Here is a 55,569-nt window from a genome sequence, read left to right as displayed (position 1 = left end):
TCGACGCGCGCAACATCGCTCAGATGCACCGAGGCGCCATCGGCTTCGGTCTTGATCAGGATCTGCTCGAATTCCTCCGCGGTCGTGAGCTGGCTTTGCGCGGTGATGGTGGCGGTGAACTGCTGGCCTTCGGTGGTGGGCTGGCTGCCGAGCGCGCCAACCGAAACGGTGGTGTTTTGCGCCTCGACGGCGGAGGTCACATCGGAGGGGGTAAGCTGAAACCGCACCAGCGCCAGCGGATCGAGCCAGATCCGCATCGCATAGCCCGAGCCAAAGGCGCGCACATCGCCCACGCCCTCGGTGCGCTCGATCTGGTCTTCGACCTGTTCGGTGAGAATATCGCCCAGTTGCAGCGTCGAATGCTGGCCGCGCGTATCGACAAGCGCGCCGATCATCAGGATGTCGGAGGAGGAGCGGCGCACGTTCACGCCCGCCGTCTGCACCGAGCTTGGCAGGTCGCGCAGGGCGTTGCTCACCTTGGTCTGGACATCGTTTTGCGCATCGACCGGCTCGACGGAGCCGTCGAAGGTGAGCGTGATCGAGGAGGAGCCCTTGCTTGAGGTGCTCTCCATGTAAAGCAGGCCGTCAAGCCCGGTCAGGCTTTCCTCGATCACCCGGGTCACGGAGTTGAGCACCGCATCGGCGGTGGCGCCCGCGTAGGTGGCGGAGATCCGCACCGTGGTGGGGGCGATGTCGGGGTATTGCGCCACCGGCATCTTGGTGAAGGAGGCGGCGCCCGCGAGCATCGTCATGATGGCGAGCACCCATGCGAAGACGGGGCGTTTGAGGAACATGTTGCCCATGATGGCTCAGTTCTCCTGCGCCGCCGGGGCGGCGGTGCTCGCATCGCGCACCACCCCCTGCGCATCAATCGTCACCGGCACCGGTGCGACCCCCGCGCCGTCTTGCAGGTTGGTCAGCCCGTCAACCACCAGCGCGTCGCCGGCGCGCACGCCCTCGGTGACGATCCAGGCGTTTTCATAGCTGCCGGTTGAGCTGAGCGTGCGCTTTTCGGCCTTTCCGTCAACCGCGACAAAGGCGCTGAGCGTGCCATCGGAGGCGCGCGTGGTCGCGCGCTGCGGCACGAGGATCGCGCGCACGGTGCCAAGCGTGATCGTCACCCGCAAAAACTGCCCCGGCAAGATCTTGCGGTTGGGGTTGTCGAACTGGATGCGCATCTCCGTTGTGCCGGTGGTGGAGGAGACGGTGGTGCCGGGGGAGACGAAGCTGCCCTTGCGCTCGTAAATTTCGCCCGTTTCGAGGGTGAGAGCAAAATCGACCGTCTCGCCGCGGGACAGTTTGCCGGTTTCGAGCATCGCGCGATGTTCAAGCCTGCGCCGGCTCGATTCCTCCACATCGACATAGATCGGGTCGAGCCGGGTCACGGTGGTGAGCGCATCGGTCTGGTTTGCGGTGACAATCGCCCCGGTCGAGACGGTGGCGACATCGGGCACGCCCGAAATCGGCGCGGTGATGCGGGTGCGGTCGAGGTTGAGTTTTGCGGTGTCGCGTGCCGCTTCGGCGGAGCGCAGCGTTGCCTCGGCCGAGGCCACGGCCACGCGGGCGCTGTCGACATCCTCCACTGAAATCGAGGTGCTTTCGAGCTTCTTGTAGCGCGCAAAGGTGGCGTGCGCGGCATCCAATGCGGCCTCGGCGCTATCGACAGCCGCTTCGGCAGATTTCAGGTCTGCCTCGTAAGTGTCTCCATCAATGGTGAAAAGCGGATCACCCACCTTCACCGGACGGCCCGCCCGGTAAAGGATCTGCGCAATCACGCCGGACACACGCGGGCGGATATCGACCTCTTCATAGGCCACCGCCCGCCCCGGCACGGTGGTCTTGTAGGGCACGTCCGATTGCGTGAGCGTGACCACGCCAACCTTGGTGGGGCCGGGGGCGGCTTGCTGGGCCTGCGCGGGGGCCGCGAGGCCAAGCGCAAGCGCCGGGATCAGGAGACTGCGCAGAGGCAGCCGTGACAAAAGCGAAGCGGGGCGGGGCAGGATGGCCGGCATGAGTCCTCGGCAAGTGGGAAGGTTCGTAAAGAATACGCATGAGCGGGGCAAATCAGTCGGGACGGGGTCGACACGCTTGCGTGATCAGGCGCTTTATTTGCTCTCCTGCCGCTCTCTTGGCCCCTCGGAGGGGCGCTTCGGCGCGAGATCGGTGCCGCGCAGGTTCACCGCGATCAGCAGCGCGAGCACCATCACCCCCGCGCCAATCAGAAAGCTCGCCGAGATCGCCTGCCGGAACGCCTCGGCAACCGCGGCGCGCTGCGGCCCCGACAGGGCCGAAATCGTTTCCATGCCGCCCGTGGCGATGGCGGTGGCATCAATGCCGCCGAGGCCCTGCAGATTTGCCGCCAAAAGGCTCGTCATCACCCCGCCGGAGACGGCAACGCCCATCGCGCCGCCCAAGGAGCGCAGGAAGGACATGCTCGATGTTGCAACGCCAAGGCTTGCGCGCGGCACCGCATTTTGCACGATGACGGTGGCATTGGGCATCGCGCTTCCCATGCCGGTGCCAAGGACCGCAAGCGCGCCCAGAACCGGCACCAGACCGGCTTCGAGATGGGCGACAAGCGCCAGCAAGCCGAGCCCGGCGGCCTCAAGCGCAATCCCGATGACAAGGAACGGCTTGGGGCGCCCGATCCGGGCCGAGAGCCGCCCGCCGAGCACGGAGGAGAGAAGCATCGTCACGATCTGCGGCAACATCACGAGCCCCGATTGCGCGGCGCTCATGCCCAGCACGAGTTGCAGGTAAAGCGGCAGAAAAACCATTGCGCTCATCATCGCAAAGGTCATGGCGCCGGTGGTGATCGTGCCGATGGTAAAGGCGGAAATCGTGAAGAGGCGCAGGTCGACCATCGGCTCCGGGGCCCGCTTTTCTTGCCACAGAAAAAGGGCGAGAAGGCCGAGACCGGCCACGAGGAGCGCCCCCGATTGCGGCGATATCCGCGGGAAGACCGAGCCGGCAAGCGAGAACAACAGCAAGAGTGCGCTTGCCGCCGCCGTGAGCAGAAGCGCGCCCGGCCAGTCGATCTGGTGGTGGCGCTTTTCGACCGCGGGCAGCTTCAAGGCCGTGATCAAAAGCGCAAGCGCGATCAGCCCGACCGGCACGTTGACATAAAACACCCAGCGCCACGAAAACGCGGTGGTCAGCGCACCGCCAAGCACCGGCCCGGCCAGCGAGGAAAAGGCAAAGGCGCCGGTGAAGAGGCCCTGATAGCGCAGCCGCTCACGCGGGCCGACCACGTCGGAAATCGTGGTTTGGGTGAGCGTCATCAGCCCGCCGCCGCCGATCCCCTGCAGCAGTCGAAAGCCGATCAGCTCCGGCATGGATTGCGCGAGGCCACAGAGCGCCGAGGCAAGGATGAAGAGCGTGATCGCGCCCAAAAGCAGATTGCGCCGCCCGAACATGTCGCCAAGCTTGCCGAAGATCGGCGTGGCGGTGGTCGACGAGAGCATGAAGGCCGTGACCACCCAGGAGAGATGCGCCATGCCGCCAAGATCGCTTGCCACCGCGGGGAGCGCGGTATTGACGATGGATTGGTCCAGCGCGGCGAGCACCATCGCCAGCATCAACCCGGCAAGGATCAGCCGCAGCGGGGCGCGGCCGCGCCCGGGGGCGGCGAAATCGGCGGAGGGGGTGATCTCAGACATCAGCGGTCCGGTTGCAATTGGCCCCCCGGGACGCGCGGGGGGCCGGGCACGGGATCAGGCGGCGTGGCGCGCCACCCAGGCCGCGAATGAGGTCGCGATTTGGCGCAGGAAGGCGCGGGTATCCTCGGATTTGACTTTGCCCGCCGCGTCAAAAAGGTCTCCGAGATGGCCGATATAGGCCTCGGGCTGCGCCATCGTCGGCATGTCGAGCACGACCAGCATTTGCCGCAGGTGGTGGTTGGCCCCAAAGCCCGCGAGCGCGCCCCCCGAACCCGAGACAACCGCCGCCGGTTTGCCGTTCCACGCGCTTTGGCCATAGGGGCGCGAGGCGATATCAATGGCGTTCTTCAACGCGGCGGGGATGGAGCGGTTATATTCGGGCGTCACGAACAGCACCCCATCGGCGGCGGCGATATCCGTGCGCAGGCGCGCCCAGGAGGCGGGCGGGGTGTCTGTGTCCAGATCGGGGTTGTAAAACGGCAGATCGCCGATCTCGATGAACTTGAAGCGCAGCGACGCGGGCGCCAGATCGGCCAGCGCCTCGGCCAGTTTGCGGGTCAGCGAGCCGGTGCGCAGGCTGCCGACGAACACGGCAATTTCAAACGTATCTTTCATGGTCTTGTCCTTGGTTGACCCCGGGGAGGGGGAGGCGGCAGGTCAGCGCCGCGGTTCTGGGTCAGAGATACTGCGCTCAGGCGCGCGTTCAACCGGTGATTTGGGGAATAAAAGTGCGCATTCGCACAGGGCGTCAGCGGAAATGGCCGTCGTTTTGCGGGAACCCGAAGCGCGGCCAGACGTTGAACCCCTCGCGCAGCAAAAGACCCGGAGGATCATGGTCCTCCGGGTCCGACCCGGCGCAAGCTCTGCATCGGGTCTGCCAGCCGCGGCCTTCCCCGCAGCGGCCAGCGCCAGTTCAGGCGGGCAAGGCCCTTATTGCAGCTGCGACACGACGCCGTTCGCAAACGCATTCACCATCGCCACATAATAGGCGGGGCTGTCGAAATAGGCGCCTTCCTTCAGCTTGCCATCCTTGTCAAAGGCATGGGCGGCGGCGGTGTTCACGGTCACCGTGTAATTGTTGATCGGCGAGCGGTCGTCACGGTTGAGCACGCGCACCGTGCCAACGAGAACGGCATCTTCATCGCTCGTCACCTTTTCAAAGGTGTTGGCGAGGGCCAGCTCGTCGATGTCGACATCGAGCACCGTCCCTTGCGGGCCGAGCTGATCATTCTCGGCAAGCCGCGCGGCAATGGCGCTTTGCAGGTCTTCCGAGATCCGGCCCCAGTAGTCCGCGGCCTTCGGGTTGGCGATTGCGGTGATGTCGGTCTCGACATCCACCTCATGCACCGGAGTCGTATTGGCGAGCGCCGGCCCCACAAGCGCGCTCGAGGCGAGCAGAATGGCGGTGGTGGTGGCAATCATGGTCTTGCGGATCATGGTGTTCTCCCTTTTTTCGACTGCGCCTCAGCGGCGCTGTGGAGAGAGAACGCGGAAATATGCAGCTTGGTTCCGCATTTCACAATTACTTGTAAATAAAAGAAAACCCGCCTTTTGGGCGGGTTTTTGCCGGTCTGTTTCGGGGTGGCGCTCAGCCGGCAAGGGTCTCGGTTGAGGCAAAGAACATTGCTTGGCTCACCGCCGAGCGCACCTGCTCCTCCGAGAAGGGCTTGGTGATCAGGAACGCCGGTTCGGGCTTTTCGCCGGTCAGCAGCCGCTCGGGGAAAGCGGTGATGAAGATCACCGGCACCTCGCCGATTTCGGCAAGGATGTCGTTCACCGCATCAATGCCGGAGGAATTGTCGGCAAGCTGAATATCCGAAAGGATCAGGTCGGGGCGCTGCGCGCGGGCGAGCGCCACCGCTTCGGCGCGGGTGCGGGCAACGCCTGTCAGCTCATGGCCAACCCCCGAGACGATGTCGACAAGGTCCATGGCGATGATCGCCTCGTCCTCGATCACCATCACGCGGCCGGTGACGGCGCGGGTCATCTCGTCATTGGCGGCGGCGATCAGCGTTGCCACCTCCTCGGCCTCGACCTGCATGATCGCGCCGATCTCTTCATGGCTGAAGCCTTCGATCACATGCAGCAAAAGCGCCTCGCGCGAGTTCGGCGTCAGCCCGGCCATCAGCGCCTGAGCGCGCGCGGCAGGGCCCTCGGTGAGTTCGGTTCCGGGCGCACCCGCACTTGCCCAGACAAGATGGAACGCATGAAACAGCCCCACTTTCGGGCGCGGCGCCTGCGTGACGATGGCGGCATCGACAAGCAGGCTCTCGAGCGTGGCCGCGGCAAAGGCATCCCCGCTTGTCTGACTGCCCGTGAGCGCGCGCGCGTAGCGGCGCAGATAGGGAAGCTCCCCGGCAATCGCTTGCGACAGGTCGAGGGTTGCGGTCGACGTCATGGATTTTCTCCTGAATTCGAGTTTTCCTGGGAACCGAACGCGAAACGGCGCGTTAAGTTCCCAATGATGGACCCTACACGCGAAAAAAGAGCATGGCGCAAGAGATGACAGAGGAAAAGGGCAAGCCCGCACTGCGGCGCGATATCGATGAGAACCTCAAGCGCGTCTACGAAGCCGCGATCGACCCCGAGATACCGGACCGGTTCAAGCAGCTTCTGGCGCAGTTGAAAGCGCAACAGACAGGCACGCAAAACAGTGAGACGGAGGGCAGCCGGTGACCCAGTCTTCCGCCCTTGCCACGCCCGTCGATACGCCCGACCCGCGCGACGAGATTGCCGATCACATTCCGGCGCTGCGGGCCTTTGCGATCTCGCTCACCCGCAACGTCTCCGAGGCCGATGACCTCGTGCAGGAGGCGATCCTGAAGGCCTGGAGCAACCTCGACAAGTTCCAGCCCGGATCGGATCTCAAGGCGTGGCTCTTCACGATCCTGCGCAACACCTTTTATTCGGCGCGCCGCAAGACGCGCCGCGAGGTGGCCGACCCCGATGGCATTCATGCCGCGACGCTCGCGGTGCGCCCGGCCCATGACGGGCGCCTTGCTCTGGCCGATTTCACGCGTGCCTTCGACCAACTCACGCCTGAGCATCGCGAGGTGCTGATCCTTGTCGGCGCGAATGGCTATTCCTACGAGCAGGCGGCGGGCATGATGGGCTGCGCCGTGGGCACCGCCAAGAGCCGGGCCAACCGGGCACGGGCACGGCTGGGCGAACTGCTGGGCCTTGCCGAAGGAGAGGATCTGATCTCCGACACGGCGTTGAACCTTCAGGCCGTGGCGGGCCCGGGTGGTCCGCAGGCAGCATGACCCGGCTCAAATCCCTTCTCGCGCGCGTCGATGGCCTCGGCGCGCGCCTTATGTTCATGATGGGGGTGGTGCTGCTGCCGCTCGCGCTGTTGAGCTTTGCGCAGTCGCTCTCCTCCAACCGCCTCGCCGAAAGCCGGATGCGCGCCGCAATCTTGGGGGAAACCCTGATTGCCGCCGCGCCGCAAATCGATTTGCTGATGCAGGCGCGAGGCACCGCGATGGCGATGGCCGCAGGGCTGCCGCAATGGATCGCGGACACCGAAAGCTGTTCGGCACATATGCACGATATCAAGGAGGTCTCGGGCGGCAATTATTCCTTTGTCGGCTTTGTGCCGCTCGATGGCCGGATCACCTGCACCTCGCAGGATGTGCCCTTCCTGCTCACGAATTCCCCGTGGCTCACCGATCAACGCGCCAATCCGCGCCCGCTGCTATACGTCAACCGACAAGGGCCGATCTCCGGCACCTCGATCCTCAATTACTCGCTGCCGGTGCACGATGATGCCGGGCGGCTGCTCGGCTTTGCTGCCGTGTCGATGCCGCATGAAACGATTGAGGCGCAGGGCATGGCGGCGACCCATGGCGGGGAGCGCCCGCTTGCCATCGTCACCTTCGACGGCTCGGGCGAAGTGCTCACCGCCACCACCGGGCTCGACAACGTTTCCCGCGCGCTGCCTGCCGCGCGCCCGCTGGGCGGGTTCATCGGGCAGGGCGGGCAAAGCTTTCTGGATCGTGCCGCCGATGGCCGCCGCCGCGCCTTTGCCGTGGTGCCGATCTCTGAGGGGAACCTTTATCTGCTCGCCTCCTGGCCGGCCGACACTTTGGATGACGAGGGGCTGCTGGCCGATTGGCCGCCCTATGCCTTCCCGTTTCTGATGTGGATGGCGAGCCTTCTGGTTGCCTGGCTCGCGGCCGAGGGGCAGGTGCTGCGCCATGTGCGCGCCTTGCGCGCCTCGATCACCGCATTCGCGCAGGGGGATCGACGCATCCGGCCGCTGTCGATGCGCGGGGCGCCGCGCGAGCTGCGCGATGTGGCGCGCGCCCATGAGCACATGACCGTCGCCGTGCTGCATGACGAGGCCTATCTGGAAAACGTGATCCACCAAAAAGAGGTGCTTTTGCGCGAGGTGCATCACCGGGTGAAGAACAACCTCCAGCTCATCGCCTCGATCCTGAACATGCAATTGCGCCGGGCCCGCTCGCCCGAGACCCGCGCCGCGATGCAGAATGTGCAGGAGCGGGTGCTGAGCCTCGCCACCATCCACCGCGAGCTTTACCTCACCTCGGGCCAGACCGACATTCGCGCCGACGAGCTGTTGCCGCGGATCGCGCGCCATATCCTGAAGATCGGCACCACTGCCGAGCGGCGCTTCGATCTCGATCTTGTGGTCGAAGAGATCCGGCTCGTGCCCGATCAGGCGGTGGCCTTGGCGCTGTTGCTGACCGAGGCGCTCGACAATGTGCTCAAGCACGCCTGGCGTGGGTCTGAGGCTGCGGCCGAGGTGCGGGTGGCGCTGACGCAGGGCGCCGATGGTCGGGCGATGCTCGAGGTGGTCAACCCGATTGCGCCCTTCACCGCGGCGAACACGCCCTCTGCGCCCGATATGGTGCCGCCCTCGGACGGATTTGGCACCCGGCTGCTCACCGCCTTTGCGGCGCAGCTTGGCGGGTGGCTTGAGCGCGGCCCGGAGGCGGGCGCAGAAGGTTCCCTGCCGCGCTACAGTCTTCGGCTGGTGTTTCAGCCCGCGGCTCTTGAGGCGGGCGAGGAACGCAACAGCCCCCCGGAGAGCGGGCTGTCGGAGCCCGCGGTGGCCACGCCGAACGACCCGGAGCCGACATAATGACGGTTTCGTGAGGGAACGCGGCACTGGGCGGGCACGTTGATCTGGTACACTGGCCGCACCACACAGCCTTCGGCGCGGCCCCATCGCAACAGCTAGAAAGGAGCGTTCCCATGCTGGGTTGGGCCCTGACTTTTCTCGTCGTCGCGCTGATCGCTGGCGCGCTTGGATTTGGCGGTATCGCGGGGGCTTCGGCCTCGATCGCGCAGGTGCTGTTCTTCCTGTTCCTGATCCTCTTCGTGATCGCGCTTGTGGCGCGCGCGCTGCGCGGCCAACCGCCGCTCTGACCGGACGACACACCCCCTTGAAAGGGCCCCCCGCGCGGGGGCCCTTTTGCTATGGCGTGACCGGCTCGATTGGCTTGGGCGGAAAGCGCAGGGTCACGAGCGTGCCACCGCCCTCGGCGGCGCCAAAGGTCAGCGCCCCCTCAAGCTGGGCGGCAAATTGCCGGGCGAGCCGGAGCCCGAGGCTTTTGGGCTGTTCCGGGTCGAAATCGTCGGGAAGGCCTTTGCCATCATCCGCGATGGCGATCGTGGCGATCCCGTCTTCGAGGCGCAGCCGCAGCGTGATCGTGGTCTGGCCGCTCTCGCGCAGCGCATGTTCGAGCGCGTTGGAGACCATCTCGACCACGATCAACGCCACCGGGGTCGCCTGCTCGGCCGGAACCGCAAGCGGGGCAAGGTCATAGCTGAGCCGCACCCGCTCGTTCAAATTCGCTGCGGCGACGATCTCGGGGAGCGCCGTTTGCATCAGCGCGCCGATATCGGTCACCTGTCGGCGCGGATCATGCAATTGGCGCTGCAAGGAGGCGATCACGCCGAGCCGTGCTGCGGCAGTGTTGAGCGCCTTCTTGGCGACCGCATCGCCCGCCTTGCGCTCTTCCATCCGCAAGATCGAGCCGATCACCTGAAGGTTGTTGGAGACGCGGTGTTGCAGCTCATGGAACATCAGGGTGTTTTGCTGCGCCTGCCGCGCCCAGTCGCCGCGCTCCTGTTCAAGCTTGTGCAGCGCCGCGCGCATCGCCGCAATCACGAAGAGCTCGGTGGTGACGATGAAGGCGTAAAAGCCCATTGCCAGCAAGCCCCGGCCGCCGAGCCGGAATGTGCCTTCGGGTGTGACGAAAAAATACCAGGCCGCCAGCCCGCATGCGATCGCCATGCCCGCCCCCGCGCGGGTGGAGACAAAGAAACCGGTCAGGAACACCGCCGGAAAGAAGGTCAGGAACGGATAGCCGGGCGGCAACAGCCCCTCGGTCTCGAACCGCAGCGCAAGCGCCAGAAAGAAGATCGCCGCGCTTGCCCCCCATTCGAAAAGAGGGCCGTGCGGGGTCACGGTCATGGCGCGCAGGAGTTTCATGTGGGACTCGGAAGGGGACAGAATGGGCGTGGGTCTCGGAAGGGGAGAGAATGGGAACGGTGGATCATCGGGAACACCCCGGAAGACACACAATGACTATCCGATTTGCGGGCCGTGTAAACCAGATTTGGGTCCCCCCGGCGCGCAACGTAAATCGGGGGTCCGGGGGCGGAGCCCCCGGCGGGTCGCTCCGCTCTAGCGGAGCGAAATACCGCGCAAGGCGCCCGGGCAGAGCAAAGGCCGCAAGGCCCGACGGGAGCACCGTCGGGCCGTGATCGGGCAGGCGCATGCGCCGGGTGAGCGGGCGTCTCAGGCGCGGCGGCGCGAGATGAACCGGGCTTCCTCATTTGCGCGCGCTGCGGGCTGGGCCACAGCGGCGGACCGGCTCGCCCAACCGGCGGGTGCGGGCTGTGCCGCCTGCGCTTCGAGCCGGAAGGCGGAGACCGCCGCGGCGAGCGCCGTGGCCTCGCCCTGAAGGGAGCGCACGGCCGCATTTGTCTGCTCAAACACCGCCGCATTGTGCTGCGTGGTGCGGTCCAGCTCGGTGGTGGCATTGGAGATCTCGCCGATCCCTGCCGCCGTTTCGCGCGAGGCGGTGACGATCTCGGCGATTTTCGTGGCCGCATCCTCGACGCCCGCCACGATGTCGCGCAGCGCCCGACCGGAATCGCGCACCAGATCCACGCCGCGCCCCACGCTCGTGCTTGAACTTTCGATCAGGCTCGCAATGTCGCGCGCCGCTTCCGAAGAGCGCTGTGCAAGGGCGCGCACCTCCGAGGCGACAACGGCAAAACCGCGCCCCGCTTCGCCCGCCCGCGCCGCCTCGACGCCGGCGTTGAGGGCGAGAAGATTGGTCTGGAAGGCGATGTCGTCGATCACCTTGAGGATCTTTGCAATCGCATCGGAGGAGCTTTTGATCTCGTCCATGGCCGCCACGGCGCTCTCGACAACCTTGCTGCCGGCCCCGGCCTTGTCGGAAATGTCATCCACCGCCGCGCGGGCAACCTCTGCCGAATTGGCTGCCGATTTCACCGTCGCCGACATCTGCTCCAGCGCGGAGGCCGTCTGTTCAAGCGTGGCCGCGTTGCGCTCGGAGCGGCGCGCCAGATCGTCCGTCGCGCCCGAGATCTCGCTTGCCGCCGTATCGACCGAGGCGGCCGAGACGGTGATGGTGGTCAGCGTGCCATTGAGGCTCTCGGTCGAGCGGTTCATCGCCGTGGCAATATCTGCAAAGATGCCGTGGAACCGCTCTGGCATGCGGTGGGTCAGATCGCCCTGAGCGATCTGGTCGAGCGCGTCCTGCACCGCAGAAAGACCGTCCATCGCGGCCTCGCCGATCCGGTTCACGCCCGCGCAAAGCTCGGCAAAGATGCCGTCCTTGTCATCGGTGCGCAGCCGTTGCGAGAAATCGCCCTCGGCACAGGCGGCGACCACGAGCGCGATCTCCTGCGCGGCAGCATGTTCGCGGGCGGCCCGCTCGGCGGCGGCGCGGCGCTCGGTCTCTGCGGCCTCGGCCTTGGCGCGCGCCTCGGCGGCGTCGCGGTCGGCCTGTTCGGCGCGGGCTGCCGCGGCGCGCTCCGCCTCTGCCGCGCGTTCCTCTTCCAGACGGCGCCGCTCGATGATCGACTCGCGGAACGTGGTGAGCGCTGCGCCAATGGCCTGCACCTCGCGCAGCCGCGATTGCGGCACGCTGATCTCGGTCGAGCCGCCCGCCAGCGTTTCCACCGCCTCGGAGACCTTTTTCAGCGGCACCACGGTGGCGCGGAACAGCCGGAACGCACCAAAGGCAAGCGCCAGGAAGCCGATCAACCCGGTCGCGGCAATCACCGCCCCCGCCATCATCTTGTGTTCGTTGGCCAGCACTTCCTGGGCCGCGCTGTTCTCCGCGATATGCGCGCGCAACTGATCGAGCTGCGGCAGCATGGTGTGATATTGCTCATCGCTTGAGACCGTCAGGTCATGCAGTTGCATCGACAGATCGGCGAAGAGGTGAAAGGCCTCCTGATAGGCTTCGATCTTCTTCACCACGCGGTTGCGGTGTTGGGCGGAGGGATATTTCTCCTCCGGGTAACTGATCAGCTTGGCGACCTCTTCATCGACCTTGTCGATATATTTCGGGTCGATTCGCAGGATGAAATCTTTTTCATGTCGGCGCAGCATCAACAGCGCGGCCCGCACCTCGGGCATGCCAAGAGATTCGATGATCTTTTCGGCCTCATGCACAGCGTTGCGCAATTCGCCCTGAAGCCCGGATTCATGGTCGAGCCCGACCACGCGCAGGTTGTCTGACAGTTCGAGAAAGCTCGCCCCGTAATCAAGCAGCGGTTCGCTGAGCGCTTCGGATTGCGCTGCAAGATCTGCGAATCCAAGCTTTTGCGCCGCATCAATCATCAATTCGAGTTCTTCCTCGGTCGCGGCTATCTGCGCCTCGTGCCGGGTGATCAGGCTTTCGTCGTGCTGGTCGCGGAACTGCGTTTCGATATCGCGCGCCGCGGCAAAGCCCCGCTCGACCGCGCCCAGATCCTCTTTGAGCGTGGCCATCGCCGCGCTTTCCTTGTGGCTCTGACCGTCGGTATAGACCGCGAATCCCAGCGCGACGCCCACCGCGAACGTGCTGAGAACTACGATCAGCCCCATGCTGATCAGATGCGAAAAGAAGGTTCTGGTCTTGACTGACTTTGCCATGCCTGCGCTCCGAAATCCCGGGGCAGATCCTGCGAAAAAGACCTTAACGCCCGGTGAAGCGGCGCCACTAATCATCCCGGAACGCGACGATTAGTGGCTAAAACCCTTTATAATATTAGAATATATCAAAAATATAGGCGCGCGGGGCAGGTTGCGCGGGGCAGGCGGCGTCACGGCAAAGTGGCGCAGAGCGCGCACCAGCCTGCCAGTTCGGCGCATTGTTGGGAGGCGCCCAGAACATCCCCGGTTTGTCCGCCGAGTTTGGCCCGGGCGATCCGTGCCACGGCGAGCGCGGCAAGTGCGCCTGCAAGGCTCGGCGCAAGGATCGGCAGGCCCGGAAGGGCGAACCCGGACAGGCCGAGCGCGAGCGCCACGGCAAGCGCCGCAGGGGCTGCGCCGCGGGCGCGGTGGCCCATGCCATTGTCGCGCGCAGGCGGCATCGTGGCCATCAGCGCCACCGGGGCAACCCGGCTTGCCATGGCCAAGGCGACAAGCGCGGCACTGGCAAGGCCCGGCCCGGCAGCGGTGAGATGGGCGAGCGCCTGCCAGCGCAGCCCGAGCGCCAGCACCAGCGCGGTGACGCCATAAGAGCCGATGCGGCTGTCGCGCATGATCTCAAGGCGGCGCTCGCGCGTGTGCCCGCCCCAAAACCCGTCGGCGCAATCGGCGAGGCCGTCTTCATGAAGCGCCCCCGTCATCATCACCTGCGCGGCAAGCGCGAGCCCCGCCGCCAGCGCGGGCGGCAGCCCGAGCGCGAGCGCGAGGCTCAGCACCAGCGCGCTGAGCGCCCCGAGCAGCGCCCCCGCGAGCGGAAACGCCCAGGAGGCGGCTGCAAGGCTCGGGGCCGGGTCGGGCAGACGGGGGGCGGGAAGGCGTGTGAGCATCACCACGGCCAGCAAGGCCTCGGTAAGGCGCTGGCCCGCCCAGCCCGTTCCGGTCTGCCCGGGCGCCCTCATTGGCCTTCGCTCACACCGGCTTCGGCAAAGGTCGCCATGCCGTTGTGGCACTCAAGCGCGGCGCGCACGACCGAGAGCGCGAGCGCCGCGCCGGTGCCTTCCCCGAGCCGCATGCCCATTTCCAGCAGCGCCACCTTGTTCATGGCGGCAAGGATGCGGCGGTGGCCGGGCTCCGCCGAGGCATGGCCGACGATGCAGTGGTCAAGGAGCCGCGGATCAACCTTGAAAAGCGTGGAAACGGCGCCGGTGCAGATGAACCCGTCGAGAATGACCGGGATCCGCGCCGCCCGTGCCGCCAGCACCGCGCCGCACATCGCGGCGATTTCGCGCCCGCCAAGCGCGCCCAGCGTTTCGATGCCGCCAAGGCCGGAATGCAGCGCAAGGCCCTTGTCGATCACCGCGGTCTTGCGCGCGATGCCCGCCGGGTCCGCGCCCGCGCCGGGGCCGACCCAATCCGCGCCGGTGCCGCCAAACACCGCCGCGGCGAGCGCCGCCGCCACGGTGGAGTTGCCGATCCCCATTTCGCCCACGAACACCACATCGGCGCTTTCGTCCACCGCCGCGGCGCCCGCGTTGAGCGCGGCAATCGTTTCCGCCTCGTCCATCGCCGGGCCTTGGGTGAAATCTTGCGTCGGCCAGTCCAGGTCGAGCTTGACCACGGTCAGATCGGCGCCGGAAGCGCGGCAAAGCTGGTTGATCGCCGCGCCGCCCGCCTCGTAATTTGCCACCATCTGGATCGTGACTTCCTGCGGGAAGGGGCTCACGCCGAGTTTGCAGATGCCGTGATTGCCCGCAAAGACAATGCCCTGCGCCTTGGAAATCGTCGGCTTCACGGTGCCGCGCCAGGCCGCCCAATGCACTGCCACATCCTCGAGCTTGCCCAGCGAGCCAAGCGGCTTGGTGAGGTTGTCCTGGCGCGCGCGCGCCTCGGCGCGGATCGCCTCATCGGCAACGGGAAGCCGGTCGATCAGCGTGGCGAACTCTGCATAGGATTGGAATTGCAGCATTTTCTTATTTCACTTTCATTGGCAGGCCCGCGACGGTGAAGATCACTTCATCCGCCGCCGCGGCGACCCATTGGTTGAGAAACCCCGCAGCATCGCGGAAGTCCCGGGCGAGGCGGTTGTCGGGCACGATGCCGAGCCCCACCTCGTTGCTTACAAAAACGACGGGTGCGGCAAGATCGGGGAGAGAGGCAAGAAGCGCCTTTGCCGCAGCCTCCCAATCTTGCGCGCCCAGCATCAGATTGGTGAGCCAGAGCGTGAGGCAATCGACGAGGCGGGGGGCGTCGTCGGTGGCGCGCAGCACCCCCACAAGGTCAAGCGGTTCGGCATGGGTGGTCCATTCCGGGCCGCGGCGCGCCTGATGCACAGCGATGCGGGCGGCCATTTCCTCATCCCAGATCTCGGCGGTGGCGATGTAATGGGCGGGGCGGCCCAGCGCGAGGGTGCGTGCCTCGGCATGGGTGCTCTTGCCCGAACGGGCGCCGCCGGTGACCAGAAGAATGCGTGCCATGGGGGCGTGGACCTTGCCTCTTGTTCCTTGCGCGGCAACAAAGCAGAAAGGGCGCCGGACCGGAAGGAGAAATGCGACCATGGGCGGGAACGGGGCGACGGAGGCGCAGGCAGTGCGGGCGACGGGGGCGGAGCTTTTGCTGATCCGTCATGCTCCGGCGCGCAATGGCGGCTGCCTTGCGGGGCGGCGCGATGTGCCCGCAGACCTTCCGGGCCCCGCGCCGCTTGCGGCGTTGTGCGCGGCGGTGGGCGCGGCGCGGCTGGTGGCCAGCCCGGCGCTGCGCTGCCGCGAGACCGCCGCCGCCGTGTTTCCGGGCCGGACGCCGGATCTGGACGAACGGCTCTGGGAGCAGGATTTTGGCGCGTGGGAAGGGGTGCCCTTTGCCGATCTGCCCGACATCGGGGCGATGACGCGGGCGGAGCTTGCCTGCCACCGCCCCCCCGCGGGCGAGAGTTTCGAAGATCAATGTGCGCGGGTCTTCCCGGCGCTGCGCGATCTGGCAGGGCAGGGCGGGCGCACCGCTGTTGTTGCCCATGCGGGGGTGGTGCGCGCCGCGCTTGCGCTGGCGATGGGGCATATCCCCGCCGCGCTTGCCTTTGATATTGCGCCCCTTTCGCTCACCCGAATTGTGGCGCTGCCGGGCGGGCACTGGGGGGTTGGCGCCGTGAACCGGACGTTTGGATGAGCGCCTTCGTGCATATTCCCGGCCATTTTGGCGAATGGCTGCAGGGCCGGCTTGGCCCCGAGGGCGCGGTTGCGCTGGTGACGCTTTCAGCGCCCGATCTGGGACTCGATGCGCGCCACCGCCCGGGCCGGGGGCTCAGAATTCACGGGGCGGGGCTCAGCCCGGCGCGCGGGCGCGCCTTTCTGGAGCGGATCGGGGCCGGGCTTTTCGGGCAGGTGGTGGTGCGCCCGGTGGTGGCACCGGGGCTTGGCACCGGGGTCTCGACCGCGGCGCTGCTGGCGCTCGCGCGGCTTGCGGGCGTTGGCGCGCCTGAAGAGATGCTTGCCAAGGCCTGTATCGCGGCCGAGGGCGCTTCGGACCCTTTGATGTTTGCCGCGCCGGACCGGCTCCTTTGGGCCTCGCGGCAGGGCTGCTCACTTGGCCTGCTGCCGCCGCTGCCGCGCTATGAGATCCTCGGCGGTTTTGAGGGGCCGCCGGTGCGCACCGAGCCGCGCGACACGGCCTTTCCCGATATATCGGACCTCGTGGCGCGTTGGCAGGCCGGGCCCACGCTTGCCGACCTCGCCGCGCTCGCATCTGAAAGTGCGGCGCGCTCCTCGCGCCTGCGCGGCCCCGCTGTGGAGAGTGCGCCCGCGCTTGCCGCACGGCTCGGCGCGCTTGGCTGGATGCGCGCCCATACCGGGCCCGCACGTGGCCTGATCTTTGCGCCGGGCCGCGTGCCCACGGGCGCCGAAGCGCTCTTGCGCGCGGCGGGCTGGCGCGGGATCTTGCGGCTCAGGGGGGGCACGCGATGAACTTTGCGGCGATGATGCTGGTGGCGATCGCGCTCGATCTGGCGCTTTCCTGGCCGGGCGCGCTTTATGCCCGGATCGGCCATCCGGTGACCTGGTTTGGCGCGCTGATCGCCGCGCTGGAGGCGCGCTGGAACGGCGGCGCGGCGCAACGACTGATGGGCGTGGCGGCGGCTGCGGTCGTGATCGGGGTCGTTCTTGGACTAACCACGCTGCTTCAGACCCTTCTGCCGCAGAGTTGGATTGGTGTCCTGTTCGGCGGCCTGCTCGCCTGGCCCTTTGTCGCGCTGCGCTCGATGCATGATCATGTGGCCGCCGTGGCGCGCCCGCTCATTGCGGGCAATCTCGCACAGGCGCGCCATGAGGTCTCGATGATCGTGGGCCGCGACCCGGCGCAGCTTGACGAGGCCGGCGTTGCCCGCGCCGCGCTCGAGAGCCTTGCCGAGAATTCGTCGGATGGCATCATCGCGCCGCTGTTTTGGGGCTGCGTCGCCGGGCTGCCGGGCATCGCCGCCTACAAGGCGATCAACACGCTCGATTCGATGATCGGGCACCGCAGCGCGCGCTATGAGCGCTTTGGCTGGGCCTCCGCGCGGGTCGATGACCTCGTGAACCTGATCCCGGCGCGGCTCACCGGCCTGCTCTTTGGCCTTGCCGCCGGAGCCAAGGCGCGCGAGGCGCTGGCCGTGATGGTGCGCGATGCCCGCGCGCATCGCTCCCCCAATGCGGGCTGGCCCGAGGCGGCGCTCGCGGGCGGGCTCGGCATCCGGCTCTCCGGGCCGCGCATCTATGGGGACCGGGTGGCCACCGAGCCATGGCTCAACGGCACCGCCCCGGACCCCGTGCCGCAAACCCTTGCCCGCGGCCTTGCGCTTTATCGCCGCGCGATGGGCGGGGCCATTTTGCTCATTGCCCTTGTGGCGCTTTTGGGGAGCTTCGCATGAGACGCGATCACGGCGGCAATATTGATGCGGCCAAGGCCCGGTTCGGCGGCGCCGACTGGATCGATCTCTCGACCGGCATCAACCGGGTGCCCTATCCGCTCGCGCGGCTCGCCCCCGAAGCCTGGACCGGCCTGCCCACCGCCGCAGCCAAGGAGGCGCTGATTGCCGCAGCGCAAACAGCCTTTGGCACGCAGGCGCCCGGCGTCGCCCTTGCGGGGGCGCAGCAGGCAATCCAGCTCATTCCCCGGCTCACGCCGCCCGGCCTCGCCCGGGTTCTGGCGCCGACCTACAACGAGCATGCGGCCGCGCTTCGGGCGGCGGGCTGGGAGGTTGAGGAGGTGACGAGCCTGCGCGCCCTTGCGGGGGCCGATCTTGCCGTGGTGGTCAACCCCAACAACCCCGATGGCCGTGTGACGAGCCCCGAGGCGTTGCGCGCGCTTGGCCTGCAGGTGCGGCGCATGGTGGTGGACGAGAGTTTCGCCGATGCCACGCCCGAGACCTCGCTCGCGGCGAAAGCGGGGGCCAAAATCATCGTGCTGCGGTCCTTTGGCAAGTTCTATGGCCTTGCGGGGCTGCGACTCGGCTTTGCCTTTGCCGATGCCGCCACGGTGGCGCGGCTTGAAGACATGGTCGGGCCTTGGCCCGTTTCCGGCCCCGCGATTGAAACCGGCACCCGCGCGTTGCTTGATCGCCCCTGGGCCGAGGCGACAACGGCGCGGCTCACCGCAGAGGCGCACCGCCTTGATGCGATCGCCGCGGCAGCGGGCTGGGCGCTTGTGGGCGGCACCGCGCTTTTTCGCACGTATGCGACCCCCGATGCGCTCGCCGCGCAGGAGCGGCTGGCACGGGCACAGATCTGGAGCCGGATCTTTCCCTATTCGCCAAGCTGGTTGCGGCTCGGCCTGCCCGGGGGCGCGCGAGAATGGGACAGGCTGGAGAAGGCTTTGAGCGATGCAATTTGATCAGACCCACCGCGATGCGCTGACCGAGGTTTTGCGCTGGCGCCGCGATGTGCGCCATTTTCGCCCCGATCCGATCTCCGAAGCGGTGGTCGCGCGCCTGCGGGCGGTGATGGATATGGCGCCCTCGGTCGGCAATGCCCGGCCCTGGCGGGTGCTGCGTGTCGAAAGCCCCGAGATCCGCGCCGCGGTGCTGGCGAATTTCGAGGCGGCCCGCGCAGAGGCCGGGGCAGTTTATGCCGATGACCAGGCCGCGGCCTATGCAAAGCTGAAGCTGCAAGGCATCGACCAGGCGCCGTTGCAGCTTGCCGTTTTCACCCATCGTGACCCGCAGGCCGGGCACGGGCTGGGCCGCGCCACCATGCCCGTCACCTTGCAGCAATCGACCGCCATGGCAATCCACACGCTCTGGCTGGCTGCCCGGGCGGAAAACCTTGGTCTTGGCATGGTCTCGGTGCTTGATCCGCGCGCGATCGAGCGGCTTCTGGGCACACCGCCCGAGTGGGAATTTACCGCCTGGCTTTGCATCGGCACCCCGGAATTCACCGATGACACGCCGCTTTTGCACCGCGCAGGCTGGCAGGCGAACCTTGCCACCGAATGGGAGACCCGCTAGCGCGCGAGCGCGAGCAGCCCCGCGACGTCGAGATGCGCTTCCATATGGTCGGCGAGCGCTTCGAGCGTGGCCTCGACCCCGGCCCCGTGGCTTTGGCCCGAGGCGGGGATGCCGAGGCTTTCGAGAAAGGCCGCCCGGAACGCATCCGCCGAGAACATCCCGTGCAGATAGCTGCCGATGATCCGCCCCGAGGCGGAGATCGCCCCCTCGGGCGCCCCGTCGATCAGCGCAAAGGGGCGGGCGCGGTCCGGCCCCTCGGTCTTGCCGATATGGATCTCGTAGCCCTCGACGGCGAGCCCGGTCGCGGCATGGGTGGCACGGGTGCGGGTGAGGCGCTTGTCCGGCGTCATCACCGTTTCCACGTCAAGCAGACCAAGGCCCGGCGTGGTGCCGGGCGCGCCCTCGATGCCGTCGGGGTCGGCAACCGTGCGGCCCAGCATCTGATAGCCGCCACAAATGCCCAGCACATGGCCGCCACGCCGCACATGGGCGGCGAGGTCGATATCCCAGCCCTGATCGCGCAGGAAGGCAAGATCGCCGCGGGTCGATTTTGAGCCCGGAATCACCACGAGCCGCGCCGTGGCCGGGATCGGCTGGCCCGGCGTGACCATCACAAGGTCAACCCCCGGCTCTGCCGCAAGCGGGTCAAGATCGTCGAAATTGGCGATGCGCGAGAGCGCGAGGCAGGCCACGGTGAGGCCGCCCTCGCTGCGCCCCGAGCCAAGGTCGAGCGCGTCTTCGGCGGGCAGCCGATGCGCCAGCCCAAACCACGGCAGCGTGCCAAAGCCAGGCCAGCCGGTGCGCGCCTCGATCAGCCGGTAGCCCTCGTCAAAAAGCGAAACATCGCCCCGGAACTTGTTGATGATAAACCCGGAAATCATCGCGGCATCTGCGGGGTCAAGCACTGCCTGCGTGCCGATGATCTGCGCGATCACACCGCCGCGGTCGATGTCGCCCGCGAGCACCACCGGCACATCGGCGGCGCGCGCGAATCCCATATTGGCAATGTCCCCCGCGCGCAGGTTTACCTCGGCCGGGCTCCCCGCGCCCTCGACAATGACCAGATCATGCGCCGCCTTGAGGCGCGCGAAACTCTCCAGCACCGCGCCCATCAACTGCGGCTTCAGGGCCGCATAATCGCGCGCCTTGGTGGTGGTGAGGCGTTTGCCCTGCACCACCACCTGCGCGCCGACATCGGTTTCGGGCTTGAGCAGGATCGGGTTCATGTCGACCATCGGCTCCAGCCCGCAGGCCAGCGCCTGCAACGCCTGCGCGCGTCCGATCTCGCCGCCATCCGCCGTTACGGCGGCATTGTTGGACATGTTCTGCGGCTTGAACGGCGCAACCGAAAAGCCCCGCCGCCGCGCTGCGCGGCACAGCCCCGCCACCAGCATCGACTTGCCGACATTCGAGCCCGCGCCCTGGATCATGATCGCGCTCATGCCCGGCCTCCGCGCCTGTTGCCGCCGCGGGAGCCTCCGGCGGGGATATTTAAGAGCAAGCTGAAAGCCGCATCGGCAAAAGAGGCGCGGCACCGCACCCAGGCCTGCCAAGGCAGGGAGGGCGCGGCGCTTTCACCTTGCACGGTCATCGGGATCCCTCCCTGTACCGTTCTTTCAGCCTGCGCGCACATGGTTAACAGATTCTTAACGTGGTCTTTCATCTTGCCCCAAATATCCCGGGGGTCCGGGGGCAGCGCCCCCGGCCTTCGGCTCAGAACTCGACCCCCGGCTGGCCTTTGATGCCGGCACGGAACGGATGTTTGATCGGACCCATCTCGGTCACCAGATCGGCCGCCTCGATCAGCTCGGGCGCGGCGTTGCGGCCGGTGAGCACGACATGGGTCATTTCCGGTTTTTCGTCGCGCAAAAACGCCAGCACCTCGGCCAGATCGAGGTAATCGTAGCGCAGCGCGATGTTGATCTCGTCCAGAAGCACCATGCGGATCTGCGGATCGCGGATCAACGCCTTCGCCTTCTCCCATCCCGCGCGCGCCGCCGCCACGTCGCGCTCGCGGTCCTGCGTTTCCCAGGTGAAGCCCTCGCCCATCGCATAAAACTGGCACAGCGCGCCGAAATGCTCGGTGAGCAGGCGCCGCTCGCCGGTATCCCAGGCGCCCTTGATGAACTGCACCACCGCGCAGGGCATCTCATGCGCGATGCAGCGCAGGATCATCCCGAACCCGGCCGAGCTTTTGCCCTTGCCCGATCCGGTGTGGACAATCACAAGCCCCTTTTCCCCGGATTTCCCCGCCATGATCTTGTCGCGCGAGGCCTTCTTCTTGGCCATTTTCGCGGCATGGCGCACCAGATCTTCGGGCGTGCCCTCGGTGTCATGCGGCGGGGCGGGGTCGGTTTCGGGCGTCATTGCGGCGGCCTCCTGCTTGACAATGCACTATCTCTCGCCCACTCAGGAGCGGCGCTGGTTTCTGTCCTATGACAGGCGAAGAGGGAATGCGACAGGCTTTGCGACGCTCAGGCGCAAAAAGCCGAACGCAGCCGCCCCCGCGACCGTGACCGGAGAGGGCGCTCCGCACCACTGGCAGACCCGAGAGGGGGCCGGGAAGGAGGGGCGACCGTGAGGGATTTCCCTCGCATCCGCAAGCCGGGAGACCTGCCAGCGCATGCGTTCGGGCGGACGGGGTGTGCCGCGACCGGAGGACGGGCCCAAGGCCCGTCTTCGGGCGATCCCCCAAGCCTCAGGGAAGGCCTCGCAAGAGGCATCGGGGAGGGGCGAATGGTCGCCACGCTACATGTCTGCACCACCTGCCGGCGCGCGGGCGAGGCGCCGGAGGACGAAATCCGCCCCGGCGCGGCGCTTCATGCCGCGCTCGCCGATCTGCCGTGCCCGGACGGGGTGCGGATCGTTCCCGTGGAATGCCTGTCGGCCTGCACGCAGGGCTGTTCTGTCGCGCTCTCCGCGCCCGGCAAATGGTCCTATGTCTATGGCCGGCTTGGCCCCGCAGATGCCGCGACCGTGCTTGAGGGCGCCGCGCTTTACGCGCAAAGCGCCGACGGGCTCGTGCCCTGGCGCGCGCGGCCCGAAATCTTCCGCAAGCAGAGCCTTGCGCGCATCCCGCCCCCAGCGTTGACCCCCGAGGAGTAGCCCATGTCGGACCTGACCAAAATCCCCGTTACCGTGATCACCGGCTTTCTGGGCGCGGGAAAAACCACGCTCATTCGCCACCTGATGGCCAACCCCGGCGGGCGCACGCTTGCCGTGCTGGTGAACGAATTCGGCACGGTGGGCGTGGACGGCGAGATCTTGCGCCAATGCGCCGACGAAAATTGCCCCGACGAGAACATTGTCGAGCTGGCCAACGGCTGCATCTGCTGCACCGTCGCCGATGAGTTCATCCCGACCATCGAGGCTTTGATGGCGCGGCCCAACCGCCCGGACCATATCCTGATCGAGACCTCGGGTCTGGCGCTGCCCAAACCGCTCCTGAAGGCCTTCGACTGGCCCGCGATCCGCTCGAAAATCACGGTCGATGGCGTGATTGCCGTGGCCGATGCCGAGGCGGTGGCGGCAGGCCGCTTTGCCCCCGACGAGGCCGCGGTCGATGCGCAACGGCAGGCCGATGACAGCATCGACCACGAAACGCCGCTCTCCGAAGTGTTCGAGGATCAGATCGCCTGCGCCGATCTCGTGCTCCTGTCCAAGGCCGATCTCGCGGGGGAGGCGGGGCTTGCCGCCGCGCGCGCCGCGATCGAGGCGGAGGCGCCGCGCAAGCTGCCCATTCTGCCGATGGTCGAAGGCGTGATCGACCCGCTCGTGGTGCTCGGCATCAATGCTGCCGCCGAGGATGACCTTGCCGCGCGCCCCAGCCACCACGACGATCACGGCGAGCATGAGCATGACGATTTCGACACGGTGGTGATTGATCTGCCCGAAATCGCCGATCCCGCCGCGCTGGTGGCGGCCATCGAGCGGCTCGCGCGGGAGCACAATATCCTGCGGGTGAAGGGCCATGTTGCGGTGGCGGGCAAGCCGATGCGGCTTTTGGTGCAGGCCGTGGGCGAGCGGGTGCGCCATCAATATGACCAGCCCTGGGGCGAGCGGCCGCGTCGCTCCGCGCTCGTTGTCATTGCCGAGCATGACGACGTGAACGAAGACGCGATCCGCGCGCTGCTGATGACCGGGGTTGCCGCCTGATGCATGTCGTCTTTCGCGAAAGCCACGGGCTTGAGGAAACCGAGGTGCCGACCGATCTTGGTCAGCGCCCGGCAGACCTCGTGGCGCTGTCCTTCTCCGACAGCGACCTTGGGGCTTTTGCGGCAGGCTGGAAGCGCGCGGCGGGGGGGCTTCCCGCGTTGCGGCTTGCCAATCTGGTGGCGCTGCGCCACCCGATCTCGGTCGATACCTATGTCGAGAACACGCTTTCGGGCGCGAAAGGCATTCTCATCCGGCTGATCGGCGGCGAGGCTTACTGGCCCTATGGGCTCGCCTCGGTGCAGGATCTGTGCCGCCGCAAGGGGATTGCGCTTGCGGTGCTGCCCGCCGATGGCCGCGATGATGAACGGCTCGACGCGCTTTCCACCCTCCCGGTCTCGACGCTCCGGCGCCTGAAAGAGCTGTGCGACGCGGGCGGTGCGGTCGCCGCACAGGCGGCGCTGGCGCAGCTTGCGCTTGCCTCGGGCCTTTATGCCCCGCCCGTTCCGGGCGACAAACGCCTGCCGGACTGGGGCTTTTATGACCCCGCCAAAGGGGTGATCCCGGCGCCCGAAGGGGAGGGGCCACTCGCGCTCGTTTCCTTTTATCGCTCCTATCTCACCGCGGCCGATACCGCGCCGGTGGAGGCGCTGATCGCAGGGCTGCGCGCGCGCGGCTTTGCCGCTTGCGGGCTCTTTGCGGGGTCTCTCAAGGCGGAGGGGCTTGGCGATGCGGTGGAGGCCGCGCTTGGCGCGCGCCGCCCGGCGCTGATTGTCAACGCCACCGCTTTCTCGGCGCAGGGCACCGACGGCACCACCCCCTTTGACCGCTACAATGTGCCGGTGTTTCAGGTCGCGCTCTCAACCGCGCGCAAGCGCGACTGGGAGGCCGCCGAGCGTGGCCTTTCGCCTGCCGATCTTGCCATGCATGTGGTGCTGCCGGAGGTGGACGGGCGGCTCTTTGCCGGGGTCATCTCCTTCAAGGCGCCCGAACCCCGCGACCCCGATCTCGAATATGCCCGCTTTGCCCATCGCGCCGATCCGGGCCGCGTGGAGGCCGCGCTCGAGCGCATCACCGGCTGGCATCGGCTCGCCCATACGCCCGCGCCCGCGCGCCGCGTGGCGGTGGTGCTCTCCACCTATCCCGGCCGGTCCTGGCAGATGGCGCATGCGGTGGGCCTTGATGCGCTCGCCTCGACCGAGGCGCTGCTCGCGCAGCTGGCCGCGGAGGGCTATGCGATTGCGCCCGGGGCGGCGCTTGAAGCGCTTGCCTCAGAGCGGCAAAGCTGGCCGCTTGCTGATTACCGCGCCGCGCTTGAAACGCTGCCCGAGCGCCTGCGCGCGGCCCTCACCGAGGCTTGGGGGCAGCCCGAGGATGACCCGGCTTTTGCCGGGGGCGCGTTTCACTTTGCGGCGCTTTCGCGCGGCGCGGCGCTGATCGCGCTGCAGCCCGAGCGGGGTGAGGTGCGCGCGCGCGAGGACGAGTATCACGACCTCTCGCGCGTGCCGCGCCACGGCTATGTGGCCTTTTACCTCTGGCTGCGGGCGCAGGGGGTTCATGCGCTCATCCATATGGGCGCGCATGGCACGCTCGAATGGCTGCCGGGCAAGGCGGTCGCGCTTTCTCGGGCCTGCTGGCCCGAGGCGCTCTGGACCGGGCCGGTGATCTACCCGTTCATCGTCAACGATCCGGGCGAGGCCGCGCAAGCCAAGCGCCGCCTTGGCGCCATCACGCTCGGCCATCTGCCGCCGCCGCTCGCGCGCGCGGTCGTGCCCGAGGGCATGACCCGGCTGGAGCGGCTGCTTGACGAATATTCCACCGCCGACGGGCTCGACCCGGCGCGGCGTGACCGGCTGATTGCCGATATCCGCGACGAGGCCCGCGCGAGCGGGGTTGAGGCGGATCTGGGCATCCCGCCACAGGCCTCCGCCGCCGAGGCAATCACCCGGATTGACCGCTTTGTCTGCGACATCAAGGAAAGCCAGTTCGGCGAGGGGCTGCATGTGCTGGGGCAGGGGGCCTGTGGCACCGAGGAGCGCGCCGGGCTCTCGGCGGCGCTTTCAGGCGCGCGCGTGCCGCCCGGCCCCTCGGGCAGTCCCGCGCGGGGGCGCGCCGATGTGCTGCCCACCGGGCGCAATCTCTTTGCCGTCGATCCCCGCGCCGTGCCCTCGCGCGCGGCCCATGCGCAGGGCGTCAAGCTTGCCGAAGAGCTGTTGCGCAAGCATCTGCAAGATCAGGGCGACTGGCCGAAGGGGCTGGTGGTGGACCTTTGGGGCTCGGCGACGATGCGCACCGCGGGCGAAGAATTTGCCATGGCGCTGCATCTTGCCGGCCTCAAGCCGGTCTGGGACGAGGGCGCGGCGCGGGTCTCGGGCGTTGAGGTCCTGCCGCTCGCGCTCCTGGGCCGGCCCCGGATTGACGTCACCTTGCGCGTCTCGGGCCTGTTTCGCGATATTTTTCCGGGCCTCGCCCAGCTTTTCGAGACCGGGGCAGAAGCGCTCGCCGCGCGCGAGGAAAGCCTCGAGGATAACCCCTATGCCCGCCCCGCCCCGCGCGTGTTCGGGCCCCGGCCCGGCCAGTACGGGCTCGGCATGGGCGCGGCGCTGGATGCCTTCACCCCCGAGGCGCGCGCGGCGGCGGGTGAGGCATGGCTGGCCGCCTCAAGCTATGCCATTGACAAAAAAGGCGAGATTCGCGCCGATCGGGAAGGGCTGGAAGCGCGCCTGATGGCCTCGGACAGTTTTGTCCATGCGCAGGATCTGCCCGAGTCCGACCTGCTGCTGGCCTCCGATTACGCCGCCCATGAGGCGGGCTTTGCCGCCGCGCTCGCGCATATTGGCGCGGCAACGCCCGCGCTTTACCACCTCGACGCGACAGATCCTTCCCGCCCGCGCGCCCGCACGCTGCCCGAAGAGATCGCCCGCGTGGTGCGGGCGCGGGCCACCAACCCGGATTGGGTTGCGGGCATGATGCGGCACGGCTTTCGCGGCGGCGCCGAAATTGCCGCGACGCTCGACCACATGGCCGCCTTCGCCCATCTGGCCCAAGCCGTTCCCGCCCATCTGTTTGACCTTTATCACGAGGCGACGCTCGGCGATGATGCCGTCACCGCCTTTCTGGAAACCGCCAACCCGGAAGCGCTTGCCGCGATGCGCGATCTCTTCCGCCGCCTCGCCGAGGCGGGGCTTTGGCAGACCCGCCGCAATTCGATTGCGGCAAGCTTGCAGGAGCGGCTATGAGCGCCCAACCCGACCCGGAGACCCGCAATGCCCCATACCTATGAGAAGGACGGCGCGAAGATTTACGTGCAATCCTTCGCCACGATCCGCGCCGAGGCGGAGCTTGCCCGCTTCACCCCCGAAGAGGAGGTGGTCGTGGTGCGGATGATCCATGCCGCCGGGATGGTGGGGCTGGAGCGCCATGTGCGCTTTGCGCCGGGCATGGCGATTGCCGCGCGGGCCGCGCTTGAGGCGGGCGCGCCGATCCTGTGCGATGCGCGGATGGTGAGCGAGGGGATCACCCGCGCGCGGCTGCCCGCAAAGAACGAGGTCATCTGCACCTTGCAAGATCCGCGCGTGCCGGAGATGGCGCGCGAGATGGAAAACACCCGCTCGGCGGCGGCGCTGGAGCTGTGGCGCCCGAAGCTCGCCGGCGCGGTGGTGGCGATCGGCAATGCGCCGACGGCGCTTTTCCACCTTCTGAACATGCTCGAAGACCCGGCCTGCCCGCGCCCGGCAGCGATCATCGGCTGCCCCGTCGGCTTTATCGGCGCGGCCGAGAGCAAGGCCGCACTCGCGCAGGCGAACCCGGTGCCCTGGGTGATTGTGGAGGGGCGGCTTGGGGGCTCGGCGATCACTGTGGCGGCGGTGAACGCGCTGGCAAGCCGGAAGGAATAAGAATGGGGCGGATCATCTGTGCGGGGCTTGGCCCCGGCGACCCCGAGCTGATCTCGGTAAAATCGGACCGCGCGATCCGCGCCGCAACCGATATTGCCTATTTCCGCAAGGCCGGGCGGGCCGGGCAGGCGCGCCGCATTGTCGAGGGCATGCTTGCGCCGAATGTTGTGGAACATGCGATGGAATATCCGGTCACGACCGAGCTTCCGTTCGACAGCCCGGAGTATATTGCGGCCCTCGCCGGCTTCTACGATGACTGGGCTTCTAGGCTTCTTGAAATTTCGAAAACCCGCGACATCGTTGTTTTATGTGAGGGCGACCCCTTCTTCTATGGCTCCTTCATGCATCTTTACACGCGGCTTCTGGGCCGCGTTGAGGTTGATGTGATCCCCGGCATTCCGGGCATGGTCGGCTGCTGGACCGCGACGGGCCAGCCGATCACCTGGGGCGACGATGTGCTCACCGTGCTCGCGGGCACGCTTCCCGAGGCGGACCTCGCGCGCCACATGGCGGCGGCCGATGCGCTTGTGGTGATGAAGACCGGGCGCAACCTGCCCAAGATCAAGCGCGCGCTTTCCGCGGTGGGCAAGCTTGAGGCGGCCTGGCTCGTGGAGCGCGGCACGATGCCCACAGAGCGGCTGGCGCGGCTTTCAGAAGTTGACGCGGAAGATTGCCCCTATTTTGCAATCGTGCTCGTGCATGGAGCGGGGCGGCGCCCCGAGAGGGAGGGGCTCGCATGAGCGGTTGGGTTACGGTTGCGGGGCTTGGCCCCGGAGATGAAGCGCTGGTGACGCCGGAGGTCACGGCGGCCCTGTCCGAGGCGACCGATATTGTCGGCTATATTCCTTATGTGGCGCGGATTGCGCCGCGCCCGGGGCTGACGCTGCATGCCTCCGACAACCGCGTGGAACTTGACCGCGCCCGCCATGCCCTTGAAATGGCGGCAGAAGGGCGGCGCGTGGTGATTGTCTCCTCGGGCGATCCGGGGGTGTTTGCCATGGCCTCGGCGCTTTTTGAGGGGCTCGAGGCGGCGCCCGAATTTGCCGAAACCGAGATCCGCATCCTGCCCGGCATCACCGCGATGCTCGCCGCCGCCGCGCGGGCGGGCGCGCCTTTGGGGCATGATTTCTGCGCCATCAACCTGAGCGACAACCTCAAGCCTTTCGACCTCGTTGAGCGCCGGTTGCGGCATGCGGCGCAGGGCGATTTTGCGATGGCCTTTTACAACCCGCGCTCAAAATCCCGCCCGCATCAATTTGCCCGTGTGCTGGAGGTGCTGCGCGAGGAATGCGAGCCCGGGCGGCTCATCCTGTTTGCGCGCGCGGTGACAACCCCCGAGGAACAGATCAACGTTGTCACGCTGGCCGAGGCGACGCCGGACATGGCCGATATGCGCACCGTGGTGCTGGTGGGCAATTCCACCACGCGGCGGGTGGGGCGCTGGGTTTATACGCCCCGGGGCGTGGCGCCGTGAGCGGCCAGCCAGTCCAGCACCTCTGCAACCGAACCGCAGATGCTGCGCTGCGGCACATAGGGCCGATCAATCAGGATCACCGGAATGCCAAGCGCGCGCGCGGCGATGAGTTTGGCCTCTGCGCCGCGCCCGCCAGCGTTTTTGGCCACGATATGGGTGATGGCTTCGCTGCGCAGCAATTCGCTATCCCCTTGAACATCAAAGGGGCCGCGGGCGATCACGGCGGACGCATCGGGGAGCGGCAGCGCGCCTTCGGGTGGATCGACGAGGCGCAGCAAATAGTGATGCTGCGGTGCGGCATCAAATGCGTCGAGATGCTGCTTGCCGATGGCAAGGAACACGCGGGCCGGCTCCGGGGGCAGGGCCGCAACGGCGGCGGCGAGATCGGGCACATGCTGCCAGCGGTCCCCCGCCTGCGCCACCCAGGGCGCGCGCTCAAACGCGCACAGATCCACGCCCGTCTCGGCGCAGGCGGCAACGGCATGGGCGCTCATCTGCGCGGCGAAGGGATGGGTCGCGTCGATCACCTGCGTGATGCCCTCGGTGCGCAGATACGCCTTGAGCCCGTCGATACCGCCAAAGCCGCCAATGCGGGTGGGAAGCGGTTGCGCCACCGGCTTTCCGGTGCGCCCGGCATAGGAAAAGACGGCTCTAAACCCTTTTTCTGCAAGGGTTTTTGCCAAAAGGCTCGCTTCGGTGGTGCCGCCGAGCAAAAGGAGGCGCGTCATGTCTGACCCCTGGCTCACGATCATCGGTCTGGGCGAAGATGGCCCGGAGGGGCTGCCCTTGGCAAGCCGTGAAGCGCTGCAAAAAGCACAGGTGATCTTTGGGGGGCCAAGGCATCTGGCGCTGGTGGGCGCGGGCGAACGGGGCCGCCCCTGGCCCGTGCCCTTTGACATTGCGCCGGTGCTGGCAGTTCGCGGCCGCCCGGTGGTGGTGCTGGCCTCGGGTGATCCGTTCTGGTGTGGCGCCGGGGCGCGGCTCGCCGATGTGCTCGCGCCCGATGATTGGCATGCGATCCCGGTGGCGGGGGTCGTTTCGCTCCTCTGTGCGCGCCTTGGCTGGCATGGCGAGCGGGTGCGGGCGCTTGGCCTGCATGCCGCGCCTTTCGCGCGGCTGCGCCCCGAAATCTGTCGCGGGGCGCAGATCATCGTCACGCTGCGCGATGGCGCGGCGGTGGCTGATCTTGCGCACTGGCTCAGCAATCAGGGCTTTGGCGCGCTGCGCATGGTGGTGGCGGAAAACCTTGGCGGCCGGGCCGAGCGTTTGCGCACCACCTTGGCGCAAAGCTATGATTTGGAAGATGTTTCCCCTCTCGTCGCGGTGGCGCTCGATGGCGCGGATCTTCCGGCATCCGCAGGCCTTTCGCGCGTGCCGGGGCGGCCGGAGAGCCTTTTTGCCCATGACGGGCAGATCACGAAATCTCCGTTCCGGGCCTTGACGCTGGCCGCGCTGGCCCCGCGCCCGGGTGCGCTGTTGTGGGATATTGGCGGCGGCTCGGGCTCGGTTTCGGTCGAGTGGTGCCTCGCCGGGGGGCGCGCACTCACCATCGAGCCGCGCGCGGACCGGCGCGCGAATATCGCGGCCAATATCGCCGCCTTCGGGTTGGCGGACGTCATGCAGCTTGTCGCGGGGGCTGCGCCCGACGCGCTGGACGGGCTTGCGCCACCAGATGCCGTTTTTGTTGGCGGCGGCGGATCGCAGGCGCTTTACACGTGGCTCTGGGATCGCCTTGCGCCCGGCACGCGGCTTGTGGCGAATGGCGTGACACTGGAGACGGAGGCGCTGCTTTCACAGTTGCACGCCCGCTTTGGCGGCAGCCTGATGCGGATCGAGATCGCCGAGGCCGAGCCCTTGGGGCGCATGCGCGGCTGGGGCCGGACACGCCCGCAGGTGCAATGGAGCGTGACGCGATGAGAGTGGCGGGGCTCGGGTTCCGCCGTGGCACGGTGGATTTTGCCGCGGCGCTGGCGGCGGCGGGGCCGGTCGATGCCCTTGCAACGGCGGCGGAAAAGGCCCAAGAGCTTGCCGCCGCACTGCCCGGATACCGGGTGCTGGGGGTCGATGTGGCCGGGGTGGAAACGCCCACGCGCTCGGCCCGTGTTCTGGCGCTCAAGGGCACCGGATCGGTGGCAGAGGCGGCGGCGCTGGTCGCCGCTGGGCCGCAAGCGCGGCTTGTGCGGGGGCGCGAAGTGATCGGCGGGGTCGTGCTCGCCGTGGCGGAAGGAGAGGGCGAATGACGGTGCATTTCATCGGCGCGGGGCCGGGCGCAGCAGATCTGATCACCTTGCGCGGGCGCGACCTGATCGCCGCCGCGCCGGTCTGCCTTTATGCCGGAAGCCTTGTGCCCGAGGCGCTGCTTGCGCATTGCCCGCCCGGCGCGAAAATCGTCAACACCGCGCCGATGAGCCTTGATGCGATCATCGACGAGATCGCCGCCGCCCATGCCGCGGGGCACGACGTTGCCCGGCTCCATTCAGGCGATCTCTCCGTCTGGTCGGCGATGGGCGAGCAACTCAGGCGGCTGCGCGCGCTTGGCATCCCCTATGACGTGACGCCGGGCGTGCCCTCTTTTGCCGCCGCTGCCGCCACGCTCGGCGCCGAGCTTACCTTGCCCGGCGTGGCGCAATCGGTCGTGCTGACCCGCACCTCGGGGCGCGCAACAGCGATGCCCGCGGGCGAAACGCTCGAAAACTTCGCCCGCACCGGTGCTGTGCTCGCGATCCATCTTTCGGTCCATGTGCTTGAGGATGTGGTGGAAAAACTCACCCCCTTTTACGGCGCGGCCTGCCCGGTGGCAGTTGTCTGGCGCGCAAGCTGGCCAGATGAACGGGTGGTGCGCGCCACGCTGGGGAGCCTGCGCACCGCCATTGGCGCGGAGATGGAGCGCACCGCGCTGATCCTTGTCGGCCCCTCGCTCGGCGCGGAAGAGTTTGACGAAAGCCGCCTTTATGCGGGCGATTATGATCGCCGCTACCGCCCGCTTGGCACCCATCCGCGCTTCCCGGAGGGCACCGAATGAGCGGCTTTGTTTCGTTTGTCTCCTCCGGCCCCGGCGACCCGGAGCTTCTGACGCTGAAAGCCGCCGACCGGCTCGCCAGGGCCGATGTGGTGCTTTTTGATGATCTTTCCTCCGGGCCGATCTTGGGCCATGCGCGCGCTGGGGCGGAACTTATCGCCGTGGGCAAACGCGCGGGGCGGCCCTCGCCGAAGCAGGACCATGTGAGCCGCCTGCTGGTGGACCATGCCAAAACCGGGCAACGCGTGGTGCGGCTCAAATCCGGCGACAGCGGGCTTTTTGGCCGCCTTGAGGAGGAGCTTGTGGCGCTTCACGAGGCCGGGATCGAGCATGAGATCATCCCCGGCGTGCCCTCGGCCTGTGCGGCGGCGGCGGCGGCGGGGCTGCCGCTCACGCGCCGGCTCACCGCGCGGCGGGTGCAATTTGTCACCGGCGCCGATGTGACGGGCGATCTGCCCGAAACGCTGACCTGGGCCGCGCTGGCCGATCCGGGCGCGACGACGGTGGTGTTCATGGGCAAGCGCACCTTTCCGAAGCTCGCGGCAGATCTGATCGCTCATGGCCTTGCGCCCGACACGCCCGCGCTGCTGGCCGAAGCTGTGGGGCATCCCGAGCAAAGCCTGCACCGCTCAAGCGTGGCCGCGCTGGCCGCGGAGCTGGCAGAGGCGCGCTCCGACAAGCCCGCGCTCATCCTTTACGGCCCGCTTTACGACCCGGAGGCGGCGCGATGATCGAGCTGACGCTGATCGGCATCGGCACCGGCAATCCCGGTCATGTGACGCTGCAGGCGGTTGCGGCGATGAACGCGGCCGAGTTGATCCTCATTCCGCTCAAGGGCGCCGACAAATCAGACCTTGCGGGGCTGCGGCGCGCGCTTTGTGCCGAACACCTCACCAACCCGGCCACCAAAGTGGTGGAGTTTGATCTGCCGGTGCGGGATGCCGCAACCCCCTCTTACCGCAAGGGGGTGGATGATTGGCACGATGCGATTGCCGAGGCCTGGCTGGCCCAGATCACCGCGCAATGCCCGGATCTGAGCGGCAAGGTGGCGCTGTTGGTCTGGGGCGATCCGTCCCTTTACGACAGCACCTTGCGCATTGCCGCGCGGCTTGAAAAACGCCTTGCGCTGCGCACGCGGGTCATCCCCGGCATCACCGCAATTCAGGCGCTTTGTGCGGCCCATGCGATCCCGCTCAATGGCATTGGCGCGCCCGTTGTCATCACCACCGGGCGGCAAATTCGCGACCATGGCTGGCCCGCCGCCGCCGAGACGGTTGTGGTGATGCTTGATGGCGAATGCTCCTTCCAAAGCCTTGATCCGCAAGGGATCACGATCTGGTGGGGCGGCTGTGTCGCGATGCAAGAAGAGGTCTTGGTGGCCGGGCCCTTGGCCGAGGTGACAGAACAAATCCTGTCCACCCGCGCGGCCCTGCGCGCGGCGCATGGCTGGGTGATGGACATCTACCTGATGCGCCGCGCCCTCTGACGCAGGCTGCGAGGGTTGACAGTTCCGTGACAGCGGGGATACTTCCCCGCGATGGTTCCCAACGGGATGGGATTAATAGGGAACACGGTGAGGATTACCCATCAGGGGCCAAATCCGTGACTGCCCCCGCAACTGTGAGCGGCGAGACCCGGTCGAATGCCACTGACTGCCCTGTCCACGGGGAGCACCAGTCGGGAAGGTGACCGGTTTCATGACCCGCAAGTCAGGAGACCTGCCATCGCTCGAGCGTCGCAAGCCTTCCCGGGGCGGGGTGCCCCCGGCCTTCGAAAGCGGCGCGTCAGAAGTGGAAGGAAGTCATATGCATATCATGGAGGGATACCTCCCCGCCAGCCATGCCATCGGCTGGTATGTTGCCGCCGCGCCGTTTTTCGTGGCGGGCACGCTCAAGATCCGCAAGCTCGTGGCCGAACGCCCGGAGGCACGGTTGACGCTTGCCGCCTCGGGCGCCTTTGCCTTCGTGCTCTCGGCCCTCAAGATCCCCTCGGTGACGGGCTCGTGCTCGCACCCGACCGGCACCGGCCTTGGCGCGGTGATCTTTGGCCCTTCGGTAATGGCGGTGCTGGGTGTCATTGTTCTTTTGTTTCAGGCGCTGTTGCTCGCGCATGGCGGGCTGACCACTTTGGGCGCCAATGCCTTCTCGATGGCCATTGTCGGCCCCTGGGTTGCTTGGGCGATCTGGAAGCTCGGTCGCGGCATCGGCCTTTCGGTGGCGCTCTCGGTATTTCTCGCGGCCTGCCTCGGAGATCTCGCCACCTACATCACCACGTCTTTGCAACTTGCGCTCGCCTACCCGGACCCGGCCTCGGGCTTTTGGGGTGCCGCGCTCAAATTCGGCTCGATCTTTGCCGTGACGCAGGTTCCGCTCGCCATTGCCGAGGGCTTCCTGACGGTGATCGTGATGGATGCGCTCGCGGGCAAGGTGCCCGAAGCCGACAAGGTCCGCACTCTGGCCGGGGAGATCCGCTGATGCTGCGCAACCGTACCCTCTGGCTTGGGCTTGGCGTTGTCGTGCTTGCCATCGTGCCGCTATTCATCGGTGGAGATTTCGGGGGCGCCGATGGCGCCGCGGCGGAACTGATCGAGGCCGAAAATCCCGGTTTCGTGCCCTGGGCAAACCCGCTCTGGGAGCCGCCGAGCGGTGAGATCGAGAGCATGCTCTTTGCCCTGCAGGCCGCACTTGGCGCCTTGGTCATCGGCTATGTGATCGGGCGGCGCCATGAGCGCAGCAAGGGCACGGCAGGCGCAAGGCCTGCCCGCCCCGCACCCGGCCGCCCCACGCCCGGCCAAGACGCGGCCTGACCCGAGGACCCCGGCCCGAAATGTCAATTGCCACAATGGACCGCATCGCCAGTCAGAGCCGCTGGCGCGCCCGCCCGGTGGCGGAAAAGGCATTGATCGGGCTGGGGTTTCTCGCTCTTGCCATCGTCTTGCCGCCCTGGCCCGGGGCCGCGCTGGTGGCGGCGGTGATGCTCGCTATCACCTTTTTCGGCGCGCGTGTGAGCCTGCGGTTCTGGCTTTCGGTGGCAGCCTTGCCGCTGGGCTTTCTGCTCACCGGCGCGGCGGTGCTGATGGTGCAGATCGGGCCGGAGGGGCTGGCGCTCGCGCCCGGTGGGCCTGCGGCGGCGGCGGCGCTTGCCGTCCGCGCTCTGGCCGCCACCTTTTGTCTGCTGTTTCTCGCCACCACCACGCCCGCCGCCGATCTGCTGGGCGCGGCGCGCCGCCTTGGCCTGCCCGGTGAGATCGTCGAGATCGCGCTTTTGACCTATCGGTTCGTCTTCATCCTTGCCGAGGAGGCGGCGGCGATGACGGTGGCGCAGCGCGCGCGCCTTGGCCATGCGACCCGCCGGCGCTGGCTGCGCGCGACGGGGCAGGTGATCGCGGCGCTTTTGCCGCGTGCGCTGGCCCGGGCGCGGCGGCTCGAACTTGGTCTGGCCGCGCGCAACTGGCAAGGCGAGATGCGGGTGCTTTCGGCGCGCGCCCCGGCACGGCTGCCGGTGCTGGCGCTGATCCTTTGCGGGCAGGCGCTGGTCGTCGCACTGACACTTTGGGCCGGGAGAGGGCCATGACCGAGATCTTGCGCGCCGAGGCGCTCTGTTATCGTTTTCCGGGCGCCGTGACCGCGCTCGACGGTTTGTCGCTGAGCGTTGACGCCGGCGAGAGCCTGGCGATCCTCGGGCCCAATGGCGCGGGCAAGTCCACGCTTTTGCTGCATTTAAACGGCACGCTGCGCCCGCAATCCGGGCGGGTGCTTCTGGGCGGTGCCGAGGCGCGCTACAGCCGGGCCGCGCTCAACGACTGGCGCCGCCGCGTGGCGCTGGTGCTGCAAGATGCCGATGATCAGCTTTTTGCCGCCACGGTCTTTGAGGATGTTTCCTTTGGGCCGCTCAACCTCGGGCTGACGGAGGCCGAGGCGCGGGCGCGCGTTGACGAAGCCCTTGCGGCGCTCTCGATTTCCGATCTGGCCGCGCGGCCCACGCATATGCTTTCCGGCGGGCAAAAGCGGCGCGTGGCGATTGCGGGCGCGCTGGCGATGCGCCCCGAGGTGCTGCTGCTCGACGAGCCCACGGCCGGGCTCGATGCCGAGGGCGCGGCGCAGCTGATCACCTTTCTGGAGGGGCTCGTGGCCGGGGGGATGACGCTGGTTTTTTCGACCCATGATGTCGAGCTTGCGAGCGCTCTGGCCTCTCGTGTGGCCTTGTTCCGGGCGGGGCAGGTGATGGCAACGGGGGCGGTCGGGGCGCTTTTGTGCGACCGCGCGGCGCTTTCCGGGGTGGGGCTCGCGCCGCCGATCCTTGTGGATATGGCGCTGGAGGCGCGCGCGCTCGGGCTGATCCCCGATTGGGCGGAACTGCCGCGCAGCCGCGCGGATTTTGCCGCCCTGCTCGCAACCTGGGCGCGGCGTTGAACGCGCGCCCGGCCCCGCCCGATGGCGCGCCGCGCCAACGGGCCTTGCGTGCGCCCGCACCCGCTCTTGCGGCCCGCCGTTCTCGCGCTACTCTGCGCGGGTCATGACCGCATCCGCCCCCGATCTTTTGCCGCTTCCCGCCCGCACCGGCGTTCTCGTGATCGGGGCCGGGCTTGCCGGGCTTTGTGCGGCAATTGCGGCGCGGCAGGCGGGGGCGTCGGTGGTGGTGCTCGACGCGGCGCCCGAACCGCTTTTGGGCGGCAACGCCCGGCATGGCCGCAACATCCGCTGCGCGAGCACCGGCGAGACGCCCTATCAGCGCGATTGTTACCCGGCTGCGGAATATGCGGCCGATCTGGCGCGGCTCAAGGGCGCTGACCCGGCGCTGGCGGTCGCGTTGGCGGAGGGCTCTGCCGATCTGCCTGCGTGGCTGCGCGCGCAGGGGGTGCGGCTTGAGCCTTGGGCCGAGGGGCATCTGCCCTATTCGCGCCGCACCGTGTTTTTGCGCGGCGGGGGGCAGGCAATGGTCAATGCGCTGCTGCGCCGCGCGCGCGCGCTTGGCGTCACGCTCCTCTCCTCTGCGCGGGTCTCGGCGCTGGACCCGGCGCTTTTGCACCCGGAGGCGGAAGGGCCGTTCGAGATTGTGCTCACCCGGCCCGAGGGCGCGGCGCGACTGAGCGCGTGCGCCGTGGTGCTGGCCTGTGGCGGCACGGGGCCGCAGGCGGCGCAAATTGCCAACCGCGGCACGCCCGAGCAGGCGGGCGCGCCGCTGCTGTGGGCGTTGAACGCGGGGGCGGCCGCGGCGGGGCGGCCGGGGGATGGCCATTTTGTCGCCGTTGATGCGCGCGCGCCGCGCGCCGATGCGGGGATCGTGAGCCGCGTGGACGGGATGCATCTGGGCCTTGTGGTCGGCGCCGACGGGCGGCGGTTTTATGACGAGGCGGCGATCGTGAGCCCGGCGCGGCATTCGGTTGCCGCGCGGGCGCTGATCGCGCGCGATGACCCGCGCGGCTGGATCGTGCTCGGGGCGAAGGCGGCCGAGGCGCTGCCGCCGATGCTGTTTGCGCCCCTCACCGCAGGCTCTGCCGCGGCGCTTGCCCAAGCCTGCGGCATCGCGCCCGCCGGGCTGGCCGAGACCCTCGCCAAACCGCTCGATCCGCCACGAAGCGCCGCGGTGGATCTGACGCCGCCGCTCCATGCGATTCCGGTGGTGCCGGGCCTCGGGTTCAGCCGCTACGGGCTTGCGATTGATGCGCAGGCGCGGGTGCGGTTGCGCGAGGGGGCTGTGGCGCCACGCTTTTTTGCTGCGGGCACCGTGGTTTGCGGGGCGGTGCTGGGAGAGGGATACCTCTCCGGGGCGGGCTTGGCGATTGCGGCTGTGTTCGGGCGCATCGCCGGGCAGGCGGCCGCGCAGCGGGTTGGCCCCGGCGATGCTGCGCCTGCAATGCTGCGCAGCGAAGCCATGCCGGGCGCCGCGGCTGCACCCCAGAGCGCCGCCCATACGCTCAACATCTGCAACACCTGCGGCTTTTGCACCGGGCTTTGCGCCGTCTTTCCCGCCGCGAGCCGCCGCCCGAAACTGGCGCCGGACGATCTGCGCCATCTCGCGCATCTGTGCCATGATTGCCGCTCCTGCCTTGCCGATTGCCAATATGCGCCCCCGCATGCGCTTGGGGTGAACCTGCCCGCGGCGCTCGCCGCGGCGCGGGTGGCAGAATATCGGGGCGAGGGGCGGGGGGCGGTCTGGCTCTTTTTCGCCTGCCTCATCGGGCTGCCGCTCGCCGCGCTGATCTTTGTGCCCTGGGCGGTGCTTTTTGGTGCCAGGTCCGGGCCGGGCGCGTTTTATGCCGTGCTGCCGCATCCGCTCATGGCGGGCGGCGCGGGGGCGGTGTTCGGCTTTGCCCTGATCGCGCTTGCGCTCCGGCTCGCGCTTTACTGGCGCGCGATCAAGGGGCCCGGGGCGCCGATCACGCGTGCCGCCTTGCGCAAGGGGCTGGCGGATGCGCTCAGCCTGCGCAACCTTGCCGATTGCGAGGATCGCGCGGGCCCGGTCGGGCAGGGGCGGCGGGTGGCGCACCATCTGCTTGCCGGTGGCTTCGGGCTGACGTTTCTGGCCACCGTGGCCGGGTTTTTCGCGCATCTTGCCGGTGCGCCCGCGCCCTATCCGGTTTTGAGTGCGCCTGTTGTGCTGGGCACATTCGGCGGCATCGCGATGCTCGCGGGGCTTTGGCTGTTTGGGCGGCGCGGGCGCGCTGCCGCGCCGCCCAAAAGCGCCGCGGTGGCGCGGATCGACCGCTTCGCCCGCGCCCAGCTTGCCACGCTCGCGGGCACCGGGCTCGCCCTGCTTGCGCTGCGTGAAACGCCGCTGATGGGGCTGATGCTGATGGCGCATCTGGGCGCGGTGGCGGGCTTTGCGCTGCATCTGCCCTTCGGCAAGCTGGCGCATGGTGCATTTCGCACGCTCTCGCTTATCCGCCATGCGGCAGAGGAGGCGGGCGCGCTTGACAAGCGCCGCCCGCCCGCGCGAAGACCCGCGCCATGACCGATGCCGCCTCCCTCTGGCCCAAGGGCCTCGCCGTTGCTGCGCCCGCCTCTGGCGCGGGCAAGACCACGCTGACGCTCGGGCTTCTGCGCGCCTTTCGCGCGCGCGGGCTGGCGGTGCAGCCGTTCAAGAACGGGCCCGATTACATCGACCCCGCCTTTCATGCCGCCGCCGCCGGGCGCATGAGTTTCAACCTTGATGGCTGGGCCATGGATGACGCCCTTCTGGGCGCGCTGGCGGGCGAGGCCAGAGGCGCTGATCTTGTCATTTTCGAAGGCGCGATGGGGCTTTACGATGGCCCGGCCGATCCGGGGCGGGTGGGGCGCGGCGCCAGTGCCGAGATCGCGCGGCGCTTTGGCTGGCCGGTGGTGCTGGCGCTCGATGTGAAGGGGCAGGGCCAGTCTGCCGCCGCCACGGCCCTCGGCTTTGCGCAACATCCCGATGCGCCGCCCCTTGCGGGGGTGATTTTGAACAATGTGGCAAGCCCGCGCCATGAGGCGATGATCCGGGCTGAAATGGCACGGCTCGGGCTTGCGGTTTTGGGCGCCTTGCCGCGGCGGGCCGATCTGGCGCTGCCAGAGCGGCATCTGGGCCTTGTGCAGGCCGAGGAGCAGGCGGGGCTTGCCGCCACGCTCGACCGGCTTGGCGCCTTTGTCGCCGAACATGTGGATCTGGATGCGCTTCTTGCTGCCGCCGGTGCAGGCCCCGCGCCCCTGCCGGGCGCCTGGCCGCGCCCGCCCGCGCAGCGCATTGCGCTTGCCCGCGATGCGGCCTTTTCCTTTGCCTATCCGCATATGCTGGCGGGCTGGCGCCGGGCCGGGGCGGAGATCGTGCCGTTTTCACCGCTTGCCGATGAGGCGCCAGATGCTGCGGCAGATTTGGTCTGGCTGCCGGGCGGCTACCCAGAGCTGCATGCCGGGCGCTTGGCTGCGGCGACGACCTTCCTTGAGGGGCTGCGGGGTTTTGCCGCCCAAAAGCCGGTGCATGGCGAATGCGGCGGCTACATGGTGCTTGGCACGGCCCTCATGGATGCCGAGGGGGTCTCGCATGCGATGGCGGGGCTTTTGGGGTTGGTGACGAGCTACGCAAAGCGCAAGCTGCATCTGGGCTACCGCCGCGCCACGCTGTGCGCGCCGATGCCGGGGCAGGGCGCGGGCAAGGCGCTCTGGGGCCACGAGTTCCATTATTCGACCATTCTCGCCCAGCCCGATGCGCCTTTGGCCGAAGTGCGCGATGCGGGGGGGCAGATCGTGGCCGAAACAGGCTCCGTCCGGGGCAAGGTGAGCGGCAGCTTTTTCCACCTGATCGCGGATTAGGCGCGCCTCAGTTTTGCGCCAGTGCCGGGTGTTCGGCGGCGCGAAACCAGTCCCGGATTGCGGCCCGTGCCGCGGGCTCCATGAAATTTGCAGCGCCGGGCGGCATCGCATCGGTGAGACCGGCGAAGATGTAAACCTGCTCGGCCGCACGCGCGACCGCCTCGGGCGTGTCGAGCAAAAGCCCGCGCGGTGCGGTGGCAAAGCCCTCCCAGCCCGGTTCGGGCGCATGGCACATGGCGCAATTGGCGGTGACGATCTCGGCCACCTCCTCAAACCCCGGCGCTTGGGCAAAGCGCGCGGCGGTGGGCGAAAGCGGCAGCGCGGCGGCCTCGTCCTCCGGCACCGGGTCGCGCAAGGTCGAGAGCCAGACACAGGCGAGAAACAGCAAGATCGTTGCCGGAATCGTCCAGTAGGGCGCGCCCTTGCGTGCATGGCGGCTGTTGAACCAATGCCGGATCGTGATCCCCATCAGGAACACGAGCGTTGCAATCCCCCAGTTGTAATGCCCCGCAAATGAGAGCGGATAATGGTTCGACAGCATGAAAAACAGCACCGGCAGGGTGAGGTAGTTGTTATGCGTCGAGCGCAGTTTGGCGATGCGGCCATAGTCCGGGTTGGGGGTACGGCCCGCCTTGAGATCTGCCACCACGATCTTCTGGTTCGGGATGATCACCAGAAACACATTCGCCGTCATGATCGTCGCGGTATAGGCGCCCAGATGCAAAAACGCGGCGCGGTCGGTGAAGACCTGCGTATAGCCCCAGGCCATCGCGGCGAGCGCGGCGAGCAACAGCCCCATGAAGGCCACCGGGTAATGGCCGAGCTTGGAGCGGCAGGCGAGGTCATAGACGACCCAGCCGATGGTGAGCGAGCCCGCCGAGATCGCCATGCCCTGCCAGGGCGCAAGATCGACCTTGGCCGGGTCGATCAGGAACAGATCCGCCCGGTGCCAGTAAACGAGGATCAGCATCCCCGCACCGGAAAGCCAGGTGCTGTAGCTCTCCCATTTGAACCATGTCAGATGCTCGGGCATGCGCTCGGGCGCGACCAGATATTTCTGGATGTGATAGAAGCCGCCGCCATGCACTTGCCATTCTTCGCCCGCGGCGCCCGGCGGCAGATGCGCCACCTTGCGCAAGCCCAGATCGAGCGCGATGAAGTAAAACGATGAACCGATCCACGCGATCGCGGTCACGATATGGAACCAGCGCATCGCGAAGGATGCCCAGTCCCACAGAAGGGCGCTGTCGAGCATGTCTTTCTCCTTTGTGAGAACGCTAACGAGCCGGGGCGGCGGCCTCCAGCGCAAAATCGGGGCAGATGCGCAATCTCCTTGCATCTGCCTGATCTTGCGCCTTTTCTGGGCAATGAATGGCAGCGGAAAGGCGGCGCAAATGCAAGAGATGCGGATTGAGGCGCTCACGAAGGAGGCTTTTGCCCCCTTTGGCGACATCATTGATGTGCTCGGCCCCCCGACGAAGCAGATCAACGCCGGGCTCTGCGGGCGCCATGACGACCTTGCAAGGCTCAGCTTTGAGGGGCCGGGGCGCGCGGGGATCTCGCTTTTCGATGCGCAGGCGCGCGCGCTGCCCTACACGCTCGATCTCGTCGAGCGCCATCCGCTGGGCTCGCAGGCGTTTTTGCCGCTCGACGGGGTGCCGTTTCTGGTTTGCGTGGCCGAGGATGCAGGCGGGCATCCGGTGCGGTTTCGCGCCTTTCTGACGGCGCCCGGGCAGGGGATCAACCTTTTGCGCAACACCTGGCACGGGGTGCTTGCGCCGATTGGCGCGCCGGGGCGCTATGCGGTGGTGGACCGGATCGGGGCGGGGGAAAACCTTGAAGAATATCCGCTCGATCCGCCGCTTCGCGTGATCGCCTGAGGCTCAGCCCCAGCCGAGCGCCACCGCGAGGTGATAGGTGACAAAGGCCGCGCTCCAGGCAAGCGCGAACATGTAGCCCACCGAGACCCACATCCACTTGCCCGCGCCGGTCTCGCGCCGGATCACCGCAAGCGTCGAGATGCATTGCGGCGCGAAGATGAACCACACGAGGAAGGCAAGCGCCGTGGCCAAACTCCATTGGCTGGCAAGCAGGGTGGCAAGGGCCGCCTCGCCCCCGCCTGTGCCCCCGCCCGCGCCCTCGGCGACGGAATAAACCGTGGCGAGCCCCGCCACCGCAATCTCGCGCGCCGCCATCGCCGGGATCAGCGCCACCGAAATCTGCCAGTTGAAGCCGATCGGTGCGAGCACCGGCTCGATGAACTGGCCGATTTTCGCGGCGAAGCTGTAAAGGATCGCGGGTTCGGTGGCGCCTTCGGGCGCAAGCGGGAAGGTGGCAAGCACCCAGATCACCACGGTCATGGAAAAGATCGTGGTGCCGGCGCGGCGCAAAAACGCCGAGGCGCGGGTCCAGAGCGCGATCCCGACCGAGCGCGCCCGCGGCACCTTATAGTCAGGCAGATCGAGCATGAAGGGCGGCGAGGGAATGCGCCGCGCGAACAGGAACTTTGCCAGCGCCGACACGGCCAGCGCCGAGACGATGCCCGCCGCATAAAGGCCAAACATCACGAGCCCTTGCAGGTTGATGATGCCCGCAATCTGACGCGCCGGGATGAAAGCGGAGACAATGAGCGTGTAAACCGGGATCCGCGCCGAGCAGGTCATCAGCGGCGCCACGAGAATGGTGGTGAGCCGGTCGCGCGGATTGTCGATCACCCGCGTCGCCATGATGCCCGGAATGGCGCAGGCAAAGGATGACAAAAGCGGAATGAAGGCGCGCCCGTGCAACCCCGCCCCGCCCATGATCCGGTCCATCAGGAAGGCCGCCCGCGCCATATAGCCGAGATCTTCCAGCAGCAGGATGAACAGGAACAAAATCACGATCTGCGGCAAGAAGATGATCACCCCGCCCACGCCGCCGATGACGGCATCGGTCAGAAAGCTGCGCGCCAGCCCGTCGGGCAGATGGGTGGTGATAAGTTCAGAGAGCGCGCCAAAGCTCGCGTCGATCATGTCCATGAAGGGGGCGGCGCCCGCAAACACCGCCTGAAACATCACGAACAGCAATCCGAGCAGGAAGCCAAGCCCGAAGACGGGGTGCAGCAGCACCCTGTCGATGCGGTGGGTGAGGCTGTCATATTCTGGCGGATGGGTGATGGCACGATCAATCAACCGGTCAGCGGCGCGGTGGCTGAGCCTGAGGTCGGCGGCGTCAGGCGGTGTCCAGAGGTTCGGGCCCGGCTCCGGCAGACCCTGCGCCAGTGTGGTATCCAGCTGGGCGCGCAACATCTCGAGCCCGCCTTTGCGCACCGCCGTCGAGGTGATCACCGGCACGCCGAGTTCATCGGAAAGGGCCGCGGTGTCGATCTCGATCTTCCGGTGCCGGGCAATGTCGATCATGTTGAGCACCACGATCATCGGCAGACCGGTGGCGAGCAGCTCCATCGCGAGGCGCAGCCCCGCGCGCGGCGCCACCGAATCCACCACCACCAGCATCAACTCGGGCGGCGGCTCTTCGGGGTGGTGGTTCAGGACCACATCGCGGGTGACGATCTCATCGGGCGAGCGGGCGCGCAGGCTGTACGTGCCCGGCAGGTCGATCAGCTCGATGCGGTTGCCGCCCGGCGTGGTGAAAAACCCCGCCTTGCGTTCGACCGTGACGCCCGCGTAATTGCCAACCTTTTGGCGCGCGCCCGTCAATGCATTGAAAAGCGCAGTTTTTCCGCAGTTTGGCGGGCCAACGAGGGCGAGCCGAAACGGGTCGGATCGGGCGGGGAGAGGGCGGTCGGTCATCGAGGTTCAGGCAACCAGGATCGCCATCGCCTCGCGGCGGCGCAACGCCACCGTGGTGCCATTGATGCGCACCGCGATCGGGTCGCGGCCAAACAGCCCCTCATGCAGGATCGTGACCCGCGCGCCCTCAACAAAGCCAAGCTCGATCAGCCGGCGCTCCATTTCCGCGGCAGGAAGCGCGGCGGAATGATCGGCGGGGATGATGCTGTGCACATGGCCCGAAAAGCCCCGACGCAGGGTGCCCAGCGGATGATGCTCGGCGCGCGGCGCCTGCGTCGCATGCGGCAGATCGGGCGAAAGCATCATCGGGCGCTCCTTGGGCTTGAGTCGGGTCGCCCCGAACCTGGCAGAGATCATACTGACTATTCCGACTGGAATGATCAAGTAAACGGTCCCGGCCTGGCCCCGATTTTGCGTGACCGGGCGCGGCAAGTAAATGGCTTCTGAGCCGCAGGGGCGCATGGCCGCAGGAATTGCGAAGGCGCGGGTGGGCGGTGCTTTTGTCATTCAGGCTCGGCCCTCTCCCCGGGCTTTCCCTTTTGCCCCATCGCTGCTACATCGCGCGCCGAAGGAGCGCCCCGATGACCCGTTTCAGCTTCCGTTTGTCCGCCACCGATGGCAAGGCCCGCACCGGGGTGATTTCCACCCCGCGCGGCGAGATCCGCACACCGGCCTTCATGCCGGTGGGCACGGCTGCGACGGTCAAGGCGATGATGCCCGAGAGCGTGCGCGCGACCGGTGCCGATATTCTTCTGGGCAACACCTATCACCTGATGCTGCGCCCCTCGGCCGAGCGGATTGCCCGGCTTGGCGGGCTGCACAAGTTCATGAACTGGGAGCGCCCGATCCTCACCGATTCCGGCGGGTTTCAGGTGATGAGCCTGGCGAGCCTGCGCAAGCTCACCGAGGAGGGCGTGACCTTTTCCTCCCATGTTGACGGCTCGAAGCATCACCTGAGCCCGGAGCGCTCGATGGAGATCCAGAAGCTTCTGGGCTCTGATATCGTGATGGCGTTTGACGAATGCCCCGCGCTGCCCGCGACCGAGGAGGACGTGGCCAAATCGATGCGGCTTTCGATGCGATGGGCGCAACGCAGCCGCGACGCCTTTGGCGACCGGCCGGGGCATGCGCTTTTCGGCATCATGCAGGGCGGGGTGACGCGCGCGCTGCGCGAGGAATCTGCTGCGGCGCTGACAGCGATCGGCTTTGATGGTTATGCCGTGGGCGGCCTTGCGGTGGGCGAGGGGCAGGAGGCGATGTTCTCGGTGCTCGATTATGCGCCGGGCTGTCTGCCGGAAGACAAGCCGCGCTACCTGATGGGGGTGGGCAAGCCCGATGACATCGTCGGCGCGGTCGAGCGCGGCATCGACATGATGGATTGCGTGCTGCCCTCGCGCTCGGGGCGCACGGGGCAGGCCTGGACCCGGCGCGGGCAGGTCAACATCAAGAACGCCCGCCATCAGGACGACCCGCGCCCGCTCGATGAGGCCTGCACCTGCCCGGCCTGCCGCAACTATTCGCGCGCCTATCTGCACCACGTGTTCCGCACCGGCGAGATGATCTCCGGCATGCTGCTCACATGGCACAACCTGCACTATTATCAGGAGCTGATGGCGGGGCTGCGCGCGGCGATTGCCGCAGGCGAGTTGGCCACCTTCGTGGCTAAGTTCCATGCGCTGCGCGCCGAAGGCGATATTGCGCCGCTCTAGCTCAGCGCGCCGCGATCAGGATCACGGCAGCGTAATGCGTTGCGGCGGCGGCGAGCACATGGCCGTGCCAGATCGCGCGCGAGAAGGGCAGGCCCTTGAGCTTGTAAAACACCGTGCCGAGGGTATAGATCGCCCCCCCGGTGCCAAGCAGGATCAGCACCGCCAGCGGCAGCGCCTGCAACAGCGGCCAGATCGCCAGAACGCCAAGCCAGCCCATGGCAAGGTAGAGCACGAAGCCGAGCCGCTCGCCACGGTGGAAAAAGCCAAGCTTCATCACCATGCCGATGAGCGCGAGCGCCCAGATCGTGATGGTGAGCGCAATGCCCACGCCGCCGCCAAGGCCGATCAACGCCATCGGCGTGTAGGTGCCCGCAATCAGAAGATAAATCGCCGCATGGTCGAAACGGCGAAGCACCGCACGGGCAGGGGCGTAAAGGGTCAGGTTATAGCCCGCCGAAAAGCCGAAGGAGGCGATGAGCCCCACCGCATAGACGACGAGCGGCCAGATCTTAGGCCCGAGCCCCGCCATTGCGGCCCAGACCATCAGCGCCGAAACCGCCGCCACCGCGAAGGTCACGCCAAGCACATGCATCACGCCATCGGCGAAATGCTCACGGAAGGAATGGGCAAGCTGGTGTCGGGTCATGTGGGTCTCCGGGGACGGGCCCATGCTAGCAGAGCGATGCACATGCCCAAAGGCTGACGCTGCGTTAAGGCGCGCTCGCATGGTCACAAATTCGCGTTCTGGTCAGCGGGTTCGCGCCGGTGCGGGGGCGCGGGCTGCCGGGGTCTGTGCGCCGCGTATTGCGCCGGTCTTTGCATCGGGGCCGCACAGGCGCCGTTGCGCCAGATCAATGTGTTCGCAGCTGTGCCGTGTCCCGATCCGCCAAAGGGGTTTGCGCCGTGATATAGGTCTCGATCGGTGCCGGCCGGCCAAAGTAATAGCCCTGCAGCAAATCCGCCCCGGCAATGCTGAGGCGGGTGGCATCCAGCTCGGTTTCGATCCCCTCCGCGACGATTTTCAGATCCATCGCGCGGGCAAGCCCGATGATGGACCGGATCATGCGCATTCCGTGTTTGCCCCCGTCGAGCGAGCGCACGAAGGAGCGGTCGATCTTCAGCGTGTCAAACGGCATCCGGGTCAAATAGGCGATGGAGGCGTAACCGGTGCCGAAATCGTCCAGCGCGAGGGTGAAGCCGCTGTCGCTCAGCGCGATCAGCTCCTGAGAGATGGTCGTGTCGTCGCGCAGCACGATCTGTTCGGTGACTTCGATCTCGATCTGCGCGGGCTCAAGACCATAGGCCCGCACCACTTCCGTGAACTTCGCCCCAAAGCCCTGGCTCATCAATTGCGTGGGCGAAATGTTGATGCTGAAGCACGCGCCCGGCAGTGCGCGCATATCCTTGCAGGCCCGATCCAGCAGCAGCCAGCCGAGCGGCATCAGCAACCCGCTGGCCTCGGCAACCTTGATGAAACGGTCCGGGGCGACCGGCCCGATCTCGGGAGAGGTCCACCGCGCGAGCGCCTCATAGCGGACCGGACCCTCCGCGCCGCCCGCCGTCACGATGGGCTGAAAATATGTGGCAAAGCCGGACCCATCTGCCAGAGCGCGGCGCAGCTCCCGCTCAATGCGCTTGTGGTCACGATCTTCGCTCTCCATGCGCGCGTCATAGCGCACCACCTCAAGCGTCTCGCTTTGCTTGGCGCAATACATCGCCCGATCCGCGCGGCGCAAAAGCTCCTCATGATCGAGCGCATGGGTCTTGTCGCAGGCCAGCCCCTTGGAGGCCACGACTTCAAAACTCACGCCATTGCAAATGATCGGCGCGGTCGAAACCGTCTCCAGCTGGCGGCACTTGCGCGCCACCAGCCGGTCCAGCCCCGCTTCGCAGGAGAGGATGATGAAAAACTCGTCGCCGCCATAACGCGACACAAAGGTGTGCTCATCCGTCAAACGGTGGAGACGGGTGGCGAATTCAACCAAAAAGGCATCCCCCCCCAGATGCCCCACCGTGTCATTGATGATCTTGAAGCGCACAAGGTCGATTGTGATCACCGCGCATTCCAGGATTTCCCTTTTGCGCAAGGTCTCGAGGTGTTCGCGCATCGCGTAGCGATTGGGCAATTGCGTCAGGGCATCCCTGCGCGCGCGCCCGGAGGAAACCGCCTCGCGCTTGATCAGCCCCTCCGCCTTGGACCGAAGCAGCCGGGCTGCCGAGTAAGAGATCACCCCGAACACAAGGCTGATTGTCCCCATGATGGGGAACATCTTCCAAAACAAAAGCGTGCCCGGCTGCGGTGGCGACCAGCGCAACCATGCCACCGGCGTGCCGCGCACACCCGGAAGCGCCTGGGAGACGGTGCCGGGCGGGGGGGGCGCGGGCAGGGCCTCAAGCCCCGAGATCGAAAGCTCGCGCTCCATGTCTTGCAGGCGGGTGGGTTCGATGATCTTGCCGATCGTGGCGATGGCGGCCGTCTTGCGGTCCACCCGGGCCAGAAGCTCGGCGTTTTCAGGCAGCAGGTAGGAAGCGCTGAACATCACAAGCTGGCCGTTGCGATAGCCAAAAAAGTCAAACGTCTGGCGCCCGGAACTGTCGAGCGCGGACACGGCGCCGCGCAGCGTCTGTCGCGTTTGCTCGCTCAAAAAACCGGTTTGCGGTGCCAGCCCCGCGCCCGCCTGCCAGGACAGCGGCGCTGAAAACGGCCCGTCAAAGATCTCGGCATATTGAAAGACATCGCCACGCTCTGCCGTGATTCCGTAATTCGAGGCAAGCTGATCAATCGCGAGCGCCTTGGCATCCAGATAGAGATCGGTCCAGTTGTGATAGTCGCTCGCAATCAGCGAGACCTCTTCTTGCATGCTGTGCAGCCGCCCCGCGACGCGCTTGGAGGAGTCTTCCACAGCATTGGCATCCATCGTGTGCCGCACCGAGAGAAGCGAGAGCCACAACACCACCAACACCGCGAGCAAGACCGACGTCACAAGAACGACAATCTGGCCCGGGAGGGTGTTGGGCTTCATCAAGCTGCGATCCCCACGGCGTGGGAGTGCTGCGTTTCAAAGCCGATCACACAGACGTTTGCATAATTGCAGGTCAGTTCAGAGCCCGCCGGCAGATCCCGCGCCGCGATCATTTCATCGCCGCAATCGATCAGGCTGGGATCATCGCTGTGGTTCATGAACATGTCGCCATCATTTCCGAGCCGGAAAACCTGCAGATGCGGAATGTATTCCGCATGGTGCAACACCGTTTCCACAGCATCTGCGGGGAAATGGTTCAAGGCGGCCGCTGGGATGTCGACATCGTACATCGGATCATATCTCCAGACCGTGTCTCCCGCACGGATGGATGTTCTCGTGAAGACACCCAGACCGTGGATCAGGCTTCGCGCGATATAATGGTTCACTAAAAGCATGGTGATGCCCCTTGGTTAATTTTTCGTTTACGTTTCCGGATCGCCGCGTCCCTGACGCTGCCATTCGGCAAGGCAGCTTGCGCCGCCCAGAGCCCGCGGTGCGGCGCCGAGGCGGGGGCGAACGCCGTCTGATGTGGCCGCGGTGGTGCGCGTCGCGCGGTCGCGTGCCCAAGGCGTCCCGAGCGATATCGCCGTGCTCGTCAGGATTGGGCCGCATGACGCACAGGTCCCGCGTTCGGAAACAATCTTCGTCTACTGGCGCAGATTGTGTCGAAACCCCTTGGCGGGCCTTTAACGCCATGGAACGAAATACATAGATTTGTTGATAATTTTCGGCGGTTCTTCAAGCTCTGCTCGCGCGATGGTGCCCGTATCAGTGATGTGGATTCCGTGATGGATTCCAGAGGCTTGCATTCTGGCCATGACGAAGCCTTCATCCCGCCGCTCCCGCACCCCGAATGGGTCGAGCGGCCACCGGTGCCTGAACCGGCGCGGGTCTCTCAACCCCGGCTTCGATCCGGATGAGGATTGGCGCGCCGAGCCTGTGGGGGGCTTTGATGGGGCCTGCGCGATGAGATGCGACACAATCACCGATTTATCTGAGGTCATCACGCGAGCGATTGCGCACCGGGCGGGCGATTTAGGGTTTATAAAAAGCGCCCCCGGCAAAGTGTGGCGCGGGCGATGCGTGACCAATAGGTGCGCGGGGGGATGGGGGGCTAGACTTGTCGCCCGAACTATCCAGAATGATGGAAGCCGCATTGCATATGGCGCTTGAGCGTGCTGCCAAGCGCGCAGAGGCACAGGCTGCAAGGCTCTCAGTGAACCGGGCAAACGCCGCTGCAAGTTTCATGGCGGAAAATCGACCGGGCCACGCACAGCCGAAGGCCGCGAGTGCATCCGGGCCGCACAGAAAAAGCGCTGGGCGCGGTGGCGGTTTGAAAAACAATCAAATGGAAATCAAGGGGGCTGACAACATACGGCAAGCAATCTTGATACCCCGCTTTAGTTGAGCAAGCGAACGAGGAAGCAAGAGATTAGCCCGAGATTTGCCGCTCCGATGGAAGCTGCGATCCAAGCCGCTCGTTTGGCGCTGCGCGCTTCGCGCCACGCCGCGAGTGATCAGGCATAGCAGGCGACCGTCTCCTGATAGGTGTGCGCAAGCAGCAGGTTGCGATTGCGCGCATCAAATTCGACTGCATCTAGAAAACCTGCATCGAAGATGCCGAACTGTCCCAAGACATGCTTTAACGCGTTATCACCTGCGATATCTGCGCCGCGCATTAGTTGTTCGAGCGCGGAACCACCTAGCGCGGACCGCGAAAACGAAAGCTTGTCCTTAAGTATCTGAGCTGCAATTTCAGCGGCGTAATGTTCGTGCACTACCGGTTCTCCAACTGACGCTTGAACACAGATCAAAGTTTCGGTGGAGAGACTAGCGCCGCTATCGCAAAGCAACCAAGCGCAAAATTAAAGGCGGGTGCGTTGGTGGGTATCGTCGCAAATTTGCGACTTTATCCAATAATTTCAGGGAAATATGGCGGAGAGACAGGGAGTAGACGCCATATCAGTCCAACATCAGGAAATCATTGACTTTCAGGTGGTTATGGCGCTTTCGTTGGTCTGATTGATTGGTCTGAAAGCTGATGAAATGGCAAAATCCCGACATGGTGGCTCTGACCGCTTGCTGACCCTGAAGGGGCTAACGTGGTGGGCAAAAATTGAAATCCCGAAGGACTGCCGTTCCGCGCTGGGCGACAAGACTGCGTTAGTTCTGAGCATGGATACCGGAGACATTCGAGAGGCGCGCCGCCGCCGTGATGCCTTCGAGGAGGAGCACAAGGGAACCTTTGCAGCCATTCGTGCGGGAACCTATGACCCCGAGAACAAACGCGCAAATGCCGCTCAACAAGGTGCCTTGTGGCGGGAAACCTTGGCTGAGTTGAGGGAAGACCCTGAGACCCCCGAGGCGTTGCTAGACGCGGCTGCGGCAGCGGAGGAGCAAGAGCGCGAAAGCCTTCGCGGGGCCGAACGGGCAGCCTTTGAACGCGCCCTGAAAGGGGCCGTCCCGTTCAATCATCATGCCAACGCTTACCTGAAAGCGATCAAGCTTGCGGAGAAGACCACGAAAGAGCGGGCGGGATTGCTCGCTATGGTCTCCGATTGGTTCACCGCCAAGGGGCTCACGCTGGACAAGCTAGGGCGGCGAGAGGTGGGCCGCTATTGCTCCGAGGTGCTGGAAGACCTCCACCCCGTCACGGCGCAAAAGCGTCTTGGCGCTGCCCGGGGTTATTGGGATTGGCTCATGACGAAGGGGCATGTCTTAAGGGCAGATGGCAATCCTTGGGCCGGGCAGTTGCAGGCCAGCAAAAAGCGCCGGGTAGAACGCGATGAGGCGGAAGACGCGGAAGAACGGCCTTTCACCGATGAAGAAGTCACGGTTCTGCTCACCTCTGCTTGGCCTGCCCGGCAGAAGGAAGCGAACCGAGCCATCTTGCTTGATGGTTTGGCGCTAGGGCTTCTCTCGGGGTTACGGGAAGCGGAGGTTGCCAATCTCCGCGTGGGCGACATTGAGCACCCGGAAGGTGCCCCTCTCGGTGTCTTGAGGGTCAGAGAGGGGAAGACGGCCTCCGCCATCCGCCGCGTGCCTGTTCATCCCGCCCTTGCGCCAATGATTGCGCGCAGATGTGACCGGAAGAAGCCGGATGCAATGCTGTTTCATGACCTTTGGGACGGCAGAGAAGCCGGTAAGGGGTCTGCGGCGGATGCCTTCGGGAAAGCCTTCAGGCGCTACCGTCTGGCCTTAAATGTGGATGACAAACGGGAAGGCAAGCGGCGCAGCCTTGTCAACTTCCACTCCGCGCGCCGATGGTTTGCCACAAAGTCCGCACAGGCGGGCATCCCCCTAGATACCATTGCGGCGGTCATCGGGCACTCAGACAAGAGCAGCAAGCATTCCATGACGCTGCGCTACATTGAGGGGCTGATTGATGCCCAGCTTAGGGAATGTGTTGAAAGCGTGGTCTTGCCTGAGCTGGTTTGCCGGAAGTTAGCGCCTTTACCCGCCACCTCTGGCTGAAGTGCCATTGCCCGCTGTGCGAAAGGGCCCCCCCCTTGAAACGCGTGGGTGTCCAAATTGGCCATGTCAGGGTGTACAGATGGTGCCCCCTTCTTGGCCCGTTCAGGTGCCCCGAAGAGGCTCCGGCAGGTCGAGGCGAAGGCAAGAGATTTCCCCCGCACCCTCGCTGCTGCTGCGACAACTTTACGTTGCGCATTTCCCGGCTTCCTCATTAGGCTTGGCTGCATTGTTACTCTTCGCACGCGTCTCTCGTTTCGCGCCGCGTTGGAAGGAGTTCTTCTGCGATGACGATCAAGTTTATCCCGCCGGAACGCCACCGCGATTACATCGGTGCCCTGACCTCTGTCCTGAGTGCTGCTGCGGGGGCCTATACGCTGAACCCTTTCAGCACATCTGCCCAAGCCTCCAATATCTGGAAGGCTTTCAAAGGCGTTGAAACCGCGACACCCGAGAATCTCGCTTGGGTCTGGTTGAATGCAACGATCACCCATGCGGCGAACGAGTTCCTCGCCTTCATCGCGCGCGAAAATCAACTGATGCCGCAAGCGCGGGATGGCGCGGTGGGAGCCTTCCTGAAAGCGGCAATTCCCGAAGAAATCACCGCGAAATTCAACGATGGCGCATTGCGCAGCCCAGTGACGCATGAGGCGTTCCAGCCTGCTCGCGAGGCGGTCATCTCCTTCGTGTTGGCCCTGACGCGCATCACCCGGTTCAACGAAAAGACCAACCAGAAGGAACGCTACGCGCGCGAGTTCGACCGCTGCCTGAACCGCGCTTCGGCCTATGTCTTCTCGGCCCATTATGATCGGCTAAAGCCGCTGGAGGCTGCGGTGATTGGCCCGGCATCCGAGGCCATGCGCCGCGAGGCGGCTTGGGCGCGGCACTACGACTGGATTCACCGCAAGGTCGATACCGAGCCTGTGTTCTCTCCCGATGGCACCGAAACGCCCCCTTTGAAGCCCCTCTACCTGCGCCCAAGGGCCTATTGGCACGAACTGCTGCGCGAAGATGACGAGGCTGAAGACAAACCCCGCTACCGCGCGCATCTTGGCAATTTACACCAAACGCTTGAAGACTGGCTCGGCACCGATAGCGCGAAGGGGATGGACGCTTTGCGCCTCATTGCGGGTGGCCCCGGCTCGGGTAAATCCTCTTTCGCCAAAGTGTTCGCATCCGAAACTATCCTGCGTGAAAGCCATAGGGTGATCTTCATCGAGCTCCAGTACATGCCGAAGATTGGGGGAACGCTCGAGGAAGAAATCGGGAAGCATCTACAAACACTGCCCCACGGCGGCGCGGGATTTCCGGGTGATGCGTTCGAATGGGCCAAGAGTGAGCGTAGTCCCCTGCTTCTGATCTTCGACGGGCTTGATGAACTCAGCTTTCAAGAGAGCGAGAGGGCCGGCCTAACCCGCAATTTCGTTTCGAACGTGCAGGAAATGCTTAGGAGGCAGAACTCACAGGGGACCTGGGTCAGGGTAATCATCCTCGGTCGCTATGCGGCGTTCTCGGCAGATATGTACAAAGCGCCTAATCAAACCCATTTTCTCATGAATATGGCTCCAATAAGAGCGCTTGAGGAAGGCGACCTTGAACTCCCCCTGCAGAATAGTTCCGACGGCCGTCGCCGCGACTGTGAAATTCGCCCGCTTTCATTTTATGCATACGATCTTACGTGCGACCAGCGTTTGCTTTACTGGCAGAATTGGTGCCGCGCTCGCAGGGTCGAGGCAGAACCTCCTGAAGCAATCACCTATGATGATCTTTTAGACTTGAACGCTGAACCGCTCCTCCTCCATCTGCTTATAGTTTCAGATTTTTGTGGCGAGCGTTGGCGTGAGGCGGCAGAGAACCGGAACCTTGTCTATGAAGATATCCTGCGCAAAGTCTATCGCCGGGATAAAGACCAGGCAAAACCAAAGGCTGCGTGGGGGGAAGCACAGTTCTTCGCGCTACTGGAGGCGCTTGGGCTCGCAGCATGGCATGGCAATGGTCGCGCGGGGAAAGAAGCGGCGTTCAACGACTTAAGGGACCTGCACGCACGGCCTGTTTTTAATAGTGCGGAAGCAACCAGCGCGCACGGCACGATGCCCTCCTTGCCAAGTTTGGAAAGCTTGCTGCTATTGACGAACGCTCGGCGGGCTTATGTGAGCGAGCCGGGATTTGAGTTCATTCACAAGAGCTTTGGCGAATACTTGGCGGCGCGAGGGCTCGTTTCCGCGGCAACTAGGCTGCATAAGAGACATGCCCCGGAGGGCACGAAAGATTATGCAAACAGTCTCGCTCTCAACTGGGCGGAACTGGTTCGCGATGCGGCACTCACTCCTGAAGTCATCCGTTTCCTGTACGACGAAACTTGGCGACGGGGGAGCTCAAGCAAGTCGAACGCGGAAGACTTGCGCTTCGTCAAGCGAACCCTTGAGTACATACTAAACTGGGTCCAGCAGCATGGGTTCCCCCTACATAAGATGGAAGCTATCGACGACTTCCGAGAACTCGAAACCTGTCAACGCTGCGCAGAGGCATCCATGCTCGCAGTGGCATCTGCAATCGCATGCGCCAGTTCTTCTCCAGAGGAACATGTCACCATCGAATGGAACGCTGACGGGGCGTTTCGTTTCCTCGAACGCCTACATGCGACGTACCATGGGCGCAACAATCGCATCCTTTCGAAAATCGACCTCAGCGGGGCGAACCTCAGCGGGGCGGACCTCGGAAGCACGGAGTTCAGCGGGGCGAACCTCAGCGGGGCGGACCTCAGAAGGGCGAATCTCATCGGGGCGAATCTCTTCAGGGCGGACCTCAGCGAGGCGAAGCTCAGCGGGGCGAATCTCTTCAGGGCGGACCTCAGCGAGGCGAAGCTCAGCGGGGCGAATCTCTTCAGGGTGGACTTCAGCGAGGCGAAGCTCAGCGGGGCGGACCTCAGCGGGGCGGACCTCAGCGGGGCGAACCTCAGCGGGGCGGACCTCAGAAGGGCGGACCTCAGCGGGGCGGACCTCAGCGGGGCGGACCTCAGAAGGGCGGACCTCAGCGGGGCGGACCTAAAATCAGCCGATCTGGCGAATTGCATATTTGCCGCTATGTTCGTCAGATCGGCTGATTTTAGCTTTACCAATTTGTCTACAGCTCAAGTCAAATCAATTTTTGGCGTCAAGCAAGGCTTCGGGCGCACCATCTTGCCGGAGGGTCTTAAGCCACCAAAACTCTGGCACGTTGCGCAGAAGGCGGAGGAAGATACCGCGGAGTTACAACAAGCCTTTTATGATGCGGCGGAGGCATGGCGTGCAAAGCAGCGAAACGAATGAACAAGCCGAATGGGCCTTGCGGTTGCGGCGGTACCAAGTGGCCGTTCCGCCGCGGTGGAGGCGCGCAGCCTGTCCATATTGGCCCTGTCAGGGTGAACAGGTGGTGCCCCCCTCACGCCCCCGATCAGGTGCCCGCAAACGCCGCCCAAACGGTCCCCGCGAGGCCTTAACAGATTGGCCCCCCCG

The 55,569-nt window shown here is 66.3% G+C and carries 51 protein-coding genes, 1 pseudogene and 2 riboswitches (1 of these 54 only partly in view); of the genes and pseudogenes, 31 read left to right on the top strand and 21 right to left on the bottom strand.

Going from position 1 to position 55,569, the window contains the following annotated elements:
• The 6 genes from ACFSM0_RS16830 to ACFSM0_RS16805 form a co-directional block, all read right to left on the bottom strand.
• Positions 1-803: the 5' end (the start) of an efflux RND transporter permease subunit gene (locus ACFSM0_RS16830; RefSeq protein WP_377393206.1), read on the bottom strand. Its footprint begins 2,305 nt before the window's first position; the window shows 803 of its 3,108 coding nt (coding positions 1-803); its start codon is at positions 801-803; its stop codon lies beyond the left edge, outside the window.
• Positions 804-809: 6 nt separating this feature from the next.
• Positions 810-2,012, bottom strand: coding sequence for an efflux RND transporter periplasmic adaptor subunit (locus ACFSM0_RS16825; RefSeq protein ID WP_377393203.1), 1,203 nt, complete (start codon positions 2,010-2,012; stop codon positions 810-812).
• Positions 2,013-2,105: 93 nt separating this feature from the next.
• Positions 2,106-3,659 (bottom strand): MDR family MFS transporter, encoded by a 1,554-nt coding sequence (locus ACFSM0_RS16820; RefSeq protein ID WP_377393199.1) that lies wholly within the window; start codon positions 3,657-3,659, stop codon positions 2,106-2,108.
• 54 nt (positions 3,660-3,713) lie between these two features.
• Complete coding sequence (locus tag ACFSM0_RS16815; protein ID WP_377393196.1) at positions 3,714-4,274, bottom strand: NADPH-dependent FMN reductase; 561 nt, start codon at positions 4,272-4,274, stop codon at positions 3,714-3,716.
• A 315-nt stretch (positions 4,275-4,589) separates the two neighbouring features.
• Entirely contained in the window at positions 4,590-5,096 is a 507-nt protein-coding gene (locus ACFSM0_RS16810) for a hypothetical protein (protein WP_377393193.1), read from the bottom strand.
• Positions 5,097-5,247: 151 nt separating this feature from the next.
• A complete protein-coding gene (locus tag ACFSM0_RS16805; RefSeq protein ID WP_377393190.1) occupies positions 5,248-6,057 on the bottom strand; it encodes a response regulator in 810 nt (269 codons plus the stop codon).
• 92 nt (positions 6,058-6,149) lie between these two features.
• Between ACFSM0_RS16805 and ACFSM0_RS16800 the strand changes: the two genes are divergently transcribed.
• The 4 genes from ACFSM0_RS16800 (at position 6,150) to ACFSM0_RS16785 (ending at position 9,050) form a co-directional block, all read left to right on the top strand.
• A complete protein-coding gene (locus tag ACFSM0_RS16800; protein ID WP_377393187.1) occupies positions 6,150-6,335 on the top strand; it encodes a NepR family anti-sigma factor in 186 nt (61 codons plus the stop codon).
• The gene (locus ACFSM0_RS16795; RefSeq protein ID WP_377393184.1) at positions 6,332-6,922 is read left to right on the top strand and encodes an RNA polymerase sigma factor; all 591 of its coding nucleotides are present in this window, start codon (positions 6,332-6,334) and stop codon (positions 6,920-6,922) included. The genes ACFSM0_RS16800 and ACFSM0_RS16795 overlap by 4 nt, the downstream gene beginning before the upstream one ends.
• Positions 6,919-8,763, top strand: coding sequence for a sensor histidine kinase (locus ACFSM0_RS16790; protein WP_377393181.1), 1,845 nt, complete (start codon positions 6,919-6,921; stop codon positions 8,761-8,763). Before ACFSM0_RS16795 ends, ACFSM0_RS16790 begins: the two co-directional genes overlap by 4 nt.
• Positions 8,764-8,876: 113 nt before the next feature.
• Positions 8,877-9,050, top strand: coding sequence for a DUF1328 domain-containing protein (locus ACFSM0_RS16785; protein WP_097069023.1), 174 nt, complete (start codon positions 8,877-8,879; stop codon positions 9,048-9,050).
• Positions 9,051-9,099: 49 nt separating this feature from the next.
• Here the strand turns inward: ACFSM0_RS16785 and ACFSM0_RS16780 are convergent, their stop codons facing one another.
• The 5 genes from ACFSM0_RS16780 to cobU all read right to left on the bottom strand — a co-directional run bounded on the left by ACFSM0_RS16780 (position 9,100) and on the right by cobU (position 15,275).
• Positions 9,100-10,119: a sensor histidine kinase gene (locus ACFSM0_RS16780; RefSeq protein ID WP_377393178.1), complete on the bottom strand. Its 1,020-nt coding sequence runs from the start codon at positions 10,117-10,119 to the stop codon at positions 9,100-9,102.
• A 309-nt stretch (positions 10,120-10,428) separates the two neighbouring features.
• Complete coding sequence (locus tag ACFSM0_RS16775; RefSeq protein ID WP_377393175.1) at positions 10,429-12,804, bottom strand: methyl-accepting chemotaxis protein; 2,376 nt, start codon at positions 12,802-12,804, stop codon at positions 10,429-10,431.
• Positions 12,805-12,974: 170 nt separating this feature from the next.
• Positions 12,975-13,760: an adenosylcobinamide-GDP ribazoletransferase gene (cobS, locus tag ACFSM0_RS16770; protein WP_377393172.1), complete on the bottom strand. Its 786-nt coding sequence runs from the start codon at positions 13,758-13,760 to the stop codon at positions 12,975-12,977.
• Positions 13,757-14,767 carry a nicotinate-nucleotide--dimethylbenzimidazole phosphoribosyltransferase gene (cobT, locus tag ACFSM0_RS16765; RefSeq protein WP_377393168.1) on the bottom strand — a complete coding sequence of 337 codons (1,011 nt, stop codon included), beginning with the start codon at positions 14,765-14,767 and terminating at the stop codon, positions 13,757-13,759. The genes cobS and cobT overlap by 4 nt, the downstream gene beginning before the upstream one ends.
• Before the next feature lie 4 nt (positions 14,768-14,771).
• On the bottom strand, positions 14,772-15,275 hold the full coding sequence (gene cobU / locus ACFSM0_RS16760) for a bifunctional adenosylcobinamide kinase/adenosylcobinamide-phosphate guanylyltransferase (protein WP_377393164.1): 504 nt from the start codon (positions 15,273-15,275) through the stop codon (positions 14,772-14,774).
• 79 nt (positions 15,276-15,354) lie between these two features.
• Here cobU and ACFSM0_RS16755 point away from each other — a divergent pair, with 79 nt between their 5' ends.
• Genes ACFSM0_RS16755 through bluB form a run of 5 tightly spaced genes read left to right on the top strand, consistent with a single transcriptional unit; the run spans position 15,355 to position 19,270 of the window.
• Positions 15,355-15,960, top strand: coding sequence for a histidine phosphatase family protein (locus ACFSM0_RS16755; RefSeq protein WP_377393161.1), 606 nt, complete (start codon positions 15,355-15,357; stop codon positions 15,958-15,960).
• On the top strand, positions 15,957-16,754 hold the full coding sequence (locus ACFSM0_RS16750; RefSeq protein WP_377393158.1) for a propanediol utilization protein: 798 nt from the start codon (positions 15,957-15,959) through the stop codon (positions 16,752-16,754). The genes ACFSM0_RS16755 and ACFSM0_RS16750 overlap by 4 nt, the downstream gene beginning before the upstream one ends.
• Positions 16,751-17,695 carry an adenosylcobinamide-phosphate synthase CbiB gene (gene cbiB / locus ACFSM0_RS16745; protein ID WP_377393155.1) on the top strand — a complete coding sequence of 315 codons (945 nt, stop codon included), beginning with the start codon at positions 16,751-16,753 and terminating at the stop codon, positions 17,693-17,695. The genes ACFSM0_RS16750 and cbiB overlap by 4 nt, the downstream gene beginning before the upstream one ends.
• Positions 17,692-18,657, top strand: a complete 966-nt coding sequence (gene cobD / locus ACFSM0_RS16740) for a threonine-phosphate decarboxylase CobD (RefSeq protein ID WP_377393152.1) — start codon at positions 17,692-17,694, stop codon at positions 18,655-18,657. Before cbiB ends, cobD begins: the two co-directional genes overlap by 4 nt.
• The gene (gene bluB, locus ACFSM0_RS16735) at positions 18,647-19,270 is read left to right on the top strand and encodes a 5,6-dimethylbenzimidazole synthase (protein ID WP_377393149.1); all 624 of its coding nucleotides are present in this window, start codon (positions 18,647-18,649) and stop codon (positions 19,268-19,270) included. The genes cobD and bluB overlap by 11 nt, the downstream gene beginning before the upstream one ends.
• Here the strand turns inward: bluB and ACFSM0_RS16730 are convergent.
• Together ACFSM0_RS16730 and cobO are read right to left on the bottom strand one after the other, a co-directional pair.
• Entirely contained in the window at positions 19,267-20,712 is a 1,446-nt protein-coding gene (locus ACFSM0_RS16730) for a cobyric acid synthase (RefSeq protein ID WP_377393145.1), read from the bottom strand. The two genes, bluB and ACFSM0_RS16730, sit on opposite strands and share 4 nt — an antisense overlap.
• Positions 20,713-20,983: 271 nt before the next feature.
• Positions 20,984-21,637, bottom strand: a complete 654-nt coding sequence (gene cobO / locus ACFSM0_RS16725; protein ID WP_377393142.1) for a cob(I)yrinic acid a,c-diamide adenosyltransferase — start codon at positions 21,635-21,637, stop codon at positions 20,984-20,986.
• A gap of 38 nt (positions 21,638-21,675) precedes the next feature.
• Positions 21,676-21,905, top strand: a riboswitch (cobalamin riboswitch).
• Between the two features lie 101 nt (positions 21,906-22,006).
• Between cobO and ACFSM0_RS16720 the strand changes: the two genes are divergently transcribed.
• From ACFSM0_RS16720 to cobJ, 6 genes are read left to right on the top strand one after another with little or no spacing between them, the layout of a single operon-like run.
• Positions 22,007-22,375, top strand: a complete 369-nt coding sequence (locus tag ACFSM0_RS16720) for a DUF1636 family protein (protein ID WP_377393139.1) — start codon at positions 22,007-22,009, stop codon at positions 22,373-22,375.
• A 3-nt stretch (positions 22,376-22,378) separates the two neighbouring features.
• Positions 22,379-23,425, top strand: a complete 1,047-nt coding sequence (gene cobW / locus ACFSM0_RS16715) for a cobalamin biosynthesis protein CobW (protein ID WP_097069009.1) — start codon at positions 22,379-22,381, stop codon at positions 23,423-23,425.
• Entirely contained in the window at positions 23,425-26,661 is a 3,237-nt protein-coding gene (gene cobN, locus ACFSM0_RS16710) for a cobaltochelatase subunit CobN (RefSeq protein WP_377393136.1), read from the top strand. The genes cobW and cobN overlap by 1 nt, the downstream gene beginning before the upstream one ends.
• Before the next feature lie 27 nt (positions 26,662-26,688).
• On the top strand, positions 26,689-27,318 hold the full coding sequence (locus ACFSM0_RS16705) for a precorrin-8X methylmutase (RefSeq protein ID WP_377393133.1): 630 nt from the start codon (positions 26,689-26,691) through the stop codon (positions 27,316-27,318).
• A 2-nt stretch (positions 27,319-27,320) separates the two neighbouring features.
• Complete coding sequence (locus ACFSM0_RS16700) at positions 27,321-28,058, top strand: precorrin-2 C(20)-methyltransferase (protein ID WP_377393130.1); 738 nt, start codon at positions 27,321-27,323, stop codon at positions 28,056-28,058.
• Positions 28,055-28,792 (top strand): precorrin-3B C(17)-methyltransferase, encoded by a 738-nt coding sequence (cobJ, locus tag ACFSM0_RS16695; RefSeq protein WP_377393127.1) that lies wholly within the window; start codon positions 28,055-28,057, stop codon positions 28,790-28,792. Before ACFSM0_RS16700 ends, cobJ begins: the two co-directional genes overlap by 4 nt.
• Here the strand turns inward: cobJ and ACFSM0_RS16690 are convergent.
• Positions 28,765-29,520: a cobalt-precorrin-6A reductase gene (locus tag ACFSM0_RS16690; RefSeq protein ID WP_377393124.1), complete on the bottom strand. Its 756-nt coding sequence runs from the start codon at positions 29,518-29,520 to the stop codon at positions 28,765-28,767. The genes cobJ and ACFSM0_RS16690 overlap by 28 nt on opposite strands.
• On the opposite strand from ACFSM0_RS16690, the gene cbiE reads away from it, so the two are divergent.
• The 11 genes from cbiE (at position 29,519) to ACFSM0_RS16635 (ending at position 40,081) form a co-directional block, all read left to right on the top strand.
• Positions 29,519-30,709 (top strand): precorrin-6y C5,15-methyltransferase (decarboxylating) subunit CbiE, encoded by a 1,191-nt coding sequence (gene cbiE, locus ACFSM0_RS16685; protein ID WP_377393121.1) that lies wholly within the window; start codon positions 29,519-29,521, stop codon positions 30,707-30,709. The two genes, ACFSM0_RS16690 and cbiE, sit on opposite strands and share 2 nt — an antisense overlap.
• On the top strand, positions 30,706-31,032 hold the full coding sequence (locus tag ACFSM0_RS16680) for a cobalamin biosynthesis protein (RefSeq protein WP_377393337.1): 327 nt from the start codon (positions 30,706-30,708) through the stop codon (positions 31,030-31,032). The genes cbiE and ACFSM0_RS16680 overlap by 4 nt, the downstream gene beginning before the upstream one ends.
• Positions 31,029-31,814, top strand: a complete 786-nt coding sequence (gene cobM / locus ACFSM0_RS16675; RefSeq protein WP_377393118.1) for a precorrin-4 C(11)-methyltransferase — start codon at positions 31,029-31,031, stop codon at positions 31,812-31,814. Before ACFSM0_RS16680 ends, cobM begins: the two co-directional genes overlap by 4 nt.
• On the top strand, positions 31,811-32,542 hold the full coding sequence (gene cobA / locus ACFSM0_RS16670) for a uroporphyrinogen-III C-methyltransferase (RefSeq protein ID WP_377393115.1): 732 nt from the start codon (positions 31,811-31,813) through the stop codon (positions 32,540-32,542). Before cobM ends, cobA begins: the two co-directional genes overlap by 4 nt.
• Positions 32,539-33,297, top strand: a complete 759-nt coding sequence (cobF, locus tag ACFSM0_RS16665) for a precorrin-6A synthase (deacetylating) (RefSeq protein ID WP_377393112.1) — start codon at positions 32,539-32,541, stop codon at positions 33,295-33,297. The genes cobA and cobF overlap by 4 nt, the downstream gene beginning before the upstream one ends.
• Before the next feature lie 35 nt (positions 33,298-33,332).
• Positions 33,333-33,551, top strand: a riboswitch (cobalamin riboswitch).
• A 74-nt stretch (positions 33,552-33,625) separates the two neighbouring features.
• Positions 33,626-34,285 (top strand): energy-coupling factor ABC transporter permease, encoded by a 660-nt coding sequence (locus tag ACFSM0_RS16660; RefSeq protein WP_377393109.1) that lies wholly within the window; start codon positions 33,626-33,628, stop codon positions 34,283-34,285.
• Entirely contained in the window at positions 34,285-34,617 is a 333-nt protein-coding gene (locus ACFSM0_RS16655; protein WP_377393106.1) for an energy-coupling factor ABC transporter substrate-binding protein, read from the top strand. The genes ACFSM0_RS16660 and ACFSM0_RS16655 overlap by 1 nt, the downstream gene beginning before the upstream one ends.
• A gap of 20 nt (positions 34,618-34,637) precedes the next feature.
• Entirely contained in the window at positions 34,638-35,384 is a 747-nt protein-coding gene (gene cbiQ / locus ACFSM0_RS16650; protein WP_377393103.1) for a cobalt ECF transporter T component CbiQ, read from the top strand.
• Entirely contained in the window at positions 35,381-36,223 is an 843-nt protein-coding gene (locus ACFSM0_RS16645) for an energy-coupling factor ABC transporter ATP-binding protein (RefSeq protein ID WP_377393100.1), read from the top strand. Before cbiQ ends, ACFSM0_RS16645 begins: the two co-directional genes overlap by 4 nt.
• A gap of 103 nt (positions 36,224-36,326) precedes the next feature.
• Positions 36,327-38,765, top strand: a complete 2,439-nt coding sequence (gene tcuA, locus ACFSM0_RS16640; protein ID WP_377393097.1) for an FAD-dependent tricarballylate dehydrogenase TcuA — start codon at positions 36,327-36,329, stop codon at positions 38,763-38,765.
• Positions 38,762-40,081 (top strand): cobyrinate a,c-diamide synthase, encoded by a 1,320-nt coding sequence (locus ACFSM0_RS16635; RefSeq protein ID WP_377393094.1) that lies wholly within the window; start codon positions 38,762-38,764, stop codon positions 40,079-40,081. The genes tcuA and ACFSM0_RS16635 overlap by 4 nt, the downstream gene beginning before the upstream one ends.
• Positions 40,082-40,088: 7 nt before the next feature.
• On the opposite strand, the gene ACFSM0_RS16630 is transcribed toward ACFSM0_RS16635, so the two are convergent.
• Positions 40,089-41,336: a urate hydroxylase PuuD gene (locus tag ACFSM0_RS16630; RefSeq protein WP_377393090.1), complete on the bottom strand. Its 1,248-nt coding sequence runs from the start codon at positions 41,334-41,336 to the stop codon at positions 40,089-40,091.
• 139 nt (positions 41,337-41,475) lie between these two features.
• Between ACFSM0_RS16630 and ACFSM0_RS16625 the strand changes: the two genes are divergently transcribed.
• Positions 41,476-41,961 (top strand): ureidoglycolate lyase, encoded by a 486-nt coding sequence (locus tag ACFSM0_RS16625; RefSeq protein ID WP_377393085.1) that lies wholly within the window; start codon positions 41,476-41,478, stop codon positions 41,959-41,961.
• Positions 41,962-41,964: 3 nt separating this feature from the next.
• Here ACFSM0_RS16625 and feoB read toward each other — a convergent pair whose 3' ends face one another.
• Complete coding sequence (feoB, locus tag ACFSM0_RS16620; RefSeq protein WP_377393082.1) at positions 41,965-43,872, bottom strand: ferrous iron transporter B; 1,908 nt, start codon at positions 43,870-43,872, stop codon at positions 41,965-41,967.
• Between the two features lie 6 nt (positions 43,873-43,878).
• On the bottom strand, positions 43,879-44,178 hold the full coding sequence (locus ACFSM0_RS16615) for a FeoA family protein (RefSeq protein WP_377393079.1): 300 nt from the start codon (positions 44,176-44,178) through the stop codon (positions 43,879-43,881).
• Positions 44,179-44,453: 275 nt separating this feature from the next.
• Here ACFSM0_RS16615 and tgt point away from each other — a divergent pair, with 275 nt between their 5' ends.
• On the top strand, positions 44,454-45,581 hold the full coding sequence (gene tgt, locus ACFSM0_RS16610; protein ID WP_377393076.1) for a tRNA guanosine(34) transglycosylase Tgt: 1,128 nt from the start codon (positions 44,454-44,456) through the stop codon (positions 45,579-45,581).
• A gap of 1 nt (position 45,582) precedes the next feature.
• Here the strand turns inward: tgt and trhA are convergent, their stop codons facing one another.
• The 3 genes from trhA to ACFSM0_RS16595 form a co-directional block, all read right to left on the bottom strand.
• A complete protein-coding gene (gene trhA / locus ACFSM0_RS16605; protein ID WP_377393073.1) occupies positions 45,583-46,227 on the bottom strand; it encodes a PAQR family membrane homeostasis protein TrhA in 645 nt (214 codons plus the stop codon).
• Positions 46,228-46,432: 205 nt separating this feature from the next.
• Positions 46,433-48,604 (bottom strand): putative bifunctional diguanylate cyclase/phosphodiesterase, encoded by a 2,172-nt coding sequence (locus ACFSM0_RS16600; RefSeq protein WP_377393070.1) that lies wholly within the window; start codon positions 48,602-48,604, stop codon positions 46,433-46,435.
• On the bottom strand, positions 48,604-48,999 hold the full coding sequence (locus ACFSM0_RS16595; protein ID WP_377393067.1) for an SET domain-containing protein-lysine N-methyltransferase: 396 nt from the start codon (positions 48,997-48,999) through the stop codon (positions 48,604-48,606). The genes ACFSM0_RS16600 and ACFSM0_RS16595 overlap by 1 nt, the downstream gene beginning before the upstream one ends.
• An 802-nt stretch (positions 49,000-49,801) precedes the next feature.
• Between ACFSM0_RS16595 and ACFSM0_RS16590 the strand changes: the two are divergent.
• Positions 49,802-49,972: pseudogene (locus ACFSM0_RS16590) on the top strand (HGGxSTG domain-containing protein); the annotation flags it as partial.
• Positions 49,973-50,121: 149 nt separating this feature from the next.
• On the opposite strand, the gene ACFSM0_RS16585 reads toward ACFSM0_RS16590, so the two are convergent.
• Positions 50,122-50,382: a hypothetical protein gene (locus ACFSM0_RS16585; protein ID WP_377393064.1), complete on the bottom strand. Its 261-nt coding sequence runs from the start codon at positions 50,380-50,382 to the stop codon at positions 50,122-50,124.
• A gap of 244 nt (positions 50,383-50,626) precedes the next feature.
• On the opposite strand from ACFSM0_RS16585, the gene ACFSM0_RS16580 reads away from it, so the two are divergent.
• On the top strand, positions 50,627-52,078 hold the full coding sequence (locus ACFSM0_RS16580; protein WP_377393061.1) for a tyrosine-type recombinase/integrase: 1,452 nt from the start codon (positions 50,627-50,629) through the stop codon (positions 52,076-52,078).
• A 284-nt stretch (positions 52,079-52,362) separates the two neighbouring features.
• Positions 52,363-55,383, top strand: a complete 3,021-nt coding sequence (locus tag ACFSM0_RS16575; protein ID WP_377393058.1) for a pentapeptide repeat-containing protein — start codon at positions 52,363-52,365, stop codon at positions 55,381-55,383.
• Positions 55,384-55,569 lie beyond the last annotated feature (186 nt).

The organism is Rhodobacter lacus (assembly GCF_042683065.1).
Classification (GTDB): domain Bacteria; phylum Pseudomonadota; class Alphaproteobacteria; order Rhodobacterales; family Rhodobacteraceae; genus Rhodobacter; species Rhodobacter lacus.
This window is presented reverse-complemented; position numbering and strand designations above follow the sequence as displayed.

Excerpts from the sequence above, each read along its gene's own strand:
- ACFSM0_RS16750 (WP_377393158.1), top strand. The coding sequence starts at position 15,957 with ATGAGCGCCTTCGTGCATATTCCCGGCCATTTTGGCGAATGGCTGCAG.
- cbiE (WP_377393121.1), top strand. The coding sequence starts at position 29,519 with ATGTCTGACCCCTGGCTCACGATCATCGGTCTGGGCGAAGATGGCCCG.
- ACFSM0_RS16660 (WP_377393109.1), top strand. The coding sequence starts at position 33,626 with ATGGAGGGATACCTCCCCGCCAGCCATGCCATCGGCTGGTATGTTGCC.
- ACFSM0_RS16635 (WP_377393094.1), top strand. The coding sequence starts at position 38,762 with ATGACCGATGCCGCCTCCCTCTGGCCCAAGGGCCTCGCCGTTGCTGCG.
- ACFSM0_RS16775 (WP_377393175.1), bottom strand. The coding sequence starts at position 12,804 with ATGGCAAAGTCAGTCAAGACCAGAACCTTCTTTTCGCATCTGATCAGC.
- ACFSM0_RS16690 (WP_377393124.1), bottom strand. The coding sequence starts at position 29,520 with ATGACGCGCCTCCTTTTGCTCGGCGGCACCACCGAAGCGAGCCTTTTG.
- cbiQ (WP_377393103.1), top strand. The coding sequence starts at position 34,638 with ATGTCAATTGCCACAATGGACCGCATCGCCAGTCAGAGCCGCTGGCGC.
- ACFSM0_RS16645 (WP_377393100.1), top strand. The coding sequence starts at position 35,381 with ATGACCGAGATCTTGCGCGCCGAGGCGCTCTGTTATCGTTTTCCGGGC.
- ACFSM0_RS16705 (WP_377393133.1), top strand. The coding sequence starts at position 26,689 with ATGCCCCATACCTATGAGAAGGACGGCGCGAAGATTTACGTGCAATCC.
- cobA (WP_377393115.1), top strand. The coding sequence starts at position 31,811 with ATGAGCGGCTTTGTTTCGTTTGTCTCCTCCGGCCCCGGCGACCCGGAG.
- cobW (WP_097069009.1), top strand. The coding sequence starts at position 22,379 with ATGTCGGACCTGACCAAAATCCCCGTTACCGTGATCACCGGCTTTCTG.
- ACFSM0_RS16720 (WP_377393139.1), top strand. The coding sequence starts at position 22,007 with ATGGTCGCCACGCTACATGTCTGCACCACCTGCCGGCGCGCGGGCGAG.
- ACFSM0_RS16790 (WP_377393181.1), top strand. The coding sequence starts at position 6,919 with ATGACCCGGCTCAAATCCCTTCTCGCGCGCGTCGATGGCCTCGGCGCG.
- cobT (WP_377393168.1), bottom strand. The coding sequence starts at position 14,767 with ATGCTGCAATTCCAATCCTATGCAGAGTTCGCCACGCTGATCGACCGG.
- ACFSM0_RS16655 (WP_377393106.1), top strand. The coding sequence starts at position 34,285 with ATGCTGCGCAACCGTACCCTCTGGCTTGGGCTTGGCGTTGTCGTGCTT.
- ACFSM0_RS16805 (WP_377393190.1), bottom strand. The coding sequence starts at position 6,057 with ATGACGTCGACCGCAACCCTCGACCTGTCGCAAGCGATTGCCGGGGAG.
- ACFSM0_RS16595 (WP_377393067.1), bottom strand. The coding sequence starts at position 48,999 with ATGCTTTTAGTGAACCATTATATCGCGCGAAGCCTGATCCACGGTCTG.
- cobJ (WP_377393127.1), top strand. The coding sequence starts at position 28,055 with ATGAGCGGTTGGGTTACGGTTGCGGGGCTTGGCCCCGGAGATGAAGCG.
- bluB (WP_377393149.1), top strand. The coding sequence starts at position 18,647 with ATGCAATTTGATCAGACCCACCGCGATGCGCTGACCGAGGTTTTGCGC.
- cobF (WP_377393112.1), top strand. The coding sequence starts at position 32,539 with ATGATCGAGCTGACGCTGATCGGCATCGGCACCGGCAATCCCGGTCAT.
- ACFSM0_RS16825 (WP_377393203.1), bottom strand. The coding sequence starts at position 2,012 with ATGCCGGCCATCCTGCCCCGCCCCGCTTCGCTTTTGTCACGGCTGCCT.
- ACFSM0_RS16810 (WP_377393193.1), bottom strand. The coding sequence starts at position 5,096 with ATGATCCGCAAGACCATGATTGCCACCACCACCGCCATTCTGCTCGCC.
- cobU (WP_377393164.1), bottom strand. The coding sequence starts at position 15,275 with ATGGCACGCATTCTTCTGGTCACCGGCGGCGCCCGTTCGGGCAAGAGC.
- cobN (WP_377393136.1), top strand. The coding sequence starts at position 23,425 with ATGCATGTCGTCTTTCGCGAAAGCCACGGGCTTGAGGAAACCGAGGTG.
- ACFSM0_RS16800 (WP_377393187.1), top strand. The coding sequence starts at position 6,150 with ATGGCGCAAGAGATGACAGAGGAAAAGGGCAAGCCCGCACTGCGGCGC.
- ACFSM0_RS16630 (WP_377393090.1), bottom strand. The coding sequence starts at position 41,336 with ATGCTCGACAGCGCCCTTCTGTGGGACTGGGCATCCTTCGCGATGCGC.
- ACFSM0_RS16820 (WP_377393199.1), bottom strand. The coding sequence starts at position 3,659 with ATGTCTGAGATCACCCCCTCCGCCGATTTCGCCGCCCCCGGGCGCGGC.
- ACFSM0_RS16785 (WP_097069023.1), top strand. The coding sequence starts at position 8,877 with ATGCTGGGTTGGGCCCTGACTTTTCTCGTCGTCGCGCTGATCGCTGGC.
- cobO (WP_377393142.1), bottom strand. The coding sequence starts at position 21,637 with ATGACGCCCGAAACCGACCCCGCCCCGCCGCATGACACCGAGGGCACG.
- cobS (WP_377393172.1), bottom strand. The coding sequence starts at position 13,760 with ATGAGGGCGCCCGGGCAGACCGGAACGGGCTGGGCGGGCCAGCGCCTT.
- ACFSM0_RS16700 (WP_377393130.1), top strand. The coding sequence starts at position 27,321 with ATGGGGCGGATCATCTGTGCGGGGCTTGGCCCCGGCGACCCCGAGCTG.
- ACFSM0_RS16815 (WP_377393196.1), bottom strand. The coding sequence starts at position 4,274 with ATGAAAGATACGTTTGAAATTGCCGTGTTCGTCGGCAGCCTGCGCACC.
- ACFSM0_RS16755 (WP_377393161.1), top strand. The coding sequence starts at position 15,355 with ATGGGCGGGAACGGGGCGACGGAGGCGCAGGCAGTGCGGGCGACGGGG.
- cbiB (WP_377393155.1), top strand. The coding sequence starts at position 16,751 with ATGAACTTTGCGGCGATGATGCTGGTGGCGATCGCGCTCGATCTGGCG.
- ACFSM0_RS16730 (WP_377393145.1), bottom strand. The coding sequence starts at position 20,712 with ATGAGCGCGATCATGATCCAGGGCGCGGGCTCGAATGTCGGCAAGTCG.
- ACFSM0_RS16780 (WP_377393178.1), bottom strand. The coding sequence starts at position 10,119 with ATGAAACTCCTGCGCGCCATGACCGTGACCCCGCACGGCCCTCTTTTC.
- tgt (WP_377393076.1), top strand. The coding sequence starts at position 44,454 with ATGACCCGTTTCAGCTTCCGTTTGTCCGCCACCGATGGCAAGGCCCGC.
- cobD (WP_377393152.1), top strand. The coding sequence starts at position 17,692 with ATGAGACGCGATCACGGCGGCAATATTGATGCGGCCAAGGCCCGGTTC.
- feoB (WP_377393082.1), bottom strand. The coding sequence starts at position 43,872 with ATGACCGACCGCCCTCTCCCCGCCCGATCCGACCCGTTTCGGCTCGCC.
- ACFSM0_RS16600 (WP_377393070.1), bottom strand. The coding sequence starts at position 48,604 with ATGAAGCCCAACACCCTCCCGGGCCAGATTGTCGTTCTTGTGACGTCG.
- ACFSM0_RS16680 (WP_377393337.1), top strand. The coding sequence starts at position 30,706 with ATGAGAGTGGCGGGGCTCGGGTTCCGCCGTGGCACGGTGGATTTTGCC.
- ACFSM0_RS16575 (WP_377393058.1), top strand. The coding sequence starts at position 52,363 with ATGACGATCAAGTTTATCCCGCCGGAACGCCACCGCGATTACATCGGT.
- tcuA (WP_377393097.1), top strand. The coding sequence starts at position 36,327 with ATGACCGCATCCGCCCCCGATCTTTTGCCGCTTCCCGCCCGCACCGGC.
- ACFSM0_RS16615 (WP_377393079.1), bottom strand. The coding sequence starts at position 44,178 with ATGATGCTTTCGCCCGATCTGCCGCATGCGACGCAGGCGCCGCGCGCC.
- ACFSM0_RS16625 (WP_377393085.1), top strand. The coding sequence starts at position 41,476 with ATGCAAGAGATGCGGATTGAGGCGCTCACGAAGGAGGCTTTTGCCCCC.
- cobM (WP_377393118.1), top strand. The coding sequence starts at position 31,029 with ATGACGGTGCATTTCATCGGCGCGGGGCCGGGCGCAGCAGATCTGATC.
- trhA (WP_377393073.1), bottom strand. The coding sequence starts at position 46,227 with ATGACCCGACACCAGCTTGCCCATTCCTTCCGTGAGCATTTCGCCGAT.